Origin of the sequence: Bosea sp. RAC05 (assembly GCF_001713455.1) — a bacterium.
GTDB lineage: Bacteria > Pseudomonadota > Alphaproteobacteria > Rhizobiales > Beijerinckiaceae > Allobosea.
Genome location: NZ_CP016464.1, coordinates 580948 through 635483, shown reverse-complemented (window position 1 = coordinate 635483; position 54536 = coordinate 580948). Strand labels below are relative to the sequence as shown.

General features: G+C 69.2%; 57 protein-coding genes (2 of these 57 only partly in view). 37 read left to right on the top strand and 20 right to left on the bottom strand.

Going from position 1 to position 54536, the window contains the following annotated elements; translation table 11 throughout:
• Positions 1-540 carry the final stretch of a TRAP transporter large permease gene (locus BSY19_RS06530; protein ID WP_069053440.1) on the top strand. It extends 780 nt beyond the left edge of the window, so only the last 540 of its 1320 coding nucleotides appear in the window; its start codon lies beyond the left edge, outside the window; the stop codon is at positions 538-540.
• Between the two features lie 43 nt (positions 541-583).
• On the opposite strand, the gene BSY19_RS06525 is transcribed toward BSY19_RS06530, so the two are convergent.
• A complete protein-coding gene (locus BSY19_RS06525; protein WP_069053439.1) occupies positions 584-1249 on the bottom strand; it encodes a CDP-alcohol phosphatidyltransferase family protein in 666 nt (221 codons plus the stop codon).
• A 2-nt stretch (positions 1250-1251) separates the two neighbouring features.
• Entirely contained in the window at positions 1252-1413 is a 162-nt protein-coding gene (locus BSY19_RS27905) for a hypothetical protein (RefSeq protein WP_171905096.1), read from the bottom strand.
• A gap of 508 nt (positions 1414-1921) precedes the next feature.
• Here BSY19_RS27905 and BSY19_RS06520 point away from each other — a divergent pair.
• The 4 genes from BSY19_RS06520 (at position 1922) to BSY19_RS06505 (ending at position 5040) form a co-directional block, all read left to right on the top strand.
• Complete coding sequence (locus BSY19_RS06520) at positions 1922-2317, top strand: thioredoxin family protein (RefSeq protein ID WP_069053438.1); 396 nt, start codon at positions 1922-1924, stop codon at positions 2315-2317.
• Between the two features lie 12 nt (positions 2318-2329).
• Entirely contained in the window at positions 2330-3046 is a 717-nt protein-coding gene (locus tag BSY19_RS06515; protein ID WP_083247430.1) for a cytochrome c biogenesis CcdA family protein, read from the top strand.
• Between the two features lie 146 nt (positions 3047-3192).
• Positions 3193-4443, top strand: a complete 1251-nt coding sequence (locus BSY19_RS06510; protein ID WP_069053436.1) for an NAD(P)/FAD-dependent oxidoreductase — start codon at positions 3193-3195, stop codon at positions 4441-4443.
• A 111-nt stretch (positions 4444-4554) separates the two neighbouring features.
• Positions 4555-5040 (top strand): hypothetical protein, encoded by a 486-nt coding sequence (locus BSY19_RS06505; protein WP_069056903.1) that lies wholly within the window; start codon positions 4555-4557, stop codon positions 5038-5040.
• 174 nt (positions 5041-5214) lie between these two features.
• Here the strand turns inward: BSY19_RS06505 and BSY19_RS06500 are convergent, their stop codons facing one another.
• A complete protein-coding gene (locus BSY19_RS06500) occupies positions 5215-6141 on the bottom strand; it encodes an NAD(P)H-dependent flavin oxidoreductase (protein ID WP_069053435.1) in 927 nt (308 codons plus the stop codon).
• A 246-nt stretch (positions 6142-6387) separates the two neighbouring features.
• Here BSY19_RS06500 and ggt point away from each other — a divergent pair, with 246 nt between their 5' ends.
• The gene (gene ggt / locus BSY19_RS06495; RefSeq protein ID WP_069056902.1) at positions 6388-7950 is read left to right on the top strand and encodes a gamma-glutamyltransferase; all 1563 of its coding nucleotides are present in this window, start codon (positions 6388-6390) and stop codon (positions 7948-7950) included.
• Positions 7951-8099: 149 nt separating this feature from the next.
• On the opposite strand, the gene lepA is transcribed toward ggt, so the two are convergent.
• Positions 8100-9905: a translation elongation factor 4 gene (gene lepA / locus BSY19_RS06490; protein WP_069056901.1), complete on the bottom strand. Its 1806-nt coding sequence runs from the start codon at positions 9903-9905 to the stop codon at positions 8100-8102.
• A gap of 79 nt (positions 9906-9984) precedes the next feature.
• Positions 9985-10794, bottom strand: a complete 810-nt coding sequence (locus BSY19_RS06485; RefSeq protein ID WP_069056900.1) for a C40 family peptidase — start codon at positions 10792-10794, stop codon at positions 9985-9987.
• A 204-nt stretch (positions 10795-10998) separates the two neighbouring features.
• Between BSY19_RS06485 and BSY19_RS06480 the strand changes: the two genes are divergently transcribed.
• Positions 10999-11577 carry a helix-turn-helix domain-containing protein gene (locus BSY19_RS06480; protein ID WP_069053434.1) on the top strand — a complete coding sequence of 193 codons (579 nt, stop codon included), beginning with the start codon at positions 10999-11001 and terminating at the stop codon, positions 11575-11577.
• 16 nt (positions 11578-11593) lie between these two features.
• Positions 11594-12127, top strand: a complete 534-nt coding sequence (locus tag BSY19_RS06475) for a GNAT family N-acetyltransferase (RefSeq protein WP_069053433.1) — start codon at positions 11594-11596, stop codon at positions 12125-12127.
• Between the two features lie 6 nt (positions 12128-12133).
• Here BSY19_RS06475 and BSY19_RS06470 read toward each other — a convergent pair whose 3' ends face one another.
• From BSY19_RS06470 to hrcA, 3 genes are all read right to left on the bottom strand, one after another.
• Positions 12134-12382 carry a DUF3297 family protein gene (locus tag BSY19_RS06470; RefSeq protein WP_069053432.1) on the bottom strand — a complete coding sequence of 83 codons (249 nt, stop codon included), beginning with the start codon at positions 12380-12382 and terminating at the stop codon, positions 12134-12136.
• Between the two features lie 93 nt (positions 12383-12475).
• Positions 12476-13093: an ankyrin repeat domain-containing protein gene (locus tag BSY19_RS06465; RefSeq protein ID WP_069053431.1), complete on the bottom strand. Its 618-nt coding sequence runs from the start codon at positions 13091-13093 to the stop codon at positions 12476-12478.
• A 38-nt stretch (positions 13094-13131) separates the two neighbouring features.
• Positions 13132-14217 carry a heat-inducible transcriptional repressor HrcA gene (gene hrcA / locus BSY19_RS06460; RefSeq protein WP_069053430.1) on the bottom strand — a complete coding sequence of 362 codons (1086 nt, stop codon included), beginning with the start codon at positions 14215-14217 and terminating at the stop codon, positions 13132-13134.
• 148 nt (positions 14218-14365) lie between these two features.
• Here hrcA and rph point away from each other — a divergent pair, with 148 nt between their 5' ends.
• The 3 genes from rph (at position 14366) to hemW (ending at position 17067) form a co-directional block, all read left to right on the top strand.
• Complete coding sequence (gene rph / locus BSY19_RS06455; protein WP_066716240.1) at positions 14366-15082, top strand: ribonuclease PH; 717 nt, start codon at positions 14366-14368, stop codon at positions 15080-15082.
• Between the two features lie 153 nt (positions 15083-15235).
• The gene (gene rdgB, locus BSY19_RS06450; protein WP_069053429.1) at positions 15236-15871 is read left to right on the top strand and encodes an RdgB/HAM1 family non-canonical purine NTP pyrophosphatase; all 636 of its coding nucleotides are present in this window, start codon (positions 15236-15238) and stop codon (positions 15869-15871) included.
• The gene (gene hemW / locus BSY19_RS06445) at positions 15868-17067 is read left to right on the top strand and encodes a radical SAM family heme chaperone HemW (RefSeq protein WP_069053428.1); all 1200 of its coding nucleotides are present in this window, start codon (positions 15868-15870) and stop codon (positions 17065-17067) included. The genes rdgB and hemW overlap by 4 nt, the downstream gene beginning before the upstream one ends.
• Positions 17068-17075: 8 nt before the next feature.
• Here the strand turns inward: hemW and BSY19_RS06440 are convergent, their stop codons facing one another.
• Positions 17076-18284: a penicillin-binding protein activator gene (locus BSY19_RS06440; protein ID WP_069053427.1), complete on the bottom strand. Its 1209-nt coding sequence runs from the start codon at positions 18282-18284 to the stop codon at positions 17076-17078.
• 190 nt (positions 18285-18474) lie between these two features.
• Between BSY19_RS06440 and rsmI the strand changes: the two genes are divergently transcribed.
• The 4 genes from rsmI to gshB all read left to right on the top strand — a co-directional run bounded on the left by rsmI (position 18475) and on the right by gshB (position 21437).
• Complete coding sequence (gene rsmI, locus BSY19_RS06435) at positions 18475-19401, top strand: 16S rRNA (cytidine(1402)-2'-O)-methyltransferase (protein ID WP_069053426.1); 927 nt, start codon at positions 18475-18477, stop codon at positions 19399-19401.
• Positions 19398-19778, top strand: coding sequence for a YraN family protein (locus tag BSY19_RS06430; RefSeq protein ID WP_069053425.1), 381 nt, complete (start codon positions 19398-19400; stop codon positions 19776-19778). Before rsmI ends, BSY19_RS06430 begins: the two co-directional genes overlap by 4 nt.
• An 83-nt stretch (positions 19779-19861) precedes the next feature.
• Positions 19862-20395 carry a GDSL-type esterase/lipase family protein gene (locus tag BSY19_RS06425; RefSeq protein ID WP_069053424.1) on the top strand — a complete coding sequence of 178 codons (534 nt, stop codon included), beginning with the start codon at positions 19862-19864 and terminating at the stop codon, positions 20393-20395.
• Between the two features lie 91 nt (positions 20396-20486).
• Positions 20487-21437, top strand: a complete 951-nt coding sequence (gene gshB, locus BSY19_RS06420) for a glutathione synthase (protein ID WP_069053423.1) — start codon at positions 20487-20489, stop codon at positions 21435-21437.
• 29 nt (positions 21438-21466) lie between these two features.
• Here gshB and BSY19_RS06415 read toward each other — a convergent pair whose 3' ends face one another.
• Positions 21467-22246: a HesA/MoeB/ThiF family protein gene (locus BSY19_RS06415; protein WP_069053422.1), complete on the bottom strand. Its 780-nt coding sequence runs from the start codon at positions 22244-22246 to the stop codon at positions 21467-21469.
• A 179-nt stretch (positions 22247-22425) separates the two neighbouring features.
• Between BSY19_RS06415 and BSY19_RS06410 the strand changes: the two genes are divergently transcribed.
• The 9 genes from BSY19_RS06410 to BSY19_RS06370 all read left to right on the top strand — a co-directional run bounded on the left by BSY19_RS06410 (position 22426) and on the right by BSY19_RS06370 (position 31717).
• Positions 22426-23427 (top strand): BMP family lipoprotein, encoded by a 1002-nt coding sequence (locus BSY19_RS06410; RefSeq protein ID WP_069053421.1) that lies wholly within the window; start codon positions 22426-22428, stop codon positions 23425-23427.
• Positions 23428-23488: 61 nt separating this feature from the next.
• Entirely contained in the window at positions 23489-25015 is a 1527-nt protein-coding gene (locus BSY19_RS06405) for an ABC transporter ATP-binding protein (protein WP_069053420.1), read from the top strand.
• A gap of 175 nt (positions 25016-25190) precedes the next feature.
• Complete coding sequence (locus BSY19_RS06400; protein WP_069053419.1) at positions 25191-26291, top strand: ABC transporter permease; 1101 nt, start codon at positions 25191-25193, stop codon at positions 26289-26291.
• 2 nt (positions 26292-26293) lie between these two features.
• Positions 26294-27268 carry an ABC transporter permease gene (locus BSY19_RS06395; protein ID WP_069053418.1) on the top strand — a complete coding sequence of 325 codons (975 nt, stop codon included), beginning with the start codon at positions 26294-26296 and terminating at the stop codon, positions 27266-27268.
• 3 nt (positions 27269-27271) lie between these two features.
• On the top strand, positions 27272-27691 hold the full coding sequence (locus BSY19_RS06390) for a cytidine deaminase (RefSeq protein WP_069053417.1): 420 nt from the start codon (positions 27272-27274) through the stop codon (positions 27689-27691).
• A gap of 178 nt (positions 27692-27869) precedes the next feature.
• Positions 27870-28682 carry a purine-nucleoside phosphorylase gene (locus BSY19_RS06385; RefSeq protein ID WP_069053416.1) on the top strand — a complete coding sequence of 271 codons (813 nt, stop codon included), beginning with the start codon at positions 27870-27872 and terminating at the stop codon, positions 28680-28682.
• A complete protein-coding gene (deoC, locus tag BSY19_RS06380; protein ID WP_069053415.1) occupies positions 28682-29446 on the top strand; it encodes a deoxyribose-phosphate aldolase in 765 nt (254 codons plus the stop codon). The genes BSY19_RS06385 and deoC overlap by 1 nt, the downstream gene beginning before the upstream one ends.
• Before the next feature lies 1 nt (position 29447).
• Positions 29448-30776 carry a thymidine phosphorylase gene (deoA, locus tag BSY19_RS06375; RefSeq protein ID WP_069053414.1) on the top strand — a complete coding sequence of 443 codons (1329 nt, stop codon included), beginning with the start codon at positions 29448-29450 and terminating at the stop codon, positions 30774-30776.
• The gene (locus BSY19_RS06370; RefSeq protein WP_069053413.1) at positions 30773-31717 is read left to right on the top strand and encodes a 2-hydroxyacid dehydrogenase; all 945 of its coding nucleotides are present in this window, start codon (positions 30773-30775) and stop codon (positions 31715-31717) included. Before deoA ends, BSY19_RS06370 begins: the two co-directional genes overlap by 4 nt.
• On the opposite strand, the gene BSY19_RS06365 is transcribed toward BSY19_RS06370, so the two are convergent.
• A complete protein-coding gene (locus tag BSY19_RS06365) occupies positions 31711-32571 on the bottom strand; it encodes an SDR family NAD(P)-dependent oxidoreductase (protein WP_442856690.1) in 861 nt (286 codons plus the stop codon). The genes BSY19_RS06370 and BSY19_RS06365 overlap by 7 nt on opposite strands.
• Positions 32572-32811: 240 nt before the next feature.
• On the opposite strand from BSY19_RS06365, the gene BSY19_RS06360 reads away from it, so the two are divergent.
• Entirely contained in the window at positions 32812-33453 is a 642-nt protein-coding gene (locus BSY19_RS06360; RefSeq protein WP_150129517.1) for a hypothetical protein, read from the top strand.
• 8 nt (positions 33454-33461) lie between these two features.
• Here the strand turns inward: BSY19_RS06360 and nth are convergent, their stop codons facing one another.
• On the bottom strand, positions 33462-34163 hold the full coding sequence (gene nth / locus BSY19_RS06355) for an endonuclease III (RefSeq protein WP_069053411.1): 702 nt from the start codon (positions 34161-34163) through the stop codon (positions 33462-33464).
• Between the two features lie 20 nt (positions 34164-34183).
• Here nth and BSY19_RS06350 point away from each other — a divergent pair, with 20 nt between their 5' ends.
• From BSY19_RS06350 to BSY19_RS06335, 4 genes are all read left to right on the top strand, one after another.
• On the top strand, positions 34184-34729 hold the full coding sequence (locus BSY19_RS06350) for a DUF2244 domain-containing protein (RefSeq protein ID WP_069053410.1): 546 nt from the start codon (positions 34184-34186) through the stop codon (positions 34727-34729).
• Between the two features lie 58 nt (positions 34730-34787).
• Positions 34788-35075 carry a type II toxin-antitoxin system TacA family antitoxin gene (locus BSY19_RS06345; protein ID WP_069053409.1) on the top strand — a complete coding sequence of 96 codons (288 nt, stop codon included), beginning with the start codon at positions 34788-34790 and terminating at the stop codon, positions 35073-35075.
• Positions 35072-35560 carry a GNAT family N-acetyltransferase gene (locus BSY19_RS06340; protein ID WP_069053408.1) on the top strand — a complete coding sequence of 163 codons (489 nt, stop codon included), beginning with the start codon at positions 35072-35074 and terminating at the stop codon, positions 35558-35560. Before BSY19_RS06345 ends, BSY19_RS06340 begins: the two co-directional genes overlap by 4 nt.
• Positions 35561-35747: 187 nt before the next feature.
• Complete coding sequence (locus tag BSY19_RS06335; RefSeq protein ID WP_069056898.1) at positions 35748-36644, top strand: methylated-DNA--[protein]-cysteine S-methyltransferase; 897 nt, start codon at positions 35748-35750, stop codon at positions 36642-36644.
• A 36-nt stretch (positions 36645-36680) separates the two neighbouring features.
• Here the strand turns inward: BSY19_RS06335 and BSY19_RS06330 are convergent, their stop codons facing one another.
• Genes BSY19_RS06330 through BSY19_RS27450 form a run of 3 tightly spaced genes read right to left on the bottom strand, consistent with a single transcriptional unit; the run spans position 36681 to position 39816 of the window.
• Positions 36681-37700 carry a proline racemase family protein gene (locus BSY19_RS06330; protein ID WP_069053407.1) on the bottom strand — a complete coding sequence of 340 codons (1020 nt, stop codon included), beginning with the start codon at positions 37698-37700 and terminating at the stop codon, positions 36681-36683.
• Positions 37701-37711: 11 nt separating this feature from the next.
• Positions 37712-38641, bottom strand: a complete 930-nt coding sequence (locus tag BSY19_RS27455; protein ID WP_171905095.1) for a carbohydrate kinase family protein — start codon at positions 38639-38641, stop codon at positions 37712-37714.
• Positions 38638-39816, bottom strand: a complete 1179-nt coding sequence (locus BSY19_RS27450) for a fumarylacetoacetate hydrolase family protein (protein WP_069053406.1) — start codon at positions 39814-39816, stop codon at positions 38638-38640. The genes BSY19_RS27455 and BSY19_RS27450 overlap by 4 nt, the downstream gene beginning before the upstream one ends.
• Positions 39817-40020: 204 nt before the next feature.
• On the opposite strand from BSY19_RS27450, the gene ugpB reads away from it, so the two are divergent.
• From ugpB to BSY19_RS06300, 4 genes are all read left to right on the top strand, one after another.
• Positions 40021-41343, top strand: coding sequence for a sn-glycerol-3-phosphate ABC transporter substrate-binding protein UgpB (ugpB, locus tag BSY19_RS06315; RefSeq protein ID WP_069053405.1), 1323 nt, complete (start codon positions 40021-40023; stop codon positions 41341-41343).
• Positions 41344-41406: 63 nt separating this feature from the next.
• Complete coding sequence (gene ugpA / locus BSY19_RS06310) at positions 41407-42288, top strand: sn-glycerol-3-phosphate ABC transporter permease UgpA (protein WP_069053404.1); 882 nt, start codon at positions 41407-41409, stop codon at positions 42286-42288.
• On the top strand, positions 42288-43136 hold the full coding sequence (ugpE, locus tag BSY19_RS06305; protein ID WP_069053403.1) for a sn-glycerol-3-phosphate ABC transporter permease UgpE: 849 nt from the start codon (positions 42288-42290) through the stop codon (positions 43134-43136). The genes ugpA and ugpE overlap by 1 nt, the downstream gene beginning before the upstream one ends.
• A gap of 7 nt (positions 43137-43143) precedes the next feature.
• Complete coding sequence (locus BSY19_RS06300; RefSeq protein WP_069053402.1) at positions 43144-44223, top strand: sn-glycerol-3-phosphate import ATP-binding protein UgpC; 1080 nt, start codon at positions 43144-43146, stop codon at positions 44221-44223.
• Positions 44224-44337: 114 nt separating this feature from the next.
• Here BSY19_RS06300 and BSY19_RS06295 read toward each other — a convergent pair whose 3' ends face one another.
• From BSY19_RS06295 to BSY19_RS06285, 3 genes are all read right to left on the bottom strand, one after another.
• Positions 44338-44979: a thioredoxin family protein gene (locus BSY19_RS06295; RefSeq protein ID WP_069053401.1), complete on the bottom strand. Its 642-nt coding sequence runs from the start codon at positions 44977-44979 to the stop codon at positions 44338-44340.
• 36 nt (positions 44980-45015) lie between these two features.
• The gene (locus BSY19_RS06290) at positions 45016-47172 is read right to left on the bottom strand and encodes a protein-disulfide reductase DsbD family protein (RefSeq protein ID WP_083247877.1); all 2157 of its coding nucleotides are present in this window, start codon (positions 47170-47172) and stop codon (positions 45016-45018) included.
• A 144-nt stretch (positions 47173-47316) separates the two neighbouring features.
• Entirely contained in the window at positions 47317-48210 is an 894-nt protein-coding gene (locus tag BSY19_RS06285) for a DUF1311 domain-containing protein (protein ID WP_150129515.1), read from the bottom strand.
• Between the two features lie 331 nt (positions 48211-48541).
• Between BSY19_RS06285 and dnaK the strand changes: the two genes are divergently transcribed.
• Positions 48542-50464, top strand: coding sequence for a molecular chaperone DnaK (gene dnaK, locus BSY19_RS06280; RefSeq protein ID WP_069053398.1), 1923 nt, complete (start codon positions 48542-48544; stop codon positions 50462-50464).
• A gap of 154 nt (positions 50465-50618) precedes the next feature.
• Positions 50619-51746 carry a molecular chaperone DnaJ gene (gene dnaJ, locus BSY19_RS06275; RefSeq protein WP_069053397.1) on the top strand — a complete coding sequence of 376 codons (1128 nt, stop codon included), beginning with the start codon at positions 50619-50621 and terminating at the stop codon, positions 51744-51746.
• A gap of 159 nt (positions 51747-51905) precedes the next feature.
• Here the strand turns inward: dnaJ and BSY19_RS06270 are convergent, their stop codons facing one another.
• A complete protein-coding gene (locus tag BSY19_RS06270; protein WP_069053396.1) occupies positions 51906-52097 on the bottom strand; it encodes a CsbD family protein in 192 nt (63 codons plus the stop codon).
• Positions 52098-52191: 94 nt separating this feature from the next.
• Positions 52192-53022, bottom strand: coding sequence for a helix-turn-helix domain-containing protein (locus tag BSY19_RS06265; RefSeq protein ID WP_069053395.1), 831 nt, complete (start codon positions 53020-53022; stop codon positions 52192-52194).
• Between the two features lie 133 nt (positions 53023-53155).
• On the opposite strand from BSY19_RS06265, the gene BSY19_RS06260 reads away from it, so the two are divergent.
• Positions 53156-53587 carry a hypothetical protein gene (locus tag BSY19_RS06260; protein WP_069053394.1) on the top strand — a complete coding sequence of 144 codons (432 nt, stop codon included), beginning with the start codon at positions 53156-53158 and terminating at the stop codon, positions 53585-53587.
• Between the two features lie 74 nt (positions 53588-53661).
• On the top strand, positions 53662-54536 hold the 5' end (the start) of the coding sequence (locus tag BSY19_RS06255) for an esterase-like activity of phytase family protein (RefSeq protein ID WP_069053393.1). Its footprint extends 1327 nt past the window's final position; only the first 875 of its 2202 coding nucleotides appear in the window; the start codon lies at positions 53662-53664; its stop codon lies off the right edge, out of view.

Here is a 54536-nt window from a genome sequence, read left to right as displayed (position 1 = left end):
TCGCTCCTCGTCTATCGGGAGATGAACCTGAAGGGGCTCTATGCGGCCCTGCTCGACACCGGCAAGCTCGCCGGCGTGACGCTGTTCTGCGTCGGCACGGCGTCGGCCTTCGGCTGGCTGATGGCCTATTACAAGATGCCGCAGGCGATCCTGACCGGCGTCTCGGCCTGGGGCATGGGCTTCTACGAGACCGGCTTCTTCATCGCCGGCGTCTTCCTGCTCGTCGGCTGTTTCCTCGATGCGATTCCCGCCATCATCATCGTCGGGCCGATCCTCGCGCCGCTGGCCAAGACGGTGATGATGGACCCGGTGCATTTCGCCATGATCGGCATCGTCAGCCTCGCCTTCGGGCTGGTGACGCCGCCCTATGGGCTGTGCCTGATGATCGCCTGCTCGGTCGCGGGCATCAGCATGCGCTCGGCCATCAAGGACACGATGATCATGCTGATGCCGATGTTCATCGTGCTCGCCCTGATCATCATGTGGCCGACCGTCTCGCTGTTCCTGCCGAGCCTGATCTCGCCGGAGTTCCTGAACTGACCGGTTCTGCCGGCGTGCGGGCGAGCGCGCCGGCAGAGACCCTTCAAGCATCCTCCCGCGGCGCCAGCGGCTGCAAGGGCCTGTCGCCGGTCGCGGCCGGCGGCGCCGCGAAGACCACCCAGCCCTGGCGCAGCCGCGTCAGCGTGGTGACGAGGCAGGCGGCGGCAAAGACGTAGGCGATGAGGGGAAACGACTCGGGGGCGACGCACATCAGGGCCAGGGCTGCGATCGTCTCGGCGCCTTCGGTCAGGCCGGTGAGATAGTAGATGCCCTTTTGCGGATAGACCTCGCTGGTCAGGCCGCGCTTGGCCGCGATGACGGCGAAGGCGAGGAAGCTCGATCCCGTACCCATGAAGGCTGCAAGCAGCACCGCCGCCGGCAGCGCATTCCGGGCCGGATCGGCCAGCGCGAAGCCCAGAGGAATGCAGCCATAGAAGGCAAAGTCGAGCGTGATGTCGAGAAAGGCGCCGCGCTCGGTCGGGCCGTTGAGCCGCGCCACCGCCCCGTCCAACGCATCGAACAGCCGGCTGACCAGGATCGCGATCAGTGCGACCCCGTAGAACTGCAGGGCCAGCGCCGGCACGGCACACAGGCCGATGGCGAAGCCCGTCACCGTCAGGCCGTCCGCACCGACACCGCGCCGCGCCAGGGCCGCGGCGACCGGCTGCAGAACGCTTTTGACGACGGGCAACAGAAAGCGGTCGAGCATGGCTAGCCCTGCCGCCAGCGATGGACGTGCGCGACCAGCGCCAGCAGCCGGTGCGGGACTTGGGCCTGCGGCCAGGCCCCGGCGGCGGCATGTGTCGCCGCGCTCATGCCGGTGAAAGCGGCGTTGGTGGCCGCGAGGATCAGATCGAATCGCTGCATCATCATGGCCCGATCATCGAATGCAGGGGATTGACGGGATGGAGTAGGGCGACGTTGACGATCCGGCGCCGCCCGTGACCACGTTTCGGGGCAAGGCTGCGTTTCGTTACGCTCCCATCTCCACGCAGCCTCCCATGGCCGCGACCGCTCCGCTCCCCCAGCGGCGACCGCCGAGGTTTCGACGGGGAGCGCCGACATGATGACTCAGACCAGGGGTGATGTCGCCGCCCTGGTGGCAGCGGCCGCCACGACACTGGTCCTGCCCTGTGCCACCGGCCTCAGGCCAGAGCGCAGCCAGGTTAGGGGCCAGGACCGGAGACGGGCACTTCGCAGCGCGGGGCAGGGCTCAGGCGGAGGCCTGAGCGGCTCATGGTCTCGGACTGTCCTCGGGCCGGGCCTCATCCGCGACGCGTCATCAACTCGATGTGAAGACGTAACGGACACACCCGGCGGGCCGAAGAGGTGAAAGTCGGCTCCTCAGTGTCCCGCCGTCCTGTCATCCGCAGAGGTTCCCATGCTCAACCGTCGTCACGCACTCACAGCCCTCGCCGCCTCCGTCGTCATGCTGTCGGGTTTCCCGGCCTTCGCCCTCGACAAATCGGCCTTCTCGCAGGCCGCCTTCGACGCCGCGATGAAGGCCGGCAAGTCGGTGCTGATCGACGTCTCCGCGCCCTGGTGCCCGACCTGCAAGGCCCAGGCGCCGATCCTGTCCGAACTCGCCAAGCAGCCGCGCTTCAAGAACCTCGTCGTCTTCAATGTCGACTTCGACAGCCAGAAGGACGCGCTGCGCGGCTTCAAGGCCCAGCAGCAGAGCACGCTGATCGTCTTCAAGGGCGGTGCGGAAATGGGGCGCTCGGTCGGCGACACCAACAAGGCGTCGATCGAAGCCCTCCTCGCCCGCGCGATCTGAGGCTGACGCATCATGGCCAGTGCCGGCTTCGCCCTCGTTGCAGGGATCCTGTCGATCCTGTCGCCCTGCGTCCTGCCGCTGCTGCCGATCGTGCTCGGCACGGCGGTCTCGGAGCACAAGCATGGGCCGGTCGCGCTGGCGGCGGGGCTGGCGCTGTCCTTCACCGCGATCGGTCTCTTCGTGGCGACGATCGGCTTCGCGATCGGGCTCGACACCGGCGTCTTCCGGATGGCCGCGGCGATCATGCTCGTGCTGCTCGGCCTCGTGCTGATGCTGCCCGTGCTGCATGCACGGGTTGCGGCGGCGGGCGGCCCGCTCAGCAACTGGACCGAGCAGCGCTTCGGCGGCTTCTCGCCGAACGGCCTGCGCGGCCAGTTCGGCGTCGGGCTCCTGCTCGGCGCGGTCTGGAGCCCCTGCGTCGGGCCGACGCTGGGGGCGGCGTCGGTTCTCGCCGCGCAGGGCGAGAATCTCGGCGCGGTCGCGCTGACCATGCTCGCCTTCGGTGTCGGGGCCGGCCTGCCGCTGATCGCGCTCGGCATGCTGTCCCGGGCCCGGCTGACGAGCCTGCGCAACCGCATGATGTCGGCGGGGCAGGGCTTCAAGACGGCGCTGGGCGGCTTCCTGGTCGCCGTCGGCATCTTGATCCTCACCGGCTGGGACAAGAGCCTCGAAGCCGCCCTCGTCGCGGCCTCGCCGGAGTGGCTGACGCGGCTGACGACCTCGTTCTGAAGCCCCTTCCGCTGCATTGGCCGCAGCCGCCGCCTTTGCTTTTCGGATAGGCGGCGGCGGCGGTCTCGCCTAGATACGGGGCGCGCCTTCGGGCGTGGTGCGCCCCGGAGATCCGTCCGGGAGCAGAGAGCCTGGACGTCCGCCCGATGCCGACCACCCCTTCCCCGACCCCGCCGACCGCCGACGCCTTCGATCTTCTGGTGATCGGCGCCTCCTATGCGGGGCTCGCCATTGCCGCGGCCGCCCGCGAGGCCGGCTTTGCCGGCCGCATCGCGCTAGCGGGCGACGAGGCCGAGTTGCCCTATCAGCGGCCGCCCCTGTCGAAGGGCTTCCTGCTCGGCAAGGCCGGGGCCCATCTGCCGCTGAAGGCGGCCTCCTTCTTCGCCGAGGCCGGCATCTCCTTCCTGCCGCTCCGCCATGCAGTGATGCTCGACCGCGAGGCTCGACAGGTGCACTTCGCGGACGGCTCGGTGCTCGGCTACGGGCAGCTCGCACTCGCGACCGGCGCACGGGCGGCGCTGCTGCGTTGTGAGGGTGCCGCTCTCGACGGCGTCGTCTCCCTGCGTTCGCTCGACGATGCGCAGGCGCTCAGCACGCGCCTTGCCGCGGCGCAGGCAATCGTGATCATCGGCGGCGGCTTCATCGGGCTCGAGGTCGCATCGGCGGCCGTCACGCTGGACAAGCAGGTCACGGTGGTCGAGGCCGGGCCGCGGCTGATCGGCCATGCCGTCGCGCCGGAGATCTCCGCCTATATGCAGGGCGTGCATGAGCGCCATGGCGTCGCCATCCGCCTCGACACGCGCGTCGAGCGCATCGAGGGCGAGGGTGGCAAGGTCACGGCGGTCGTCTGCGCCGACGGTTCGCGCCTGCCCTGCGACCTCGTGCTGGCGGCAGTCGGGGCCGTGCCGAATGTCGAGCTGGCCGCAGCGGCAGGTCTCGCGCTCGATGACGGGATCGCGGTCGACGCCTTCGGGCGGACGTCGGACCCGCTGATCTTCGCGGCGGGCGATTGCACCAGCCACCCGAATGTCCATGCGGGGCGGCGCCTGCGTCTGAGTTCAGTGCAGAACGCCAACGACCAGGGGCGCGCCACCGGCTGCGCCATCGCCGGCCGGGCGGAGCCCTATGCGGCCGTTCCCTGGTTCTGGTCGGACCAGTATAACGTCAAGCTCCAGATGGTCGGCCTCGGCGTTCCGGGGGGACAAGCCGTGCTGCGCGGCTCGCCGGCCGAGGGGCGCTTTTCGCTGTTTCGCTATGATGGCGAGCGGCTCGTCGCGATCGAGAGCATCAACCGCCCCGCCGATCACATGATGGGGCGGCGCCTGATCGCGGCGGGCGTCTCGCCGACGCCGGAGCAGGCAGCGGACCCCGCCTTCGACCTGCGCTCGCTGGCCTGATCTCCCAAGGCGGGCAGGCACCCGCTTCGCCTTGAAAATGCCGCTTGCCAGCCGTGCGGAATGGGAGTGCCATGCCGCAGGGGCAGACGAGCCCTTGCGATGGAGACGACCATGTTGAGGACTACCATCCTTGCCGGCGCTGCCCTGCTGGCGCTGACGGCCCTGCCGATCACTCCCGCGGCGGCCCTGACGATGAAGGAATGCAGCGCCAAGTATCAGGCGGCGAAGACGGCCAACACGCTGAAGGGCCAGAAGTGGAACGAATTCCGCAAGGCGCAATGCGCCGACGATGACGCCGACGAGGCCGAGGCCGCCGCCGCCGTGAGCGAGCCCGCCAAGCCGGCCGCGACACCCGCCAGCGCTCCCGCGGCCGCCACGCCTCCCAAGCCCGCCGCCGCGACGGCCAAGGTCAAGCCCGCCGTGTTCCCGAAGGCGGTGGCGACCAAGTACAACGACCTCACCGCCGGCAAGGCCCGTCTCAAGACCTGCGCCGACCAGTACAACGCCAACAAGGCTGCCAACGCCAATGGCGAGCTGAAGTGGATCGAGAAGGGCGGCGGCTACTGGAGCCAGTGCAACGCCAAGCTGAAGGGCTGATCGGGCGGCAGCTGGCTCCGAACCAGCACCGTCATCCCGGGCAAGCCCGGGATGACCCGGCACTCGCGCGTCAAATCGTCATTGCGAGCGAAGCGAAGCAATCCAGAAGGCTCGCTCGACGTCCTCTGGATTGCTTCGCTGCGCTCGCAATGACGGCAAGGTCAGCCGGCGCGCTCAGCCCGCGAGCGAGGCCCGCGCCTGACGGTATTCCGCCAGCAGACGCGCGCCGAGTTCGGCCGTCGTCGGCACGTCCTCGATTGCGCCGACGCCCTGGCCGGCCGACCAGATCGTCTTCCAAACCTTGGCCTCGTTGCCGAGATCGAGCTTGCCGTGGCCGGTGAGGTTGTCTGGATCGAGCCCCGCGGCCTGGATGCTCTCGCGCATGAAGTTGGCGTTCACGCCGCTGATGGCCGGCGTGTAGAGGATGTCGGAGGCCTGGCTGCGCAGCAGCATCGCCTTGTATTCGGGGTCCGCCATGCTCTCGGTCGTCGCGATGAAACGCGTGCCGAGATAGGCGAGATCGGCCCCCATGAGCTGGGCGGCTGCGATCTGGGCGCCGTTCGAGATCGCGCCCGCCAGCACGATCGTGCCGGCAAAGAAACGCCGAATCTCGGAGACCAGCGCGAAGGGGCTCATTGTGCCGGCATGGCCACCGGCGCCGGCCGCGACCGCGATGATGCCGTCGACGCCGGCCTCGGCCGCCTTCTGGGCATGGCGCAGGCTGATGACGTCGTGGAAGACGAGGCCGCCATAGCCATGCACGGCCTTGACCAGATCGGGGACCGCGCCGAGCGAGGTGATCACCAGCGGCACCTTGTGCTTCGCGGTGATCGCCAGATCCGCCTCCAGCCGCGGATTGGAGCGGTGGACGATGAGGTTGACGCCATAGGGCGCGGCGTCCGGCACGTCGGCGAGACGCCCCTCGATCTCCGTCAGCCAGGCCTCGTAGCCTTCGCTCGTGCGCTGGTTCAGCGCCGGGAAGGTGCCGAGAATGCCGGCCTTGCAGGTCTCGACCACGAGATCGGGGCCCGAGACGAGAAACATCGGCGAGGCGATGGCGGGCAGGCGCAGGCGCCCGGCGAGCGTGGTCGGTAGCGGCACGGTGGCGGTCTCCCCAGCTTCGGATTCCTGCAGGCCGGAATCTCTTCGCGATCTCCCGGTCGTATCAGCGCGCCGGCCCGTGTGGAACCCATCGCAGGGCCGCAGCGCGCCGGGGGCGCTTGCCAAATCCGGCCGGCTGGGCGAGTGCGATCGGGAGAGCCGGCGCAAGCCGGCCGAGCCTCGGGAGACGACGACGTGAGCCAGCCGAACCAGCGCGACTACGAACTCCCCGGCCGTTCGGTGGTGATGGGCCGGCGCGGCATGGCCGCGACCTCGCACCCGACCGCGACGCTCACCGCGATCAACATCCTGCAGGCCGGCGGCAATGCGATCGACGCGGCGGTGGCGGCGTGTGCCGTGCAATGCGTGGTCGAGCCGGGCTCGACCGGCATCGGCGGCGACTGCTTCGTGCTGATGGCGAAGGGCGGGAGCGACACCGTCCTCGCCTATGACGGCTCGGGCCGGGCGCCGGCGGCGGCGACGCTCGACTGGTATCGGGAGCAGGGCGTCAGCGAGATTCCGCGCCAGTCCCCCCACGCGGTGACGATTCCGGGCTCGGTCGAGGCCTGGGCGACGCTGGTCAAGGACCATGGCCGCCTGCCGCTGGCGCAGCTCCTGCAGCCCGCGATCGCGCTGGCGCGAGACGGCTATGTGGTGGCGCCGCGCGCCGCGGCCGACTGGGCCGGGCAGGCCGCGCTGATGGCCAAGGACGAGCCGACGGCGCGCGTCTTCCTGCCCGAGGGTCGCGCGCCGCGCGCCGGCGAGATCCACCACCAGCGCGAGCTCGCCGCGACGCTGCAGGCCATCGCCGAGAAGGGGCCGAGCGCCTTCTACGAGGGCGAGATTGCGCAGGACATGGTCGACCGGCTGCGCGAACTCGGCGGCCTGCATACCCTCGAGGATTTCCGCGACGCCAAGGGCGGCTATGTCACGCCGATCCACACCCGCTTCCGCGGCCATGACGTGTTCGAGTGCCCGCCCGCCGGCCAGGGCGTGATCGCGCTGATGATCCTCAACATCCTCTCGGGCTTCGAGCCGGGCGAGGACCCGCTCTCCGCCGACCGGCTGCATATCGAAATCGAGGCGGCCAGGCTCGCCTATTCGGTGCGCGACGCCGTGCTGGCCGATCCGAGCCAGAGCGCCGTGCCGCTGGACTGGCTGCTCTCGGAGGAGCTGGCGGCGCAGCTGCGCGGCCAGATCGACCTGAAGCAGGCGATCAAGGAGCTGCCGAGCTTCGCGCCCACCGAAGTGGAGCATGCCGACACCGTCTATATCAGCGTGGTCGACGGCGACGGGATGGCGGTGAGCTTCATCAACTCGGTGTTCCACCCCTTCGGCGCGGCGCTGGTTGCACCGAAGAGCGGCGTGCTGCTGCAGAACCGTGGCCAGGGCTTCGTGCTGAAGGCCGGGCACCCGAACGCGATCGCGCCGCGCAAGCGCCCGCTGCACACGATCATCCCCGGCATGATGCTGCGCGACGGCAAGGTCTGCCTGTCCTTCGGCGTGATGGGCGGCCACTACCAGGCGATGGGCCACGCCCATCTGGTCAGCAAGCTGCTGGATTACGGGCTGGACCTGCAGACCGCGATCTCGCTGCCGCGCATCTTCCCGCGCCCGGGGCAGGTTGCGATCGAGGCGGAAAAGACGGTGCCTGCGGCCGTGCGCGCCGAGCTGGAGCGCCGCGGCTTCGTCTTCACGGCGCCGGGCGCCGCGATCGGCGGCGGCCAGGCGATCGCGATCGATCCCGTCACGGGCGCGCTCTCGGCGGGCTCCGACCACCGCAAGGATGGCTGCGCGCTGGGCTGGTGAGTTCGGGACAACAGACCCGCGCCGTCATGCTCGCCCTCGTGGCGAGCATCCACGTCTTGAACACCGGCCTGTATCGAGGAAGGCGTGGATGGTCGGGACAAGCCCGACCATGACGGAACAGCCCCATTGGCTGCGTGGCGATCAGCCGCTCAGCTGTCCATCTTCAGCGCGGCGATGAAGGCTTCCTGCGGGATTTCGACCTTGCCGAACTGCCGCATCTTCTTCTTGCCTTCCTTCTGCTTCTCCAGAAGCTTGCGCTTGCGGGTGGCGTCGCCGCCGTAGCACTTGGCGGTCACGTCCTTGCGCAGCGCGCGAATCGTCTCGCGCGCGATGATCTTGCCGCCGATCGCCGCCTGGACGGGGATCTGGAACATGTGCGGCGGGATCAGGTCCTTCAGCTTCTCGCACATCGCGCGGCCGCGGGCGTCGGCCCGCGAGCGGTGGACCAGCATGGAGAGCGCATCGACCGGCTCGGCATTGACCAGGATCGACATGCGCACGAGGTCGCCCTCGCGGTAGTCGGTGATGGCGTAGTCGAAGGAGGCATAGCCCTTCGAGATCGACTTCAGCCGGTCGTAGAAATCGAACACGACCTCGTTCAGCGGCAGGTCGTAGACGACCTTGGCGCGGGACCCGACATAGGACAGGTCGGTCTGGACGCCGCGGCGGTCCTGGCAGAGCTTCAGCACGGACCCGAGATACTCGTCGGGGGTGAAGATCGTCGCCTTGATCCAGGGCTCTTCGATCGTGTCGATCTTCATCACGTCGGGCATGTCGGCGGGGTTGTGCAGTTCCAGCACCGTGCCGTCGCGCAGCTTGAGATGGTAGACGACCGAGGGCGCGGTCGAGATCAGGTTCAGGTTGAACTCGCGCTCCAGCCGCTCCTGGATGATCTCCAGATGCAGCAGCCCGAGGAAGCCGCAGCGGAAGCCGAAGCCGAGCGCGGCCGAGGTCTCCATCTCGTAGGAGAAGCTGGCGTCGTTCAGGCGCAGGCGGCTCATCGCGGCGCGCAGCGTCTCGAAATCGGCCGCATCGACCGGGAAGATGCCGCAGAACACCACCGGCTGCACCGGCTTGAAGCCCGGCAGGGCCTGGGGCGTCTGGCGCTTCTCGTCGGTGATGGTGTCGCCGACCGCGGTGTCGGCGACCTCCTTGATCGAGGCAGTGAAGAAGCCGACCTCGCCGGGGCCGAGTTCCTTGACCTCCTGCATCTTGGGCTTGAACACGCCGACGCGGTCGACGCCATAGGCGGCGTTGGCGCGCATCATGCGGATGGTCATGTTCTTTTTCAGCACGCCGTCGATGACGCGCACGAGCACGACGACGCCGAGATAGGCGTCATACCAGCTGTCGACCAGCAGGCATTTCAGCGGGGCCTCGCTGTCACCCTTGGGGGCCGGCAGCTTCTGGACGATCGCCTCCAGAACACCCTCGATGTTGATGCCGGTCTTGGCCGAGATCGCGACGGCTTCCGAGGCGTCGAGGCCGATCACGTCCTCGATCTGCTGCTTGATGCGCTCGGGCTCGGCGGCGGGCAGGTCGATCTTGTTGAGGACGGTGACGATCTCGTGGCCGGCGTCGAGCGCCTGGTAGACGTTCGCCAGCGTCTGCGCCTCGACGCCCTGCGAGGCGTCGACGACCAGGAGCGAGCCCTCGCAGGCCGCCAGCGAGCGCGAGACCTCATAGGCGAAGTCGACATGGCCGGGCGTGTCCATCAGGTTCAGGATGTAATCCTTGCCGTCCTGGGCGCGATAATCGAGCCGGACGGTCTGCGCCTTGATGGTGATGCCGCGCTCTTTCTCGATATCCATCGAGTCGAGCATCTGCTCGCTCATGTCGCGCGCTGCCACCGTGCCGGTGGTCTGGATCAACCGGTCGGCCAGCGTCGACTTGCCATGGTCGATATGGGCGACGATCGAGAAGTTGCGGATGTTGTCGAAGGACTTCGTGCTCATCTCGCGCAGATAGCAGCGTTGCCGCACTGCGCCAAGGGCATGAAGCCGCGGCCTGCCGGCGCGTTTTGCCGCTGTGGCGTTACGATTGCCCGGCCCATTGCGAGCTGCCCGCCGGCAGGGGCGGGTGGGGCTCGACGCGCTCGCCCTTCGCCCAGGTCAGGGCGCGATAGTCGAAGCCCGCCTCCAGCGTCGGCTTCACCACGGCGAAATAGGGGGAAATGTCGAAATCGCGCGGCATGTAGAGCGAATGGTGCCGGATGTGCAGAATCTCCTCGAAATCCGCCTCGTCCATGGCGCGGGCATATTCGATCGTCGGCAGGACGGGATAGCGCGCCGCCTCGAAGGCCTGGGCGATCAGGGTCGAGCAGATCGCCCGCGTCGGATCGCCCGAGCCGAGCGCGATCATGCGCCGGCGCCAGGATTTCGGCGCCCAGGGCAAGGGAACCAGCCAGCGCATCAGGTCGATGATGTTCTTGAGGTCGTACTGGGTGCCGAGCCGGCCGAGGACATAGTCGACGACGATCGCCGCCCCCTCGCCGTCCAGGGCCTGGGGACGACAGATGCGGGTGCCGAAGGCGCCGTATTTCGACAAGGGCGAGAGCACACAACCGACATCCATCTCGACCTCGGCCAGGACGAGCGGCTCGCCGTCATCCGTGCACTGACCGGTGTCACCGACATAGAGCGCGGCGTGAGACCAGGTCGACTGCGTCAGGTATTTGATCGCCGAGGAGACCTTCATGCCGCCCTCGACCAGCAGCACGTCGCCGGGACGCAGCGCCGAGCGCAGCCTCGCCAGGGCCTTCTCGTCGCAGGCGCGCGGCTCTGCTCTGCCGCGGGTGATGAAGCCGACGACGGCCTTTCCAAGCCACTCCAGACCTCGATTCATGGCCGTTCCCTCGACCAGCGCCCTTCTGGGCGTCGTTCCCTTCATATGAGCGCGGTTTCCCTCATGTTTTGGAAAGATCGGCCCGGTCGCTGGCGGGAAGGTGGAATCGTGGTGAAATCCGCGTTGACGGACTGTGCGAGCGCGTAGGGGGCGGTTCGGCTGGAAATCCCTTGATTTCTGAGATCATAGAAATATTCTTTTATCATGGATTCGTTCGTTGATATCGACCTGGACCGCCGTCTCGGCACCCGCATCAAGGGGCTGCGCCAGGCCCGAGGCCTGACACTCGACCAGCTCGCGGCACGCTCCGGCGTCAGCCGCGCGATGATCTCGCGGGTGGAACGCGGCGAATCGAGCCCGACGGCGGCCCTGCTGGACCGGCTCTGCGCCGGGCTCGGCGTGTTGCTCTCCGCCCTTTTCCGCGACGAGGCCCAAGGCGGCCCGCTGGCAAGGCGCGGCGAGCAGCCGGTCTGGACCGACCCCGACAGCGGCTATGTCCGGCGCAGCGTCTCGCCGGCTGGAACGGGCTCCCGCCTCGAGATCGTGGAGGTCGAGATGCCGGCGCGCGCGCGTGTCCTGCTCGACGCGCCGCGCGGCGGCTTCCGGCTCGACCAGCAGCTCTGGCTGCTGGAGGGCGAGCTCACCCTCTCCGTCGGCGGACGCGAGCATCGGCTGGCGGCGGGGGACTGCCTCGCTATGCTGCTCGACGGGCCAATCGCCTTCCACAATCCGGGCGAGGTCCCGGCACGCTATGCGGTGGTGCTGACCGCCGCCGATCTCTGAGACGGACTGAAAGCCCATGACACAGGACGATGCGATCACGGTCGAGCCGCTCGATGCGGAGGCCGCACGAGCCGCGATTCCGGCTCTGGCGGAGATCCTCGCTGATGCGGTCGAGAGCGGGGCCTCGGTCGGCTTCATGCACTGGAACGGGCCGTCCGATTACGTCGCGTTCTGGACGGGCGTCGCGGCCGATGTGGCGGCGGGACGCACGATCCTGTTCGCCGCACGCCAGGGCGCAGACGTGCTCGGCACGGCGCAATTGCAGCTCATCGGCAAGCCAAACCAGCCGCATCGCGCCGAAATCGCCAAGGTTCTGGTGCATTCCAGTGCACGCAGGCGCGGTCTCGGCGCAGCCCTGATGCAGGCGGCGGAGACGGCGGCGCGACAGGCGAAGCGCGACTTGCTCGTGCTCGACACCGACGAGCACGGTGCGGCCCGCCGGCTCTACGGCAAGCTCGGCTGGACCGAACTCGGCACGGTCCCGCGCTACGCGCTGATGCCGGATGGAAGCGACTGCGGCTCGACGTTTTTCTACAAGGATCTGCGCTGAGGCGGTTCAGCCCTCGGTGGGCTGGCGAAAATACGGCTCGACCTCGCCCTTGAGCTTCACCGTCATCGGGTTGCCGAAGCGGTCCTTGGCGTTGCCGGCTGTGAGGCGCACCCAGCCCTCGCTGACGCAGTATTCCTCGACATTGGTCTTCTCGACGCCCTTGAAGCGGATGCCGATGTCCCGCGCCAGCAGTTCCTCGTTGTAAAACGGGCTGTTGGGGTTGGAGGAGAGGCGGTCGGGCAGCGTGTCGGTCATGGCGGAAGCCTTAGGGATCGCGTGTCGGATGGCGGCCAGGCCGCGTTGGCGCACAGGTAGCGCGATCCGGCGGCGATGCCAAATCGCGCGGTTTCAGCGGCCGCCGGCCTGTTCGATCAGGCGCGCGATCGCCTGCTGGCCGCGCTGGCGGGCATGAGCCAGCGGTGTCACGCCGTCCTTGTCGGCGAGGCTGGGATTGGCGCCGGCGTCGAGAACCAGCCGCGCGACCTGCTGGTGGCGCGCGCCGCCATCGCCCAGGATCACGATCTCCAGCAGGCAGGTCCAGCCGAGATCGTTGACGTGATCGAGGTCGATGCCGCTGGTCAGCAGGAGCTTGACCGCGTCGACATGGGCCCGCTCGCAGGCAGGAATCAGCGCATTGCCGCCATAGCGGTTGCGGATCGAGAGGTCTGGCCGGCGCGGCAGCATCGCGGCGATGATCTCGGCCCGGCCCAAGGCTCCTGCGAGCAGCCAGGGCGTGTCGCGGTTGGCGGCCTGCGTGTTGGGGCTCGCGCCGGCATCGAGCAGGGTCTTCGCGACGGAGACATGATCGCCGGCGACCGCGCGCAGCAAGGCCGACCGGCCCTGTGCATCCTGGGCGTCGAGTGGAGCGCCGATTTGGATCAGGCGCGTGACCTCGTCGACACGCCCGGCGGCGGCAGCCTCGATCAGGGCGGCGCCAGCGGCCAGGGCGGGACTGCACGTCATCATGATCCCCAGGGCGAACCCGCACCAAGAGCGGATCGGCCTCACCGCGCCCCGTCCAGCAACCGCCCGACCACCTTGGCCGTGTAGTCCACCATCGGCACGATGCGGGCGTAGTTCAGCCGGGTCGGGCCGATGATGCCGACGACGCCGACGATGCGCTGCTCGGAGTCGCGGAAGGGGGCCGCCACCATCGAGGAGCCGGACATCGAGAACAGCTTGTTCTCCGAGCCGATGAAGATGCGCACGCCGTCGCCGGCTTCCGCCCGCGCCAGCAGGTCGATGACGTCGGTCTGGGTTTCGAGATCGCCGAAGAGCAGGCGGATGCGCTCGAGATCCTCCTGCGCCTTGAGATCCTCCAGCAGATTGGCCTGGCCGCGCACGATGAGGTGGCGGTCGGAACTCGGGCCCGAGGAGGTGGCGATGCCGCTCTCGACCAGCCTCGCGGTCAGCGAGTCGAGCTCGCGCTCCATCTGCTCGCGATGCTGGGCGATCTCGGCGCGCAACTCGCCCAGCGTCTTGCCGAGGATGCGGGCGTTGAGGAAGTTGGCGGCCTCCGTCAGCGCGGAGGCCGGGAGACCGGCCGGCAGGCTCAGGAGCCGGTTCTCGACCGTGCCGTCATCGGCGACCAGCACGACGAGCGCGCGTGTCGGATCGAGCCGGACGAACTCGATATGCTTCAGCCGGGCATTGGCCTTGGTCGTGACGACGACGCCCGCCCCGCGCGAGAGGCCCGAGAGCAGGGCCGAGGCCTCGGTCAGCGTGCCATCGAGCGTGCGGCCGGTGGCAGCGGCCTTCATCTGCGCCTCGATGCGGGTGCGCTCGTCGGAGGTCAGATTGCCGACCTCCATCATCGCGTCGACGAAGAAGCGCAGGCCCCGCTCGGTCGGCAGGCGCCCGGCCGAGGTGTGGGGGGCGTAGATCAGCCCCGCCAGTTCGAGATCGGTCATGACGTTGCGCACCGTCGCCGGCGACAGCGCCATCGGCAGCAGGCGGGCGATGTTGCGCGAGCCGACCGGCTCGCCCGTGGTCAGGAAACCATCGACGATCTGGCGGAAGATCTCGCGCGAGCGCTGATCGGTCTCGATCAACCCGCTGGCTGTGTCGGGACGCGGCGTGTGAGCGCTCATCTGCGGCGAAACGGCTTTCTCGACATGGGCTTATTGTTGATCCGGACCGGCGCCCGATCAAGCGAAAACGCGTGCGACCCCTGTCCGCCTTGCCGCACCCGCGGCGACCGCCTACAAGCCGCCAACCCCGAACAATCAGGATATCGCCATGCGACCCTCGAAACGCGCCGCAGACGAAATGCGCAAGGTCACGCTCGAACGCGGCGTCGTGCGCTATGCGGAAGGCTCCTGCATGGTCTCCTTCGGCGAGACCAAGGTGCTCTGCGCGGCCACCGTCGAGGAGAAGGGCCCGCCCTGGCTGCGCGGCACCGGCAAGGGCTGGGTCACCGCGGAATACGCCATGCTGCCGCGCGCCACGCATGAGCGCAATCGCCGCGAGGTCACCTCCGGCAAGCCGTCCGGCCGCACGCAGGAGATCCAGCGGCTGGTCGGGCGTTCGCTTCGCGCCGTGGTCGACCTGACCGCGATCGGCGAGCGCCAGATCGTCGTCGATTGCGACGTGCTCCAGGCCGATGGCGGCACGCGCACGGCCTCGATCACGGGCGCCTGGGTGGCGCTGCACGACGCGCTGAAGTGGATGGAAGCACGCTCCATGCTGAAGGGCTCCAACCCGCTGAAGGACCATGTCGCGGCGATTTCCTGCGGCATCGTCGCCGGCAACCCGGTGCTCGACCTCGATTATGTCGAGGATTCCGGCGCGCAGACCGACGCGAACTTCGTCATCACCGGCTCGGGCGGCCTGGTCGAGGTTCAGGGCACGGCCGAGGGCGCGCCCTTCTCCGAGGAGGAGCTGATGGCGCTGATGCGGCTCGCCAAGGGCGGGGTAAGCAAGCTGGTGGCGCTGCAGAAGGCGGCGGTGGCCTGAACGGCCCTTTGGTTTCGCTTGTGAACCTGTCGTCATCCCGGACGCAGCGAAGCGGAGATCCGGGATCCATGCCTGAACCCTCACCGGAAGCGTTCCGGCATGGATCCCGGGTCAAGCCCGGGATGACAGCGAGGGTCCGGAGGACAACGAACGATGCTTGAACACCGCCTCCTCACCGGCAAGGTCGTGATCGCGACCCACAACAAGGGCAAGCTCGTCGAGATGCGCGAGCTGATGGCGCCGTTCGGGATCGAGCTGGTCTCGGCCGGGGAACTCGGCCTGCCGGAGCCCGACGAGACCGGCTACATGTTCTCCGAGAACGCCGCGATCAAGGCTCATGCGGCTGCGAAGGCGTCTGGCCTGCCGGCGCTGTCGGACGATTCCGGGCTCTGCGTCGATGCGCTGGACGGCGCGCCGGGGCTGTTCTCGGCGAACTGGGCCGGGCCGGGCAAGGACTTCAAGCCGGCGATGGCGCGCGTGCTGGCCGAGATGGCCAAGCGCGGTGCGACGGCACCGGACCAGCGCAAGGCGCATTTCGTCTCGGCGCTGGTGATCGCCTGGCCGGATGGCCATGAGGAGCTGTTCGAGGGGCGCGTCCATGGCCGCATCGTCGATGCCCCGCGCGGCAGCGGCGGCTTCGGCTACAACCCGATCTTTCAGCCGGACGGCTACGACGTGACCTTCGCGGAGATGACGAGCACCGTGAAGAGTGGCGTGGATGACGCGCTGTCGCATCGGGCCAAAGCCTTCAAGCTGCTGGCGGCCGCCTGCCTCAGGGCTCCGGCGTGAGCGGCGCGGCCGCCCTCGCACCGACCTCCCCGATCCTGCATCCCACAGCGGCTGCGGGCTTCGCCGTCTATGTGCACTGGCCGTTCTGCCTGGCCAAATGCCCCTATTGCGACTTCAACAGCCATGTCCGGCTGCAGCCGCCCGACCAGGCCCGCTATGTCGCGGCCTTCCGGCGCGAGATCGCCCATCGGGCCGCGCTGGCGCCGGGCCGGACCGTCACCTCGATCTTCTTCGGCGGCGGCACGCCCTCGCTGATGGAAGGCCGCACCGTCGGTGCCATCCTCGACGCCATCGGCGAGGCCTGGGCGATCGACCCGCATTGCGAGGTCTCGCTGGAGGCCAACCCGACCAGCGTCGAGGCCGGCCGTTTCGCCGATTTCCGGGCCGCCGGCGTCAACCGGGTTTCGCTCGGCGTGCAGGCGCTGAACGATGCCGATCTCAAGGCGCTCGGGCGGATGCATTCGACGCAAGAGGCGCTCGATGCGGTCGCGATCGCGCGGAAATACTTCGAGCGCTACTCCTTCGACCTGATCTATGCCCGCTCGCCGCACCAGACGCCGGATCTGTGGCGGGCGGAGCTGGAGCTGGCGATCAGCCATGCCGCGGAGCATCTCTCGCTCTACCAGCTCACCATCGAGCCCGACACGATGTTCGAGCGCCTGTTCAAGGCCGGCAAGCTCGCCGTGCCGGACCATGAGGCGGGGGCTGCGCTCTACGAGATCACGCAGGAGATCACAGCCAAGCATGGCTTGCCTGTCTACGAGATCTCCAACCACGCCCGTCCCGGCGCGGAATGCCGGCACAACCTCGTCTACTGGCGCTATGGCGAATATGCCGGCATCGGGCCCGGCGCCCATGGGCGGCTGGTCACCGACGAGGGGCGGATGGCGCATTCGACCGAGAAGCGGCCCGAGGCCTGGCTCGAGCGCGTCGAGGCGGAGGGCCAGGCGCTGGTCGAGAACGAGCGGCTCAACGCCGAGGCGCAGGGCGACGAATATCTGCTGATGGGGCTGCGGCTGGTCGAGGGCATCGATCCGGCCGTGTTCAAGGCGCTGTCGGGCCGCGCGCTGAACGAGCGGCGCGTGACCAGCCTCGTGCTCGACCGGCTGCTCGTCCGCAAGCCTGGCGGCACGCTCGCCTGCACGCCCGAGGGCGCGCTGGTGCTGGACGCGGTGGTGGCGGATCTGGCGGCGTAAAGCGGCCCCTACTGCGTGCGCGGTCCGAGATCGCGCGGGGCGGCGTTGATGGTGACGATCTGGCCGTTGCGCAGTTCGAGCACGGCGAGCCCGCGGTCATTCTGCCCGTCGGGGCGGAAGCGGAAGACGCCGTCCGCGCCGGCGAAGCCCGAGGCGTTGGTCAGCACCGACTCCGAGAAGCGCTGCGACCCCTGCGTGCGCGCCAGCGCCGCCGCCAGCGAGACCGCGTCATAGGCGAGCGTCGCCGTGCGCGTCGGCGCGCTGTTGAAACGCGTCTGGTAGCGGCCGGCGAAGGCGTTGAAGCCGGCCGTGTCGGGCGAGGCGAACCAGCCGCCCTGGATCGCCGGTACGCGCGCGACATTGGCGTCGTTCCAGACGCCGGTGCCGAGCGGCTTCACCTTGGCGGGGTCGTAGCCCGCCTGCTGCAGGGCGAGGCCGAGCGCCGGCATGGTGTCGGCGGCGGCGGGCACGAAGAGCGCATCGGCCTGCTGCAGCGCCGGTATCAGGCGCTTCGCGGCGGCGGCCATGGCGTTCGAATCCGGCGAGAAGCGTTCGATCACGACGACGCGGCCGCCGCGCCCCGCGACCGCCTGCTGGAAGGCGGCCTCGACGACCTTGCCATAGGCGGTGTCCGGCACCAGGGCGGCGAAGGATTTGCGCCCCTGCTGCGAGGCGTAACCGATGACGCGGTTGACGTCGTTCTCGGGCGGGAACGAGAGCAGGTAGACCCCGCGGCCGGCGACATTGGTGTCGCTGGAGAAGGCGATGACCGGGCGGTTGGCGGCGCGCGCGACCTGTCCGGCCGCCTGGACGGAGGGCGCGAAGAGCGGCCCGATGAGGAGCTCGGCGCCCTCGGCGATCGCTTCCTGTGCGGCCGCCTGGGCGCCCTCGGGTGTGCCGCGGTCGTCCTTCACCAGCAGCGTCAGATCGGCGTTGGGAAACTCGGACAGCGCCATCTCGGCGGCGTTTCGCAGGGAATTGCCGACGACGGCGCCCTGGCCCTCCGCAGTCAGTGGCAGGATCAGCCCGACCTTGACCTTGCCCGTGCCGATCGTCTGGCCCGTGCTCTGCGCCGGCTGCGCCTGCGGCGTGGCGGTGTCGAAGCCCGGCAGCCCGCTCGGCCCGCCACTGCAGGCCGCCAGAGACAGGCAGGCGAGCGCCGCCAGCGATGACAGGCTGCGGCGGCTGACCGGTTCCCTGAGCGGATGACGCGACACGGGCGATCTCCAGATCTCGTGCCGGATCGGTGCAGGCCCGTCCGGCGTTACAGTCCCCCGACCGTGGGGAATCTCCTGCCAGTGCGGCAGGGTATTTTCAAGTTGTTAACTCTGAGTTGCAGCCGCAGGCGACGGAGCCCGTCGCCCACGCGGATGGCGCAGCGGCGACGGCTGTGGCAGGTTCGCCGCCATGTCGACGCCGACCCATGCCCCCGCCCCCGCCGCGCCGCGCGCCCCCAGCTACACCGCCTTCGGGATCAGGGCGGAGGCGGAAGCGCTGGCGCCCGGCCTGCACATCGTCGCGACGCCGATCGGCAATCTGCGCGACATCTCGTTTCGCGCACTGGCGACGCTGGCGGCGGCGGATGCGGTCCTCGCGGAGGACACGCGGACCTCGAAGACGCTGCTGGCGCATTACGGCATCTCGACGCCGCTCTACCCCTATCACGAGCACAATGCCGAGCAGATGCGGCCCAAGATTCTCGGGAAGCTGCGCGAGGGCGGCAAGCTCGCTTTGATCTCCGATGCGGGGACGCCGCTGGTCTCCGACCCCGGCTACAAGCTGGTGGCGGAGGTCGTCGCGGAGGGCCTGCCGGTCACCGGCATTCCCGGCCCCTCCGCCGTGCTGGCCGCGCTGGTGCTGGCGGGGCTGCCGACGGACCGCTTCTTCTTCGAGGGCTTCCTGCCGCCCAAGGCGGCGGCGCGGCGCGGACGGCTGACCGAACTCGCCGCCATTCCCGGAACGCTCGTCTTCTTCGAATCGCCGCGTAGGCTGGCCGAGATGCTGTCAGATGCGGCGGCCGTCCTCGGCGAGCGCCCCGGCGCCGTCGCGCGCGAACTGACCAAGTTCTACGAGACCGTGCGGCGCGGGCCCCTGTCGACGCTGGCGGCCCATTACGAGGGCGAGGAAGAGGCGCGCGGCGAGATCGTCGTCGTGATCGGCCCGCCCGGCGCCGAGACGGAAGCGGCTGCCGGCGACGCAATCGGCGAGCGCCTGCGGATCGCGCTCGCCGAGCTCTCGCTGAAGGAAGCGGTCGCGCAGGTCGCGGCCGAGACCGGCCAGCCGCGGCGCAAGGTCTATGCGCGCGCGCTGGAGCTGACGCGCGAGACGCCGTGACGGGCGAGGCCCGCAGCCGCCGCGCCCGCCGCTCCGGCGTCACGGGGCGGCGCGCGGAGTGGCTCGCGATCCTCTGGCTCGGCCTGAAGGGCTATCGTCCGCTGGCGCGGCGCTTCGGCGGCAAGGGCGGCGAGATCGACCTGGTCATGAAGCGCGGCCGCACCATCGCCTTCGTCGAGGTCAAGGCGCGCGGGGCGATGGACGAGGCCCTGATCGCGATCACGCCGGAGAAACACCGGCTCGTCGAGTTGCGAATCCGGCAATGGCTGGCGCTGAATCCCTGGGCGATGGAGCATCACCTGCGCGCCGATGCGGTCTTCCTCGCCCCCTGGCGCTGGCCGCGCCATGTGCCGGCGGTGGCCGAACTGGGGCTGTGAGCGGCGGGCTCGGCGCTCGCGCGGCGTTTGCGCGCGTCGAGCCGCAGGCGTAACACTCGCTGACCGCTTCGCACGAGGTCGCCATGAGGCCGTTTTCGCGTGCCTGCTTCGTCGTCGCCTGCCTCGCGGCCCTGACCGGGCCGCTGCAGGCCGCACAAATCGTGGCGCTGGGCGCCAGCAACACCATCGGCCGCGGTCGTGGCAGCACGCCCGATGGCGTCCCGCCCGGGCAGGCCTACCCGGCTCAACTCCAGGCAGTGTTGCGGTCGCAGGGTTGCGCGGTCAGCGTCGCCAATGCGGGAGTGGCCGGCGACACCACCCGCGGCATGCTGGCCCGGCTGCCGCGGGCGGTCGGCAAGGACACCCGCGTCGTCATTCTCCAGCCCGGCGGCAATGACGGCCGGCGCGGGGAAGGCGGCGACACCGCGGCCAATGTCGCGGAGATCGAGCGCCAGCTCGGTGCACGTGGCATCACCATGATCACGCTCGACGGGCTCGGCCGCCTCGCGGGAGCCTATCGCCTCGCGGACGGGCAGCATTTCAGCGCCGAGGGCCACGCCGCCTTCGCCGCGCATCTCGCGCCGCAGGTCATGCGGACCGGAATCTGCCGCCGCTAGCCGCCTGCCGCGGCGCGCCCCCGCACGCCACGCACTTGCGGGACGCCCCCCTGGCGCCACATAAGGTCGCTCCAGAACCGGAGCGCACATCATGACCCTCAGCGTCGCCATCCAGATGGACCCGATCGAGCGCCTGCGGGTCGCCGGTGACACCGGCTTCGCGCTGATGCTCGAGGCGCAGGCGCGCGGGCATACGCTGTTCACCTACACGCCCGACAAGCTGTCGATGCGCGACGGCAAGGTCACGGCGCCGATCCGCCCGGTCACGGTGCGCGACGTCGAGGGGGACCATTTCACGGCCGGCGCCGAGGTCCGCACCGATCTCTCGACGCTCGACGTCGTGCTGCTGCGGCAGGATCCGCCCTTCGACATGGCCTATGTCTCGACCACGCATATGCTCGAGCGCATCCACCCGAAGACGCTGGTGGTCAACGACCCCTTCCATGTCCGCAATGCGCCGGAGAAGATCTTCGTCACGCATTTCCCCGAGCTGATGCCGCCGACGCTGATCACCCGCGACAAGGCCGAGATCGAGGCCTTCCGCGACGAGTTCGGCGAGATCGTGATGAAGCCGCTCTACGGCCATGGCGGCGCGACCGTGTTCAAGACCAGCAAGGTCGACCCGAATTTCGGCTCGCTCTACGATCTCTTCGCCAATCTCTTCCGCGAGCCCTGGGTGGTGCAGGCCTACATCAAGGAGATCTCGGAGGGCGACAAGCGCATCATCCTGATCAATGGCGAGGCGGCGGGTGCGGTCAACCGCGTGCCGGCGGTCGGCGACCTGCGCGCCAACATGGTGCGCGGCGGCGCGGCGCGGCCGACCGACCTCTCGGCGAAGGAACTCGAAATCTGCGAGGCGATCGGCCCTTCGCTGCGCGAGCGCGGCCTGCTGCTCGTCGGCATCGACGTGATCCATGGCAAGCTGACCGAGATCAACGTCACCGCCCCGACCGGCGTGCGGGCGATCAAGAAGCTCGGCGGGCCCGATCTCGCGGCGCAGCTCTTTGACGTGATCGAGAGCAAGGTCGCCGCGCGCGGCTGAGGCGGCCGGCGCGCCACGACGGGACCCGCTTATCCGGCGCCGATGCCGTTCAGGCTGTTGGTCTCGTCCCAGCCATAGCGCATCGTCTCGAAGCGCATCGTCAGGGCATCGACCAGCAGCAGCCGGCCGACCAGCGGCTCGCCGAAGCCGGTGATGGCGCGGATCACCTCCAGCGCCATCAGCGAACCCATCACGCCCGGCAGCGCGCCGAGGATGCCAGCCTCGGCGCAGGTCGGGACCGTGCCCGGCGGCGGCACGTCCGGAAAGAGGCAGCGCCAGGTCGGGTTCGGCCGGCCGTCGGGGCCGGCCTCATGCGCCCGGATCGTCGTCAACGAACCGTCGAAGCGCCCGAGCGCCGCCATGACGACGGGCTTGCGCTCGTGGAAACAGGCATCGGAGACGGCATAGCGCGTCGCGAAATTGTCCGAGCCCTCGGCGACGACGTCGTAGAAGGCGATCATCGCCCGGGCGTTGTGGGGGTCCAGCCGCGTGACATGCTCCTCGACCACGACATGCGGGTTCAGCCGCTTGACGAAAGCCGCCGCCGCCACGGCCTTGTGGGCGCCGATGTCGTCCGTGCCGTAGATTGTCTGGCGCTGCAGGTTCGACAGCGAGACGGTATCGTCGTCGACGATGCCGATATGGCCGACACCCGCCGCGGCGAGGTACTGGATCAGCGGCGCCCCGAGGCCGCCGGCACCGACGACCAGGACCCGGGCGCGCTTGAGCTTCTGCTGGCCGGGGCCGCCGATCTCCGGCAGCACCAGATGGCGCGCATAGCGCTCGACCTCGTCCTCGTTCAGGCTCATGGGCGCAGGGTTAGGCCGATCCCGCGCCGGGGGCAATCGCAACCGCCGCACTGACGACCCTTTGAAGACGCAAGTCCCGATCCGAGCTGCGGGACCCGCTTGGCCGCGCCCGAAAGCCATGCCATCGTGAGGGCCAGATGGAGCGGCCAACGCTCCCAGACATCGACAGGGGACCTCGTATGCATCTCAAAACGCTCGCGCTGGCGCTGGCCGGCGTCGCCCTCTCGGCCGTCGTCGCGATGGCGCAGACCGCGGTGAAGCCGGCCATTGTCTACGACAAGGGCGGCAAGTTCGACAAATCCTTCAACGAGGGCGTCTTCGCGGGAGCGGAGAAGTTCAAGACCGAGACCGGGGTCGAGTTCCGCGACTTCGAGCCGACCAACGACGCGCAGATCGAGCAGGCGCTGCGCCGCTTCGCCCGCGACGGCCATTCGCCGATCATTGCGGTGGGCTTCTCGCAGGCGACCGCGCTGCAGAAGGTCGCAGCCGAGTTCCCGGCGCTGAAGTTCACCATCATCGACATGGTCGTCGACCTGCCGAACGTGCAGTCGGTGGTCTTCAAGGAGCATGAGGGCTCCTATCTGGTCGGTCTGCTCGCCGGCATGGCGTCCAAGACCGGCAAGGTCGGCTTCGTTGGCGGCATGGACATCCCGCTGATCCGGAAATTCGCCTGCGGCTATGTCCAGGGCGTCAAGGCGGCCAAGAAGGACGCCGAGATCTTCCAGAACATGACCGGCTCCACGCCGGCGGCCTGGAACGACCCGGTCAAGGGCGGCGAACTCGCCAAGTCGCAGATCGACCGCGGCGCCGACGTGATCTACCACGCTGCCGGCGGCACCGGCATCGGCGTGCTGCGCGCGGCGGCCGACGCCGGCAAGCTCGGCATCGGCGTCGATTCGAACCAGAACGGCCTGCAGCCCGGCAAGGTGCTGACCTCGATGCTCAAGCGCGTCGACGTCGCCGCCTATTCCTCGTTCAAGGCGGCCCGCGACGGCAACTGGAAGGCGGGCATTTCGGTGCTCGGCCTGAAGGAGGACGGCGTCGGCTGGGCGCTGGACGACGCCAACAAGGCGCTGATCACGCCCGAGATGAAGGCCGCCGCCGACAAGGCGCGCGCCGACATCATCAGCGGCGCCGTGAAGGTCCACGACTACATGTCGGACTCGAAGTGCGCGGCGTGAGGCGGCCCGACCGTTCCCCCTCCCCCCCGTGGGGAGGGGGTTGCGTCGCGCCGACCGCACCATGACCACACCCGCCATCGCGCTGACCGGCATCTCGAAGCGGTTCGGGCCGGTGCAGGCCAACCGCGACGTGTCGCTTTCGGTCGCGTCCGGCTCGATCCACGGCATCGTCGGCGAGAACGGAGCCGGCAAGTCGACGCTGATGTCGATTCTGTACGGCTTCTACGAGGCCGATGCAGGCGAGATCGCGGTCGGCGGCCAGGCCTGCCGCATCCGCACGCCGGCGGACGCGATCGCGCTCGGCATCGGCATGGTCCACCAGCATTTCATGCTGGTGGAGACGCTGAGCGTCGTCGAGAACGTCGTGCTCGGGGCCGAGGGCGGCGCCTGGCTCAGCGGCGGCGTCAAGCGGGCACGGGCGGAGCTTTCTCGGCTCTCCGACGAATACGGGCTGGCGATCGATCCGGACGCCATCGTCGGCGATCTCTCGGTCGGGCTGCAGCAGCGCGTCGAGATCCTCAAGGCGCTCTATCGCGGCGCGCAAATCCTGATCCTCGACGAGCCCACGGCCGTGCTGACGCCGCCGGAGGCCGACCAGCTCTTTGCCCTGCTGCGGGCTCTGCGGGAGCAGGGCAAGACCGTCATCCTGATCACCCACAAGCTGCGCGAGATCATGGCGATCACGGACCGCGTCTCGGTGATGCGGCGCGGCGAGATGGTTGCGCATCTCGCGACGGCCGAGACCTCGCCGCCGGAGATCGCCGAGGCGATGGTCGGCCGGCGCGTGCTGCTGCGCGTCGAGAAGGAGGCGCGGCCGCGCGGGCCGAAGGTGCTCGAGGCGGTCGGGCTCGACATGGTCGATGCGCGCGGCGTGGCGCTGCTCTCAGGAATAGACCTGACCCTGCATGAAGGCGAGATCGTCGGCATCGCCGGCGTCGCCGGCAACGGCCAGAGCGAATTGCTCGAGGTGCTGGCCGGCCTGGCCCAGCCCTCGCGCGGCGTCATCCGGCTGAACGGCCAGGTCCTGACCTCGGCCGACCGCAATCCGGCGCGGCTGCGCAAGCTCGGCCTGATGCATGTGCCCGAAGACCGGCTGCGCACCGGTCTCGTCACCGCCTTTCCCGCCGCGGAGAACGCGATCCTCGGCTATCAGGACGATGCCGCGCTCGGCCCCGGCCCCTTCCTGTCGCCGGCGACGATCGAGGCGCGGGCGCGGGAGACCTTCGCGGCCTATGACGTGCGCCCGCCGGACCCGGACCTGAAGACGGCGAAATTCTCGGGCGGCAACCAGCAGAAGATCGTGCTCGCCCGCGAGATCGAGCGGGCGCCGAAGGTGCTGCTCGTCGGCCAGCCGACGCGCGGCGTCGATATCGGCGCGATCGAGGCCATCCACCGCCGGCTGATCGCCCTGCGCGATGCCGGCGTCGCGATCCTGCTCGTCTCGGTCGAGCTCGAGGAGGTGATGGCACTGTCGGACCGGATTCTCGCGATGTGCGGCGGGCGCATTACCGGCGAACGGCTGGCGGGCGAGGCCGACGAGCGCGATCTCGGGCTGCTGATGGCCGGCGTGACGGAGCAGGCGGCGTGATGGCAGGCACAAGCCTTCGCGAGATGGGCTCTTCCCTTCCCCCTTGTGGGGAAGGGAGAGGGATGGGGGTCGTCCCGCATGGTGAGCGCGCGCCAAGCGGAACCACCCCCACCCCCACCCCTCCCCACAAGGGGGAGGGGCTCCCGCGCCTAGACGTCGAAGCGGCGAGCCGCCGATGAGCGCCGCCCCCATCGAATTGCCGCGCTGGGCCGATACGGCGCTGGTTCCGCTGGTTTCCGTCGCGGCGGCGCTCGCGGTGTCCGGCCTCGTGGTGATCGGCATCGGCGAGAGCCCGCTGGAGGCGACCGCGCTGCTCTTGCGCGGCGCGCTCGGCTCGGCCGAGGGCATCGGCTTCACGCTCTACTACACGACGAACTTCATCTTCACGGGGCTCGCCGTCGCGGTCGCCTTCCATGCCGGGCTGTTCAACATCGGCGGCGAGGGCCAGGCGACGATCGCCGGCATCTTCGCCGCGCTGGCCTGCCTCTGGCTCGCCCCGCTGCCCGGCCTGCTCTTGGTGCCGCTCGCGATCCTGGCGGCGGCGGCGGGCGGCGCGCTCTATGGCTTCATCCCCGGCTGGCTCCAGGCGACGCGCGGCAGCCATGTCGTGATCACCACGATCATGTTCAACTTCCTGGCGGCGACGCTGACCGTCTATCTGCTGGTGGAAGTGATCGGCAAACCCGGCTCGATGCAGCCGGAGACGCCCGAATTCGCCGCCCATGCGGTCCTGACCCCGATGCACAAGCTCCTGGCGCCGCTGGGCATCACCCTGCCCTCGACGCCGCTGAACAGCGCCTTCCTGCTGGCGCTGGCGGCGCTGGTGGCGGTCTGGGCGCTGATCTTCCGCTCGCGGCTGGGTTATGCGATCCGCACCGTCGGCGCCAATCCCAGGGCCGCGGCCTATGCCGGCATTTCGCCCGCGCGCATCACCATGGTCGCCATGGCGATTTCGGGCGCGCTCGCCGGCGGGCTCGCCGTCAATGAGGTGATGGGCGTGCAGCACCGGCTGCTGCTCGATTTCACCGCCGGCTACGGTTTCGTGGGCATCGCGGTGGCGCTGATGGGGCGCGGGCACCCGGTCGGCGTGGCGCTGGCAGCGCTGCTCTTCGGCGTGCTCTACCAGGGCGGGGCGGAGCTCTCCTTCGACAAGCCGAGCATCACCCGCGACATGGTGGTGGTGATCGGCGGGGTCATCATCCTCTTCGCCGGCGCGCTCGACGGGCTGTTCCGGCGGGCGGTGGCCGTGCTGCTGCGGCCAGGGCGGGCGGCCTGACCATGGACGCGATCGCCACCTTCGCCGTCGTGCTCGACTCCGCGATCCGCCTCTCGGTGCCACTGCTCTGCGCGGCCATGGCGGGCCTCTGGTCGGAGCGGGCCGGGGTCGTCGATATCGGGCTCGAGGGCAAGATGCTGGTCGCCGCCTTCGCGGCCGCCGTCATCGCCGCGCAGAGCGGCTCGGCCTGGGCGGGGCTCGGTGCCGGCATCCTCGCCTCGGTGATGCTGTCGCTGGTCCACGGCTTTGCCGCGATCACCTGGCGCGGCAACCAGATCGTCTCCGGCGTCGCCATCAACATGCTGGCGGCGGGGCTGACCGTGATCCTCGGCAATGCCTGGTTCGGCCAGGGCGGCCGCACGCCCACGCTGGAGGGCGCCGCGCGCTTCGGCGAGATCACCCTGCCGTTTGCGCAGACGCTGCGGGAGCAGGTGCCGGGCTTTGGCCTGATCTATGACGAGGTGGTCTCGGGCCAGTCCGCGCCGGCCTATCTCGCGCTGTTGGCGGTCGTTCTGACGGCAATGGTGCTGAAGCGCACCCGCTTCGGCCTGCGGCTGCGCGCCGTCGGCGAGAACCCGGCGGCTGTCGACACCGCCGGCATCTCGGTGGCCGGGCTGCGCTATGGCGCGGTGATCATCTGCGGCGTGCTGTGCGGGCTGGGCGGGACCTATCTCGCGGTCTCGCAATCGGCCGGCTTCCTGCCGCATATGACCGCCGGCAAGGGCTTCATCGCGCTCGCCGCCGTGATCTTCGCCAATTGGCGGCCCTGGCCGGCGCTCTGGGCCTGCCTGCTCTTCGGCGGGCTCGACGCGGTGGCGATCCGTTTGCAGGGCGTGGCGCTGCCCGGCATCGGGCAGGTGCCGGTGCAGGCGATCCAGGCCCTGCCCTATCTGATGACGGTGATCCTGCTCGCCGGCTTCATCGGCAGGTCGACGCCGCCCAAGGCCGCCGGCCTGCCCTATGTGAAGGAGCGCTGAGCCATGGCTGGAAGCACCGAGGCGATCGATTTCGAGGCGCTGTTTGCTGCTGCCGCGCGGGTGCAGACCTTCGCCTACGCCCCCTATTCGCGTTTTCGCGTCGGCGCCGCGATCCTCGGCGACGACGGCGTCGTCTATCCCGGCTGCAATGTCGAGAACGCTGCCTATCCCTCCGGAAGCTGCGCCGAGCAGGGCGCGATCTCGGCGATGATCGCGGGGGGCGGCCGACGCATCCGCGCGATCCTCGTCGTCGGCGACGGGGACGAACTGGTGACGCCCTGCGGAGCCTGCCGCCAGCGCATCCGCGAATTCGCCGCGCCGGAGACGCCCGTCGCGATCGCGGGTCCCGGCGGCATCCGCCAGATGTTCTCGCTGGCGGAGCTGTTGCCCGCCTCCTTCGGACCGGACAATCTGCGCCGGTGACGCTGTTCTTTGTCGTGTGGCCGAACGCCTTTGTCTTTGACCGACGTGTTTCTGCAGCCTCATCCTGAGGAGAGGACGCAGTCCGCGTCTCGAAGGAGGCTCCACAGCGCACTGGACCATCCTTCGAGACGCCGCTACGCGGCTCCTCAGGATGAGGGCTTTAGGGGATCGTAACGGAATGAGCATCGACACCGCCTTCACGGAAGCGGCCGAAGCCGTCCGCGCCCACGGCGCGACGGCCCCGATCGACTGCGCCATCGTGCTGGGCACCGGGCTCGGCGGGCTCGCCGACCAGTTGGAGGATGCGATCCGCATTCCCTATGCCGTGATCCCCGGCTTTCCGGCGGGCGGCGTCTCCGGCCATGCGCGGCAGCTCTGCATCGGCCGGCTCGAGGGCAGGACGGTGCTGATCTATCAGGGCCGGGCGCATTACTACGAGGGCGGCGACCCGGCGGTGATGCGGGTGCCGCTCGGCATGCTCTGCGCGCTCGGGGCGCCGCCGCTGATCCTGACCAATGCTGCCGGCTCGCTGAAGCCGCAGATGCCGCCGGGCAGCCTCGCGCTGATCACCGACCACATCAATCTGAACGGGCCGAACCCCCTCGTCGGCGACGCCGGCGACGGGCGCTTCGTGCCGATGGTCGACGCCTACGACCCGTCGCTTCGGGCGGGCCTGGCGCGCGCCGCGACGGCCGAGGGGCTGTCGCTGGGCGAGGGCGTCTATATGTGGTTCTCCGGCCCGAGCTTCGAGACGCCGGCCGAGATCCGGATGGCGCAGGTGCTGGGCGCCGATCTGGTGGGCATGTCGACCGTGCCCGAGGTCATCCTGGCGCGGCGGCAGGGCTTGCGCGTCGCGGGGCTGTCGATCGTCACCAATATGGGTGCGGGCCTGCATGGCGGCGCGCCCCATCACGACGAGACCAAGGACGTGGCCGGCCGGGCGGCGGCCGACCTCGCCCGCCTGCTGCGCGCCTTTCTGAGGAGCCTGTGATGCCGGCATCCACCCTCGCGACCGCCCGGCGGGCCTTGGCCCTGCTCGACCTCACCGATCTCTCCGACAATGCCGACGAGGCGGGACTGGCTGCGCTCTGCGCGCGCGCCGTCGGTGCGCCGGGTCCGGTCGCGGCGATCTGCATCTGGCCGCGCTTCGTGGCGCAGGCGCGAACGATGCTGGGGAGAGCGCCTGTCAGGATCGCGACGGTCGTCAATTTCCCGCAAGGGGAGGCGACGGGCGCCGAGGTGCTGGCGGAGACGCAGGGCGCGGTCGCGGCGGGAGCCGACGAGATCGACCTCGTCCTGCCCTGGCGCGCCTTCCTGGCCGGCGACGCGGCGGGCGCCGAGGCCATGGTCCGCGCCGTCAGGGAGGCCTGCGAGGGCCGGACGCTGAAGGTGATCCTCGAAACCGGGGAGTATCCCGATCTCGACCGGGTCCGCGCCGCCTCCGAACTCGCCATCGCCGCGGGGGCCGATTTCATCAAGACCTCGACCGGCAAGACCACGCATTCGGCCAGCCTGCCGGCGGCCCGGACGATGCTGGAGGTCATCGCGGCGAGCGGACGGCCGCTCGGGCTGAAGCCGTCCGGCGGCATCCGCACGCTCGCGGATGCCGCCGGCTATCTGGAACTGGCGGACGCCATCATGGGGCCGGGCTGGGCAACGCCCGAGACCTTCCGCTTCGGCGCGAGCGGGCTGCACCAGGTGCTGGTCGACGCGATCGCGGGCGGGGCGTCGGGCGAGGCGAGCGGGTCCTATTGAGATGAAGCTGACGCAGGAAATCATCGCGGCCAAGCGCGACGGCGCCGAGTTGCCCGAGGCCGACATCCGCCAGATCATCGCCGGCATCAGCGACGGCGGCGTCAGCGAGGGGCAGGCCGCCGCCTTCGCCATGGCGGTGTTCTTCCGCGACATGAGCGCGAGCGAACGCGTCGCGCTGACGCTCGCCATGCGCGATTCCGGCACGGTGCTGAACTGGGACGATCTGCCGGGCCCCGCGCTCGACAAGCACTCGACCGGCGGGGTCGGCGATACGGTCAGCCTGCCGCTGGCGGCGGCGGTGGCCGCCTGCGGTGGCTATGTGCCGATGATCTCGGGACGGGGCCTCGGTCATACCGGCGGCACGCTCGACAAGCTCGACGCGGTGCCGGGCTATGTCACGCAGCCGGACAACGATCTCTTCCGCAAGGTGGTGCGAAGCGTGGGCTGCGCCATCATCGGCCAGACGGCCGATCTCGCGCCCGCCGACAAGCGGCTCTACGCCATCCGCGACGTCACCGCGACGGTCGAGGCGATTCCGCTCATCACCGCCTCGATCCTGTCCAAGAAGCTCGCGGCCGGGCTGCATGGGCTGGCGATGGATGTGAAATTCGGCTCCGGCGCCTTCCTGCCCGATCCTGCCAAGGCGCGGGCGCTGGCCGACGCGCTGGTTGGCGTCGCTAATGGCGCGGGCCTGCCGACGACGGCGCTCCTGACCGACATGGACGAGCCGCTGGCGAGCGCGGCCGGCAACGCGCTCGAAGTCGCCTATGCGCTCGACCATCTGACGGGGACACGGCGCGAGCCGCGCTTCCACGCCGTCACCGTCGCGCTCGGCGCCGAAATGCTGCTGCTCGGGCGGCTGGCTGCCGACATCGGCGACGCGACAGCGAAGATCGAGGCGGCCTTCGCCAGCGGCGCGGCGGCTGAGAGGTTCGCAAAGATGATCGCGGCGCTGGGCGGGCCGGCCGACCTGCTGGAGAAGCCGGAGCGCCATCTCGCCCGGGCGCCGATCGTGCGGCCCGTCTTTCCGGCGGCCGCTGCAACCGTCCAGGCGATCGACACGCGCGGCGTCGGGCTGGCGGTGGTGGCGCTCGGCGGCGGTCGGACCCGGCCCCAGGACGCGATCGACCCTGCCGTCGGCATCGTCGATCTCGCAGGCCTCGGCGAGGCGGTCGGCCCCGACCGGCCGCTGGGCATCGTTCATGCACGCGACGAGGCCGGCCATGCCATGGCCGAGAAGCGCTTGCGCGAGGCCTATCGCCTGGGAGACGGTGCGCCGCGGCGCGGCGTGCTGATCGCCGAACGGATCACGGAGAGTACGAACGCATGAGCCTGCTGCTGGCGATGACGGGATGGCATGTCGAGGATTGGCGCGCACGCTTCGCGGCGCTGCTGCCGGACATGCCGGTGGTGATCCTGGGCGAGCCGTTCGACCGGCGCTCGGTGCATTACGTCGCGAGCTGGAAACATCCCGAGGGCAGCCTGTCGGGCCTGCCGAATCTCGCGGCGGTGTTCTCGCTCGGCGCCGGTGTCGACCATCTCTTCGCCGATACGCGCCTGCCGGAGGTGCCGATTGCACGTGTGGTCGATCCCGACCTGACGACGCGGATGAGCGAATATGTCGTTCTGCATTGCCTGCGCTATCTGCGCCAGCAGCCTCGCTACGACCGGCAGCAGCGCGAGGCGATCTGGGACGACGACCGTAGCCAGCCGGCCGCGCGCTCGGTGCGCGTCGGCATCATGGGGATGGGCGAGCTCGGGCAGGACGCCGCCCGCAAGCTCAAGGTGGTGGGCTTCGACGTCGCCGGCTGGAGCCGCTCTCCGAAAACGGTCGAGGGCCTGACCACCTTCGCCGGCAGCGACGGCATGGTGGATTTCCTTAGCCGTACCGACATCCTCGTCAGCCTGCTGCCGCTGACGCCGGACACGCGCGGCCTGATCGACGCCAAGCTGCTCGCCGGGCTGGCCCAGGACGGGCGCCTGGGCGGGCCGTTCCTGATCAATGCCGGCCGGGGCCGGCTGCAGGTCGAGGCCGACATTCTGGCTGCGCTGGAAGCCGGCACGCTGAAGGGCGCCACGCTCGACGTGTTCGAGACCGAGCCGCTGCCAACGGAGTCACCGCTCTGGTCGCATCCGGCCGTCACCGTGACGCCGCACAATGCGGCGATGTCGGAACCGGAGGCGGTGGCGACCCTGATCGCCGCGCAGATCCGAAGGCTCGAAGCGGGTGAACCGCTGGAGCACGTCGTCGACCCCGCGCGCGGCTACTGAGCCGCGGGGGCCTTCTTGAGGAAGGTCTTGAACGCCTCGGCATGGTCGGGGTGCCAGCGTGACAGGGGCGGCCGGTTCTCGATGAGGTCGCCCATGGCCCAGGCCATCCGCTTCTCGTCGAGCGCGCGCGGCGTCTCGTTGTCCGGGCAGAGGATGTAGAAGTCGCCCTCCTCAAGCCGCTCCAGCATGAAGGCGACGGTCTCGTCCGGCGTCCAGGCGCCCGCGGGCTGGTCGAGCCGGCCCCGGGCCGTCAGCCGCGTGAAGACGAAGCCGGGGATCAGCAGATGGGCGCTGAGCCGGCACCCGGCGCGGCCGCGCAGATCGTGCTGCAGGGCCTCGGTGAAGGCCTTCGCCGCCGCCTTCGAGACATTGTAGGCCGGGTCTCCCGGCGGGGTGGTGATGCCCTGCTTCGAGCCGGTGTTGATGACGAGGCCGGGCTGGCCGCTCTCCAGCATGGCCGGCACGAAGACCTGGGTGCCATGGATGATGCCCCAGAGATTGACCGCGAGGATGCGCTGCCAGTCCTCGACCGGCGAGAACAGGGTGCTGCCGGGCTGGATGCCGGCATTGTTCATCAGCACATGCACGGCCCCGAAGCGGCCCATGACCTCGTCGCGCAGCGTCTCCAGCGCGCCGCGATCGGCGACGTCGAGCGGCCGGGCGAGCACCTGCGCGTCCGAGCCAGCGAATTCCGCCAGGGCCAAAGCGAGCGTGGTTTCGTCGCGATCGGCGAGGACGACGTTCATGCCGCGCCGGACGAAGGCGCGGGCTGCCGCGAGGCCGATGCCGGAGGCCCCGCCCGTGACGACCGCCACATGGCCGGGCGCGAGAACGTCGATCGCTGTCATCGTCATGTCGGAGCTTCCCTTGCTGTCGCGCGCAGAACCCGCAGGCCGCCGCGCCGAGAGGGGGTTCTGTCAGCCGATGCGGGCGCGATGATGGCGCCGCTCCAGGCCGGCCACCCGTGACGCAGGACGCGTATCCGAGCTGGCTGTGCAAAACGAACATGTCGCCGATCAAGCTGCGGGTTTTGAACCTTGTCGCCGCTTCGCGAGACGTTAGAAAAAGACGGAAACCTCTGCGAGCTCTTGACCATGGTCAGCTTTAGCCACCTGCCCGATCTTCGTCTCCCCGCTGCTTTGCTCATCACCGCGCTGCTGGGCGCCTGCCAGGCCACACCGCAGCTCACTCTCTCCTCGGCACCGGCCTATTCGCCGGAATGGTGCGCGGCCGCGAAGTCTCTGGCCCCGAACTCCGGCTCGAACCTGTTCGCCACCGGGCGCTGCCACGAACTCGGGATCGCCGGCTTCCCGAAGGAAGAGAACCTCTACCTGTTCTACTACACGCAAGGCGCGCGCTGGGGCAGCCTGCAGGCTGCGGAGGCTCTGGCACGGCTGGGCCAGCCCGTGCCCGATGCCGATCTCCAGGCCGAGGCCCGCGACAGGGCCGACCAGCGCCGGGCCGATGCGGCGATGGCCGCCGCGATCCGCGGCAACGTCAACCCGCCCGGCCCGCCGCGGCCCTCGCCGCTGCCGATGACGCCGACGGTGCGGATCCCCAACACCACCTTCCAGCCCACGCCGTCGCGGCCGGCGCCGTCGATGACGATCCCGACCCAGTCGACCCAGCAGCAGGGCCGGACCACGACGCAATCCCGGCGCGAATGCGTGAACGGCGTCTGCAAGACGGTGACGACCACCTGCGTCAACGGCAGCTGCAACACGACCAGCCAGTAGGTGGCCGATCAGCCGACCCTCTTGTCGGGGGAGTCGCAGAGATCGTTGAGGAGGCAGCGGCCACATTCGGGGCGCTGGGCCTTGCAGGTGTAGCGGCCGTGAAGGATGAGCCAGTGATGGGCATGGCGGCCGAATGCCGCCGGCACCGCCTTCTCCAGCCCCATCTCGACCTGCAGCACGTTCTTGCCCGGCGCGATCCGCAGCCGGTTGGCGACGCGGAAGACATGGGTGTCGACGGCGTGGGTGATCGCGCCGAAGGCGATGTTGAGCACGACATTGGCCGTCTTGCGGCCGACGCCCGGCAGGCTCTCCAACGCCTCGCGCGTCGTCGGCACCTCGCCACCGAACTCCGCGATCAGCTTCTCGCAGAGCGCGATGACGTTCTTCGCCTTGGTGCGGAAGAGGCCGATCGTCCGCACATGGTCGCGCACCACATCCTCGCCCAGCGCCAGCATCTTCTGCGGCGTGTCGGCGATCGCAAACAGCTTGCGCGTCGCCTTGTTGACGCCGACATCGGTCGCCTGCGCCGAGAGCACGACCGCGACCAGCAGGGTGAAGGCGTTGACGTAGTCGAGCTCGCCCTTGGGCTCGGGATTGGCGGCCTCGAAACGCGCGAAGATCTCGCGCACGCCGGCGGCGCTCCGGGCGCGCGGCTTCGTGATCCGCGGCGCGGCGGGGGCGCGGCGCTTGGCCCTGTTCTCCTGCATCATCGGGGCGTTATAATCACGTCATGGACCTCGGCAAGCGCCCTGCCACCGCAGCGGATGATCAGGCTTCGGCTCTGGCCGAGCGGCCTGTGTTCGACGCCACCATCACGCCGCACCGCTCGCTCGACCGCAACGCCTTCCGAATCGTGATGACGCTGGTCTGCCTCGCCGCCATCGCCTCCTCGATCCCCTTCATGGTGCTCGGCGCCTGGCCGGTGGCCGGCTTCATGGGGCTCGATGTCGTCGCGCTCTTTATCGCCTTTCAGGTGAATTTCCGGCATGCGCGCGCCTTCGAGCGCGTCGTCGTGACGCCGCTCGAGGTGCGGCTGCGGAAAGTCTCGCATCAGGGCCAGGAGGCCGTCTGGCGCTCGAACCCGGCCTGGACCAAGCTGGAGCGCCAGACCGACGAGGATTACGGCCTGCTCGGGCTCGACCTCGTTTCGCGCGGACGGCGCGTCGCCGTCGCAGCCGCTTTGTCGCCGGGCGAACGCGAAGGCTTTGCCGACGCGCTCGGACGGGCTCTGGCGACGGCGCGGCGCGGGCCGGATTACGAGCGCCTGCCACAATAGCGGTAATGACAACGTCATTGCGGCGCCGTAGGATCGCTCTCCGATCCGGAGGACTGTCATGACGGCTGCGACGGCATCACCGAAGCGCGAGACGCTCAACATTCGCATCAAGCCCGAGGAGCGCGGCCTGATCGACCGCGCAGCCCAAAGCCAGGGCAAGAATCGGACGGACTTCATTCTGGACGCCGCACGACTGGCCGCCGAAGAGGCCCTGCTCAGTCAGGTCGTCCTTACCGTCAGCCCCGAAGCATACGCACAGTTCCTGGCCAGGCTCGACCAGCAGCCCGATCCGAACGAACGGCTGCGCAAGACGATGCAAACCCCTGCCCCCTGGGACGAGCCGTGATCTCGGCGCCAGAGCCGCTCTCAGACAGCCATGATCTCACCGGCTTCCGCTGCGGCGTCCCGACACTCGATGACTGGCTGCGGCAACGCGCGCTCAAAAATCAGATGACCGGCGCATCGCGGACCTTTGTCGCCTGCAAGGGAACCCGCGCCCTCGCCTATTATGCGCTGGCGTCGGGCGCCGTCACGGCGACGATGGCGACCGGTCGCCTTCGCCGCAACATGCCCGACCCCATACCCGTCGTCGTCCTCGGCCGTCTCGCCATCGACATCGGTGCTCAAGGACAAGGGTTGGGGCGGGCCCTGATACGCGATGCCGGCCTGCGGGTCCTGCATGCTGCCGATTTGATTGGTATTCGAGGGCTCCTCGTGCATGCGCTGTCGGAAGACGCCAAAGCCTTCTACCAGCGTGTCGGGTTCGAGCCGTCGCCACTGGCTCCGATGACGTTGATGATCACGCTGCCCGATCTCGGCGCGGCGATTTGATGTCGGAAGCGTTTCGCGGGCTGCTCGCCCTGCCAGCTTTCGGGTGGAGCGCGCCTTCGGGCGCCCCTAGTGTCGCCGCATGATCGATGACGCGAAGGTGACGGCGATGAACGCTCCCCTGCAGAAGCTCGGCGCGATGAAGCCGACCCGGTTTTCCGACGCGGTTCTGGCGCGCGCAGCCGAGGCCATGCCGGCGGCGGCCGAGTTCCCCTCGCTCGCGCCGGGGTCCGACTACGACACGGTGCGCCGCGTGCTGGCCTATATCACCGAGAACTGGCGCGCCCAGCCGTCGATCGAGGCGATCGCGGAAGCCGCCGGTGCGACGCCGACCGACATCCACCACCTGTTCCGGCGCTGGTGCGGGCTGACACCCAAGGCCTTCCTGCAGGCGATCACGCTCGACCATGCCAAGGGGCTGCTCGGCGCGTCTGCCAGCGTGCTCGACACGGCACTCGAGGTCGGGCTGTCGGGGCCGGGGCGGCTACACGATCTCTTCGTCACCCATGAGGCGATGTCGCCGGGCGAATGGAAGGCCGGCGGCGGCGGGCTCGCCCTCGCCTATGGCTTCCATCCCTCCCCGTTCGGCGAGGCGCTCATCGTCGCGACGCCGCGCGGGCTGGCCGGGCTGGGCTGGGTCTCGGACGGGCTCGACGGCGGCAAGGTCGTCGGCGGGCGGGCGGAGGCGCTGGCCGACATGATGCGGCGCTGGCCGCATGCGGAGTACCATTTCGACCCGCAGGCGACGGCGCCTTACGCCGCACGCATCTTCGATCCGAAGGCGTGGTCCGCGGACACGCCGCTGCGTGTCGTGCTGATCGGGACGGATTTCGAGGTCCGGGTCTGGGAGACGCTGCTGAAGATCCCGGTCGGCCGTGCCACCACCTATGGCGCCGTCGCCAGCCGGATCGGCAAGCCCTCAGCCTCGCGGGCGGTCGGCATGGCCGTCGGCAAGAACCCGATCTCCTTCGTCGTGCCGTGCCATCGCGTCATCGGGAAATCGGGCGCGCTGACCGGCTATCACTGGGGGCTGACGCGCAAGCGCGCGATCCTCGGCTGGGAGGCCGGGCAGATCGCCACCGGATGAGGGGGCGACGGCCGGACCAAGGCATATCCTAAGTCGTCAGCCGCGCGCGATCTCGGCGAAGCGCACTGGCAGCGCGAAGCCGTGACCCAGCGGGTCGTCGGCCTCGATGGTGAAGGTCCCCTCGCCCGCGAAATGGCCGGTGCCGCCGACCGCGACGGTGACCGCCCCGTCCGCGAAACCCGCAACAGGGCCGACCACGCGGCCGGTGAAGGTGCCGCCGGTGACGCTGCGGAAGCGGCGGGTCGCGCCGGTCTCGACGAAGCCCTTGGCATGGTCCAGCGCCATGCGCGCCGTGACGCCCGAGCCGGTCGGGGAGCGGTCGATCTGGCGCTCGGCAAAGATGCAGAGGTTGAAGCTTTCCTCGTCGGCTTGAGCCTCGTCGGTGATGATCGTGCCGTAGAGAAAGCCGAGATCGGGCTCGGTTGGATGCGTCACCGGCAGGCTGGCGCGCAGATGGTCGGTGAGGGCGGCGGCCGCATCGGTCAGGGTGGCGACCGACGTCTCGAACAGGTCGAGCCCAAAGCGCGAGGCCGGGAGGATGCAGTAGAAGGCGCCGCCATAGGCGATGTCGGTGACGACCTCGCCATAGCCCGGCAGCGTGACGACGAGATCGCGGGCGAAGACGAAGGCCGGCACGCTCTCGAAGACGACGCTCTCCACCCGGCCGCCGCGCACCGCGCATTCGAGCCGCAGCAGGCCGCAGGGGGCCTCGATGCTGAAGCGCGTCACCGGTTCGACCGCCGGCACCAGCCCATGCTCGATCGCGTAGCGGCCGAGCGCGATGGTCGCGTGGCCGCACATGGTCGAGTAGCCCTCGTTGTGGGTGAACAACACGCCGAAGGCGGCCTCCGGGTGGGCAGCCGCGACGGGGATGACACCATACATCCCGGCGTGGCCGCGCGGTTCCAGCATCATGGCGCGGCGCAGATGGTCGTGGTTCTCGCGCGCGTCGCGGCGCTTCTCCAGGATCGTCGCGCCCCTGAGCAGGGGGTAGCCCCCCGTGACGATGCGGACCGGCTCGCCGCAGGTGTGATAGTCGAGATAGCGGATCTGCATCGGACCTCCCGTCAGACGGCAATGCGGCGCGGCGGATCGCAGCCGGGGCGGGTGCAACTGTCGGCCGCCACTGCGCAGGCGAAGTCGAGCGCCGCCTGAAGATCGTCGCGGCCGGCCCCGGCGAAGCCGCGCCCCAGCAGCCCCCTTGCCGCCAGCACGGCGACGAAGCCGCCGATGAAGGTGTCGCCGGCCCCGATCGTGTCCGACACCGCGACGGGGGCGGCGGCCGCGGTGAGAGGGGCCCCCGGACCGTGACAGGTGGCGCCATCGGCGCCTCTCGTGATGAGCACGAGCGACGCGCCCCATCCCCGCCAGCGCGGAACCACAGCATCGACCGGCTCCCCGGGATAGAGCCAGGCGAGATCGTCGAGGCTGGCCTTGACGATGTCGGCGAGGCCGATGCGGGCTTCGATCAGGTCACGCGCCCGCTCCCGTCCGGGCAGGGCGGCGGCGCGGATGTTGATGTCGTAGCTGACGGTGGCGCCGGCGGCGCGGGCGCTCGCCGCCAGGCTCGCGGCGGCCTCGCCGGAGGGCCCGGTTGTGGCGCCGAAGGAGGAGGCATGGAGATGGACCACGCCCTGCGGCATCGCCCGCGGGGTGCAGGCCGCCTCCGCATGGGCCGTGCCGTCGAGATGAAGCGCGAATTCCGGCGTGCCGTCCGGCCCCAGCGGCGAGACGATCGCCACGGCGGTCGGGCGCGCGCTGTCCTGGATGAAACGCCTGTCGATGCCCTCCGCCGCCAGCGCGGCGCGGAAGCGCCGGCCGAGGGCATCCGTCGAGAGCGTGCCCGCATAGGCCGGCCTCGCCCCGAAACGGGCGAGCGCGAGGGCCGCATTGAAGGCCGAGCCGCCGAGCACGGCCTCGTAGCGCAGACCCTCTGGGTCACGCGGGATGAAATCGCCGATCGCCTCGCCGACGACGAGGATCTCGCCTGGCCTCACAGCAGCCCGCGCTTGGCCAGGCTGCGCATCAGATGCGACGTGCCGAAGGTCCAGGGCTCGCAATGGTCGGTGCGCTTCATGCGGTTGACCAGCGCCCCGAGCTCTGGCGCGGCGATGGTGACGATGTCCCCATACTTGTGGGTGAAGCCGCCTCCGGCAGTGTCGCGATCCTTGATCGGCGCGAACATGGTGCCGAGATAGAGCGCCGCCCCGTCGGGGTACTGGTGATGGGGACCGATCATCTGGGCGGCGAGATCGGCGGGATCGCGGCTGATCTTCGCGATCGAGGACGAGCCTTCGAGCGTGAAGCCGTCCTCGCCCTCGACCGTCAGCGTCACCGTCGTCTTGCGCACATGATCGAGCGTGAAGCCCGTGTCGAAGAGGCGGATGAAGGGCCCGACGGCGGCCGCCGCGTTGTTGTCCTTCGCCTTGCCGAGCAGCAGCGCCGAGCGGCCCTCGACATCGCGCAGATTGACGTCGTTGCCGAGCGTGGCGCCGACGATGCGGCCGTCGGAAGCGACGACGAGCACGATCTCGGGCTCGGGATTGTTCCAGGTCGAGGACGGGTGCAGGCCTGCGTCGAAGCCGGTGCCGACGGAGGACATCGGCGGCGCCTTGGTGAAGATCTCGGCATCGGGCCCGATGCCGACCTCCAGATACTGGCTCCAGGCGCCCTGCCTGATCAGCACCTCCTTGAGGTGCATCGCCTCGGGCGAGCCGGGCTTCAGCTTCGAAAGATCATCACCGATCAGCTTGCCGATCTCGCCGCGGATCGTGGCGGCGGCAGCGGGGTTGCCACGCGCCTTCTCCTCGATGACGCGTTCCAGCATCGAGACGGCGAAGGTGACGCCGGCGGCCTTGACCACCTGCAGGTCGAGCGGCGAGAGCAGCCAGGGCCGCGCGGGGTCGCGGTCGTCGACGGGCGTGTTCGCCAGGATGTCGGCGAGCGTCGCGACCGGCTCGCCCGGAGCGGCCCGCAGCGCGGCTGCGGGATCGGGCGTCTCGCAGAGGTCCCGGCTGGTCGGGAAAGCGCGGGTGATGTCGACGACCATTCCGTCGCGCAAGGTGACGATGGCGGGGCCTGCGACATCAGGCCGCCAGATGCGCCCGAGCAGGGCCGCGGCCGGTGCATCCTGGGGAAGGGTCCGTTCGGGCGTCAGGGACAGGCGCGGCATGGCGATGATCCATCGAAGGCGGGCAGGGGACGCGAGAACAGCGCCTTCCGGACGATTGCGCAAGGGCTTGCACACAGGTGCGGGCGACGCCGCGGCTTGCGTCCGTCATCATTTTGTCATTGAAACGTCGCCGGCCCTTCATGCTAGCTTGCGCACCAACAAGAACAGCCGCCCAAGCGAACCGAGGGCGGAAGGGAGAAAGAGATGACAGTGAAATCACGCATCCTGATGTCCGTCGCGGCTTTCGTGCTGGGCGGCGCCGCGCCTGCGCTGGCGCAGACCGAGCTCCAGTGGTGGCACGCCATGACCGGCGCCAACAACGACGTCGTCGTCAAGCTGGCCGAGGAATTCAACGCCTCCCAGAAGGACTTCAAGGTCGTCCCCGCCTATAAGGGCTCCTATGCCGACACGCTGAACGCCGGCATCGCCGCCTTCCGCGCCGGCAATGCGCCGCACATCATGCAGGTCTTCGAGGTCGGCACCGCGACGATGATGTCGGCCAAGGGCGCCATCAAGCCGGTCCAGGACCTGATGAAGGAAGCCGGCGAAACATTCGATCCGAAGAGCTATCTGCCGGCCATCACCGGCTACTATTCGACGACCAAGGGCGACATGCTGTCGTTCCCCTTCAACTCGTCCTCCACGGTGATGTGGTACAACAAGGACGCCTTCAAGAAGGCCGGCCTCAACGCTGACGCGCCGCCCAAGACCTGGCCCGAGGTGTTCGACGCCGCCAAGAAGCTCAAGGCCGCCGGCTACGACAAGTGCGGCTTCTCGAATGGCTGGGTGACCTGGGTCAACATCGAGCAGCTCGGTGCCTGGCACAACGAGCCGGTCGGAACCAAGTCCAACGGCTTCGACGGATTCGACACCGAGTTCGTGATCAACAAGGGCGTCTTCCTGAAGCACCTGACCAATCTGGTCGAGATGCAGAAGGACAAGACCTATGACTATTCCGGCCGCACCAACACCGGCGAGGGTCGCTTCACCTCGGGTGAATGCCCGATCTTCCTGACCTCCTCGGCCTTCTTCGGCAATGTCCGCGCCAACGCCAAGTTCGATTGGGCGAATGCGCCGATGCCGTACTACCCCGACGTGGCCGGCGCGCCGCAGAACTCGATCATCGGCGGCGCCTCGCTGTGGGTGATGGGCGGCAAGAAGGCCGACGAATACAAGGGCGTGGCCAAGTTCTTCACCTTCCTGTCGGATGTCGACCGTCAGGTGAAGCTGCACACCGAGTCCGGCTATCTGCCGATCACCAAGGCCGCTTACGAGAAGGTCAAGGCGTCGGGCTTCTACAAGGACAAGCCGTTCCTCGAGACCCCGCTGCTCTCGCTCAACAACAAGGCGCCGACGGACAATTCGCGCGGCGTGCGCTTCGGCAGCCTGGTGCAGATCCGCGACATCTGGGCCGAGGAATTCGAGGCGGCCCTGAACGGCCAGAAGACCCCGAAGGCCGCGCTCGACGCCGCCACCGAGCGTGGCAACCAGACGCTGCGCCAGTTCGAGCGGACGGCCGGTCGCTAATCCGTTTCCCACCACCATCACCGCCGCCCCCGTCCCGGGGCGGCGGTTCGTTTCGGATATGCCATGCAGAAGAACGCCTATTTCAGCGGGCTGACGGTGCCGGCTCTGCTGCTCCTGCCGCAGCTGGCGATCACGCTCGTCTTCTTCTACTGGCCCGCGAGCCAGGCGGTCTGGCAGAGCTTCCTGCTGCAGGACGCCTTCGGCATCTCGACCGACTTCGTCTGGTTCGAGAATTACGTCACGCTGTTTTCGAACCCCGGCTACTACAAGGCCCTCGTCAACACGGCGATCTTCTCGACCTTCGTCTGCATCCTGTCTTTGTCGATCGCGCTGCTGTTTGCGGTGATGGCCGATCGGCAGCTGCGCGGCGCCGAGGTCTACAAGACCTTGCTGATCTGGCCCTATGCGGTCGCGCCGGCGATTGCGGGCGTGCTCTGGCTGTTCATGTTCGATCCGTCGCTGGGCATGCTGGCGCGGGGCCTGCAGTCGCTCGGGATCGCGTGGAACCCGCGGCTCGACGGCAATCATGCGATGGCGTTGGTGATCCTGGCCGCGACCTGGAAGCAGATCAGCTACAATTTCCTGTTCTTCCTGGCGGGGCTGCAGTCGATCCCCAAGAGCGTGATCGAAGCCGCCGTGATCGACGGGGCGCGGCCGATGCGGCGCTTCTGGACGATCGTGTTCCCGCTGCTCTCGCCGACGACCTTCTTCCTGCTCGTGGTCAACATCGTCTACGTGTTCTTCGACACCTTCGGCATCATCGACACGGTCACCGGCGGCGGGCCTTCGGGCGCGACCGAGACCCTGGTCTACAAGGTCTATTCGGACGGCAAGGGCGGCTCGGATCTGGGCGGCTCGGCGGCGCAGTCGGTCGTCCTGCTGGTCATGGTGATCGCGATGACCGCGGTGCAGTTCAAGTTCATCGAGCGCAAGGTGAGCTACTGATGGTCGAGGACCGCCGCCTGGGCGATGCAATCGCCTATGTCATCCTGTCGATCGGCGTGCTGATCGTCGCCTTCCCGGTGTGGCTGACCTTCGTCGCCTCGAGCTGGGACAATGCGACGATCATCAACGGCCAGCTGCCGCTCTATCCGGGGCCCTATCTGTTCGACAACTACTACCGGATCCTGTTCGTCGGCACGTCCGGGTCGACCCGCGAACCCGTCGCCAGCATGATGCTGAACTCCTTCGTGATGGCGCTGGCGATCGCGCTCGGGAAGATCGTGATCTCGGTGCTGTCGGCCTATGCGGTGGTCTACTACCGCTTCCCCTTCCGGATGGCGGCCTTCTGGATCATCTTCGTCACGCTAATGCTGCCCGTGGAGGTGCGGATCTTCCCGACCTTCAAGGTCGTCTCCGACCTGAACATGCTCGACACCTATCAGGGCCTCGCGGTCCCGCTGATCGCCTCGGCCACCGGCACGCTGCTGTTTCGCCAGTTCTTCATGACGATCCCCGACGAACTGCTGGAAGCGTCGCGCATCGACGGTGCCGGGCCGTTCCGCTTCTTCAAAGACACGGTCATCCCACTCTCGATCACCACGATCGCGGCGCTGTTCGTGATCCAGTTCATCTATGGCTGGAACCAGTATCTCTGGCCGCTGCTGATCACCACGAAGGACTCGATGCAGACCATCGTCATCGGGATCCGCAAGATGATCGTCACCTCCGACGCGCTGACCGAATGGCCGCTGGCCATGGCGACCGCCATGCTGGCGATGCTGCCGCCGGTCTTCGTCGTCATCGTCATGCAGAGGCTCTTCGTGAAGGGCCTGGTCGAAACCGAGAAATAAGTCGCCGATGGCCCAGGTAACACTCACCAACGTCAAGAAGGTCTACGCCGGCGGCGTCGAGGCGGTGAAGGGCGTGTCGTTCGACATTCCCGATGGCGGCTTCTGCGTGCTTGTCGGCCCCTCCGGCTGCGGCAAGTCCACGCTGCTGCGCATGGTCGCCGGGCTGGAGACGATCTCCGCCGGCGAGGTCTCGATCGGGGAGCGCGTCGTCAACGAGATCGGCCCGGCCGACCGCGACATCGCGATGGTGTTCCAGAACTACGCGCTCTACCCGCATATGAGCGTCTACGACAACATGGCCTATGGCCTGCGCAACCGCGGCACGCCCAAGGACGAGATCGACCGACGCGTCAAGGAAGCCGCCCGCATCCTCGCCATCGAGGGGCTGCTGGAGCGGCGGCCGAAGCAGCTCTCGGGCGGCCAGCGCCAGCGCGTCGCGATGGGCCGCGCCATCGTGCGCAAGCCCCAGGTCTTCCTCTTCGACGAACCGCTCTCCAACCTCGACGCCAAGCTGCGCGTGCAGATGCGCGTCGAGATCAAGAAGCTGCAGCGCGCGCTCGGCGTCACCGCGATCTACGTCACGCACGATCAGGTCGAGGCGATGACGCTGTCCGACAAGCTGGTCGTGATGAATGGCGGCCAGGTCGAGCAGATCGGCCTGCCGGCCGATGTCTACAAGAAGCCGGCGAGCAAGTTCGTCGCCACCTTCATCGGCTCGCCGCCGATGAACATCCTGCCCGGCACGATCGACGGCCCCGGCATCGTGGCGCTGGGCGACGCGATCCTCGAGGCGCGCGACCTGCGCCAGGACCTGCCGGCCCAGACGGCGGTCGAGGTGGGCTTAAGGCCCGAGGATGTCGAGATCGCCTCCGAGGGCGAGGCCGGCTCGCTGCCCTTCGATGTCGAGTTCATCGAGGAACTGGGTGCCACCCAGCTCTTCCACGGCCAGCTCGCCGGCCTGCCCTTCGTGATGCAGGCGGCGACCGATGCCGTCGCGGCCCAGGCCGGCCGCATCTGGATCACGGTCGATCCCGACCGCGTCCATGTCTTCGACATGGCGACCGGCGCGCGGCTGGGGCGAGTCTAGCGAAGCGTCATTCTCGGGTGAAGCGAAGCGCAGACCCGAGAATCTTCGGCACGACGAGGGACTGGTTGGCGAGATGCCCGGATCAAGCCCGGGCATGACGCATGGGGCCAGCCCTCAGCTCACCGGCGCGTATTTCACCGCGCAGCCATAGGCCTTGGTGCTCGGCTCGGAAACCGGCTTGCCGGCCTTGAGCTCGGCCACCGCCTGGCGGACGTAGCTCTTGGCGCCCTCGATGCTGGCGGCGCTGGCGGCGGGCTTGTCGTCGATGGCGCCCATATAGGCGAGCGTGCCCTTGCCATCGATGATGTACATGTGCGGCGTGGTGGTCGCGCCATAGGCGCGGGCGACCTTGCTGTTGGGATCGAGCAGGATGGCCGCTGGCGCGGCGTTGCGGCTCTTGGTCAGCTCGTTGGCCTTGGCGCCGTCGACATGGCCCTGCTCGCCGACCGGCGAGGAGATGACCGAGAGCCAGACGATGCCCTCCCTGGCCATGTCCTTCTGCAGCGTCTGCATGGTGGCGCTGTTGTAGTGCTTCCGGACATAGGGGCAGTCATGGTTGGTCCATTCGAGGATCACCGTCTTGCCGGCGAACTCCGACAGCTTGCGGATCTTGCCGTCGGCATCCACCGCCTCGAACGCCGGGGCCGGGGCGCCGATCCTGGCGGCGGACTGGGCCAGAGCGGGGGCTGCCGCGAGCGAGAACCCGGCGAGAGCGAGGCCGGCGATAAAGGTCTGGCGGGTCAGATGGGCCTTCACGTCTGTCTCCTTGTCGTCTGCGTGGGGTGAACGGCGTCAGCGGCCGGCGGTCCTGACCTCTTTGCCCGCGGCGCGCCGCGCGGCGGACACGACCATGTCGGGGGTCAGGAGCTGCGGCAGGATCTCGGGCTGGCCGCCCTTGCCGCCCGGATAGAACAAATAGAGCGGCACGCCGGCCCGGCCCTGCTCGGCCAGCGCGAAGGCGATCCGGCTGTCGCGATTGGTCCAGTCGGCCTTGAGATAGACCACCTTGAGCTCGGCAAAGGCGTCCTTGACCTCCTGCCGCGAGAGCGCGACGCGCTCATTGGCGAGGCAGGTGATGCACCAGGCGGCGGTGAAGTTCACGAAGACCGGCCGCCCTTCAGCCTGTAGCGCCACGACCCGCTCGGGCGACCAGGCCTGGGTGTCGCCCGCGCGCGCCTGTGCCACCTCCGGCACGGCGCTCTGCACCACGAACCAGCCGGCCCCGCACGCGACCAGAACCGCCACGAGCGAGGAGGCGAGCCGGCCGCGGCCGCTGCCGCGCGTGACACCGACCAGCCAGACGACGAAGCCCGCCGCCAGCACCGCGACGAGCGCCGCCAGAACGCCGCCTGGCCCGGCCTGGACCGAGGCGACCCAGATCAGCCAGATCGCGGTGGCGAACATCGGGAAGGCGAAGGCCTGCTTCAGGATCAGCATCCAGCGGCCGGGCTTCGGCAGAAGGCGCAGCAGGCCCGGCGCGAAGGACAACGCCACGACCGGCAGCGCGAAACCCAGCGCCAGCGACAGGAAGACGGACAGGCCGAGCAGCGGCGGCTGCGTGACCGCATAGCCGATGGCCGCGCCCATGAAGGGCGCCGTGCAGGGCGTCGCGACCACCACCGCCAGAACGCCGGTCATGAAGGCCCCCAGTCGCCCGCCCCGGCTGGCGAGGCCATGGCCGACGCCGGCCGCCGAGGTTCCGATCTCGAAGGCGCCCAGCAGGTTGAGGCCGATCAGCGTCATCACCACGGCGAGCGCGATGACCAGCGGCGGTGACTGCAGCTGGAAGCCCCAGCCGACGCTGGTGCCGAGCGCGCCGAGCGCAATCACCATCGCCGCCAGCGCCATGAAGGTCACCAGCACGCCCGCGAGGAAGAGCAGCCCCTGTTCGCGGACCTGCGCGCGGCTGGCCTGGGCGAGCTGGGCGAAGCCCAGCGCCTTGATGAAGAGCACCGGCAGCACGCAGGGCATCAGGTTGAGGATCAGCCCGCCGGCGAAGGCGAAAAGCAGGGCCGCCCACAGCGTCAGGTCGGCGCCCTCGGCCGGCAGGGGGATGCGGACCGTGGCAGGCGGAGCAGCCGGAGCCGAGGCAGCCCCGGCGAGAGCGGGCTCGACGTCGGCCGCGAAGGTCAGCGCCCGCGACAGCCCGCCCTCGCGATAGGTCAGGACGCCCGCGATCTCCCCGCCCGCGATCTTGAAGGCGCTGGAGCGGGCGAGCCGCACCACGGTCGCCCCGTCGGAGGTGCGAACCTCCTGCGCGGCGGCATGGTCGATCAGCGTATCGGACAAGGGAAAGACGCGCAGTTCCGTTGCGGCCGCCGGCAGGCCAGGCAGCGTCAGCGCGAGGGCCTCGCCCTCGGCCGCGAGACGGCCGCGGAAGCCGGCCGGTGCGGGAAGGGCCGCGCGGGCGGCCTCGATCCGCGACTGCGCCGCTTCGGCGACGATGGCGGCCGGCGCGACCGGCAGGTCGAGCGTCAGGGTGCCTTCCTCGGGAATGCAGATCTTTTCGCAGACCAGCCAGGTGGCGGCAGCCTGCAGCGTCAGGCGCTCACCGATTTTCGCCTCGGGCGGGACCGCGATCTCCACGGGCAGCAGGACCGTGCCCTCGAAGCCGAAATTGACCAGCGGCTCCACGGGGATCGCCTTGGGCGCGGGCCACTGGATCTCGCCGGCGGTCGCGCCCTGCGACAGCGTCCAGGCGATGCGCGTCGGCTCGCCGGAATCGCCGGGATTGGCCCAGTAGGTGTGCCAGCCGGGCGCGATCTTCTGGACGAGCGCGACCTGGAAGCGCTCGCCCGGCGCCACGGCGTCACGGCTGGAGAGGAGCGTCGCCGTCACCCGCGGGCTCGTCACAGCGGCCGATTCCGCCGCCTGCGCCAGGCCGGGCGCGAGCAGGGCCAGCACCAGCAGCGCCTGGCGCCAGAGCTGTCGGGTGAGGGGGTAAGCCATGATCCGCGTCATCATCCTCTCGACTGGCCGAGATCAGTGACCGATCGCAGCCCGCAACGCCAATGACAAGGCAGTGAGGGTGCCAAGCCTGCGGGCCGAGCGTTTCGACCGGCAGGCGACGGCATTCAGCAGGCGAGGGTGGCGCTATTGCGGCGTCAGCGGCAGCGGGCCCGACCCGCCAGCCGGCTGTGCCGGCCTTGGGCGCGCCGGCCGTGGCGCGGCCTTGGCCGGCTCGTTGGCGAGCCCGAGCCTCGCCCGGATCGATGCGGCGCGGGCTTCCGTCAGACGTGCGCCGCAGAAGCCGAACTGGCCCTCGCGCAGGAAGGAGCGGCAGACCAGTTCGCGCTCGGCCGAGAAACCGGCCTGCTCGCGGGTGATGGCGCGCTGCTCGATGGCATCGGCGCGGGCCGTCAGCGCGCGATAACCCTCGCGAACCGCGCGTTCGGCCGTGCCGCGCGCGACTTCGATGTCCTTGGCCCGGGCGGGGAGCGTGCGCGCATCCGGCCCCCACAGGCCGCGCGGATCGATGCGGCAGGCGGCAGCCTCCACCACACAGGGCTGGGGCGGCTCGACGACGAGGAGGGCGCCGTCGAGGACGTCGAAGACGATCGGGCAGATCGGCGCCTCCAGCCGGTAGCGCGGCACGCCCGCCGGCCGGCCCAGCGACGTGACGGGAAGCGGTGCCTCGCCGAAGGACACCGCGCAGGGCTCGACCAGATTGCTCGACTGGAAGCCGTCCGCGGTCAGCTTCAGTCCAAAGCCTCCCGCCATCTTCTCGAAGACCGCCTCGCCGGCGCCGCCATTGTGCCGCAGCACCCGTCCGAGCACGGCCTCCTCGCCCGCGACCTTGATCGGCGGCATCGATGGCGGCTTCGGCGCCGCGGGGGCTCCGGTGCCCGGCGGCGCGGCCTGCTGCGTGCCCGGCGCATTGAAGGGCTGCGCTCCCGGCAGTTGCATCGGCTGCGCCAGCGCGGCCTGCACCGTGCCGGCGAGGACCAGCAGGGCGAGGCGGAGGGCGGCATGCGGCGGTCGGATCACGAAAAGCCCGCTCGGGAAGGGATTCGGCGCATTTTGCATGAAATGTCGCGCTGCGCGACGCAAGGGCACATCCGCAACACTCGGCGGCAATGATCGCCGTCAACCCTGTCGCCGAAAACGGCCACGGGGGCGATTCTTAATCGGCTCGCCTGTCTTGCAAGGGCGGGAACCCCCTCCCTATATACGCCGCCAAGGGGCGGTTTCACGACCGTCGAACGTGGAATGCCGGTTCGTTCGCCGCGACAGGTGGGGGCGGGCCGGTCCATGGGCCGGGCTGGGGCGATCATCGTCGCAGGCCGGCGATCTGCTCAGTTCAAAAGGGATCCCCTCCATGGGTAAAGTCATCGGTATCGACCTCGGCACGACCAATTCCTGCGTCGCGGTCATGGAAGGCACGACGCCTAAGGTCATCGAGAACTCGGAAGGCGCCCGCACCACGCCGTCGATCGTCGCGATCACGGATGATGGCGAGCGCCTCGTCGGACAGCCGGCCAAGCGCCAGGCGGTCACCAATCCGGAACGCACCTTCTTCGCCATCAAGCGCCTCATCGGCCGCACCTTCGAAGACCCGATGACGCAGAAGGACCTGAAGCTCGTTCCCTACAAGATCAAGAAGGCCTCCTCCGGCGACGCCTGGGTCGAGGCCGACGGCACCGACTATTCGCCGTCCCAGATCTCGGCCTTCACCCTCACCAAGATGAAGGAGACGGCGGAGGCCTATCTCGGCTCGCCCGTCACCCAGGCCGTCATCACCGTTCCCGCCTATTTCAACGACGCCCAGCGCCAGGCGACGAAGGATGCCGGCCGCATCGCCGGCCTCGAGGTGCTGCGCATCATCAATGAGCCGACGGCGGCCGCGCTCGCCTATGGCCTCGACAAGAAGCAGGCCGGCACGATCGCGGTCTATGACCTCGGCGGCGGCACCTTCGACGTCTCGATCCTCGAGATCGGCGACGGCGTCTTCGAGGTGAAGTCGACCAATGGCGACACGTTCCTCGGCGGCGAGGACTTCGACATGCGCCTCGTCGAGTATCTCGCGGACGAGTTCAAGCGCGAGCAGGGCATCGACCTGAAGAAGGACAAGCTCGCGCTCCAGCGCCTGAAGGAAGCCGCCGAGAAGGCCAAGATCGAGCTCTCGACCACGGCCCAGACCGAGATCAACCTGCCCTACATCACGGCCGACGCCTCGGGGCCGAAGCACCTCGCCATCAAGCTCTCGCGCGCCAAGTTCGAGAGCCTGGTCGACGATCTCGTCCAGCGCACGATCGAGCCCTGCAAGAAGGCGCTCAAGGATGCAGGCCTCTCTGCCGGTCAGATCGACGAGGTCGTCCTCGTCGGTGGCATGACCCGCATGCCGAAGGTCCAGGAGGTCGTGAAGCAGTTCTTCGGCAAGGAGCCGCACAAGGGCGTCAACCCCGATGAGGTCGTCGCCATCGGCGCCGCGATCCAGGCCGGCGTGCTGCAGGGCGACGTGAAGGACGTGCTGCTGCTCGACGTGACCCCGCTGTCGCTCGGCATCGAGACGCTGGGCGGCGTGTTCACGCGTCTCATCGATCGCAACACCACGATCCCGACCAAGAAGAGCCAGGTCTTCTCCACCGCCGAGGACAATCAGAACGCGGTGACGATCCGCGTCTTCCAGGGCGAGCGCGAGATGGCCGCCGACAACAAGATGCTCGGCCAGTTCGACCTGATGGGGATTCCGCCCTCCCCGCGCGGCATGCCGCAGATCGAGGTGACCTTCGACATCGACGCCAACGGCATCGTCTCGGTGACCGCGAAGGACAAGGCCACCAACAAGGAGCAGCAGATCCGGATCCAGGCGTCCGGCGGGCTCTCCGAGGCCGACATCCAGAAGATGGTCAAGGACGCCGAGGCGAACGCGAGCGAGGACAAGAAGCGCCGCGAGCTGGTCGAGGCGAAGAACCAGGGCGAAAGCCTGGTGCATTCGACCGAGAAGTCGCTGAAGGATTATGGCGACAAGGTCTCCGCCGCCGACAAGACGGCGATCGAGACCGCGCTCGACGCCCTCAAGGCGGCGCTCGCCGAGGACAACGCCGAGACCATCACGGCGCGCACCACGGACGTGATGCAGGCCTCGATGAAGCTCGGCGAGGCGATGTATGCCGCCAGCCAGGCTGAAGGCGCCGCCGAAGGCGAGCCGGCAGCGGCCGACGCCAAGAAGGACGACGTCATCGACGCCGACTTCAAGGACGTCAGCGACGACAAGGGTGACAAGAAGAAGAGCGCCTGAGCGCTCTTCCTCCTCGACGACGACGTCATGGCCGGGCTTGACCCGGCCATCGCGTTACGGGATTGCGTCGTGACGCAACAATCTCGTTCTTGCGCGCACCGGCAATGGGCCTGAGACCCGCCGCGGCGAGGAAGAGCGAAGGGGCCGCTGTTTGATGTCCAAGCGCGACTACTATGAAATCCTCGGTGTCTCGAAGACCGCGAGCGAAGCGGAGCTGAAGAGCGCGTTCCGCAAGCTGGCGATGCAGTGCCATCCCGACCGGCATCCGGGCGACACGGCGGCGGAGGCGAAGTTCAAGGAGCTGAACGAGGCCTATCAGGTTCTCTCCGACAGCCAGAAGCGCGGCGCCTATGACCGCTACGGCCACCAGGCCTTCGAGCAGGGTGGCGGGGGCGGCAACCCGGACTTCTCCGACTTCATGTCGGACATCTTCGATTCCTTCTTCGGCGACGCCCGTCGCGGCGGGCCGCGCAGCGCCAACGGCCGCGAGCGCGGCGCCGACCTGCGGTACAATCTCGAAATCGGGCTCGAGGATGCCTTCGCCGGCAAGAACGCCTCGATCCGCGTGCCGACCTCGATCGCCTGCGAGGTCTGCTCGGGCACCGGCGCCAAGCCGGGCTCGAAATCGCGCCAGTGCCCGACCTGCGGCGGCCACGGCAAGGTGCGCGCCAACCAGGGCTTCTTCTCGGTCGAGCGGACCTGCCCGACCTGCGCCGGGCGCGGCGAGATCATCGACGACCCCTGCAAGAACTGCCAGGGCGCCGGCCGCGTCACGCGCGACCGCACGCTCTCGGTCAACATCCCCGCCGGTGTCGAGGACGGCACGCGCATCCGGCTGGCCGGCGAGGGCGAGGCTGGCTTGCGCGGCGGGCCGGCGGGCGACCTCTACATCTTCCTGTCGATCCAGCCGCACGCGATCTTCCAGCGCGACGGCGCCGACCTGTTCTGCCGCGTGCCGATCGGGCTCGTGCAGGCGGCGCTCGGCGGCGAGATCGAGGTGCCGACGCTGACCGGCGAGCAGGCGCGGGTGAAGATCCCCGAGGGCACCCAGACCGGCAAGCAGTTCCGGCTGAAGGGCAAGGGCATGAGCGTGCTGCGCTCGCGCGAGGTCGGCGACCTCTACATCCAGGTCGTGGTCGAGACGCCGCAGAAGCTCACCGCGCGCCAGCGCGAACTGCTGCAGGAGTTCGAGCGCGAGAGCTCGGGCGCCACCCATCCGGAAGCCGCCGGCTTCTTCGGACGCGTCAAGGACTTCCTCGGCGGCATCGGCGGCACCGCCTGAGCCTCGTCGTCATTGCAAGCGGAGCGAAGCAATCCAGAGCGGCAGGGCTCATGTTCCCCTTGGATTGCTTGGCTGCGCTCGCAATGACGGTCAGCTAGACCTCACAACAAAACGGGCCGCCTTTCGGCGGCCCGTTCTTGGTCAGGCTCTGATTTAAAATCAGGCCTTGTCGACCACTTTCTTGATGGCGTCCTTGCCCTTGCCGAGCGCCTGCTGGGCCTCGCCCTTGCGCTCCTGAGCGAAGCCCTCGGCCTCGAGCTCGGGCTTGTCCAGCGCCTTGCCGGCGGCCTGCTTGACGTTGCCGGCGGCCTCGTTGGCCATGCCCTTGACCTTGTCCATGGTGCTGCCCATCGTCTTGATCCTTCTGTTGAATTTCGTGCCGCTCCCGCGGCGTCGCAGGAATAACCGGCGACCCTGAGGAAGGTTCCAGACGAACATCGAGGGCTCACGCGGAGTCGTTGCGCCGTGTCTGCGCCAGCGCCCGCAAGGCTGCGCCGGTCGCGGCGTCGGCCGGAAAGAAGGTCTCCAGCGCCAGCTCCGACAGGGTGATGTCGACCGGGGTGCCGAACACGGTCGTGGTCGAGATGAAGGACAGCACGCCGTCGCCGACCCGCAGCCGAAGCGGCACGGCGATCGCGGGCTCCACGACCGGCATCGGCACGCGCCCCGAACCGGACCCCACGGAGCTCGCGGGATAGGCCAGAAGCTCGGCCAGGAGGTCGGCGAGAACGGGATCGGCCGCGATCCGCACCTGCTGGCGCAGCCGCGCCAGAATATGCGCGCGCCACTCGTCGAAGTTGACGGTGGCCGCGGCGAGCCCGCCGGGATGCAGCGCCAGCCGCAGGACGTTGACGGGCGGACGCAGCAGCTCGGCATCGACGACGAGAGCCAGCAGCGGCGCGACCGCCGCATTCGCTGCGAGCAGGGTCCAGTGGCGGTCGACCGCGAGCGCCGGATAGGGCTCGTGCCCCGTCAGGATGAGATCGATCGCCGCCTTGGCGGCCTGCAGCGCGGGATCCTCCAGCGCCCGCTCCAGATAGACGGGCGCATAGCCGGCCGCGAGCAACAGCGTGTTGCGCTCGCGCAGGGGCACGCCGAGATGCTCGGCCAGCAGCAGCACCATGTCGCGGCTGGGCTGCGAGCGGCCGCTCTCGACGAAGGACAGGTGCTTCTGCGAGATCTCCGCCTCGAGCGCGAGCTCGAGCTGGCTGAGACGGCGCTGCTGCCGCCAGTCACGGATGAGAGGGCCGATGGCCGCGGCGCGATGGCTGTTCATGCCCGGCACGCTACCGGGCCGCCCGCGTCGTTCCAATTACCTCCGGCTTAATCGACGGCCTGCCTTGCGCCCGTCACCCTGTCTCCATCCAACCCGAGGCGCCCCTGCGGCGTCTCCTGCCAGGGAGACTTCGATGACCATGATCCAGTCCTCGCCGCTGCTGCGCAGGGCGCTCGCGCTCGATGCCGCCGCCTGCGCCGGCATGGGCGCGCTGCTGAGCCTCGCCGCCACGCCGCTCTCCGGGCTGTTTGCGCTGCCCCCCGAGCTGCTCAGGGGCACCGGCCTCCTGCTGCTGCCCTGCGCGGCGCTGCTGGCCTGGCTCGCCGCCCCTGCGACCGTGCCGCGCCTCGCCGTTCTCGCGGTCATCGGCCTCAACCTGCTCTGGGTCGCGGACAGCCTCGCGCTCCTGATGCTCGGCTGGTTTGCCCCGACGGGGCTCGGCGTCGGCTTCGTCCTCCTGCAGGCGGCGGCCGTCCTCGCCCTCACGACGCTGGAAGTTAAGGGGCTGAAGCGCTCGACCAGCGGTGGACCGGTCTTGGCGACGCAGAGCGGCGCCGCGTCGTGACGACTGTCACGCAACCGTCATGAGGGGCCAATAGCCGGAATGGTATCAGCCATTCCGGCCCGAGGATTGCCCCCATGCGCCAGCCCCTGGTTCTCGCCGCGCTCGCCACCCTGATGCTTTCGGGCACCGCGCTCGCCGAGCCGATGTTCAACCGCATCGCCACCTTCCCCGTGCCGCTGAACCTGCCCGCGGATCGCGACCCGGCGAAGAAGACGGTGGCCGAGATCATCGCCGCCAATGAGGACGGCACGCTGCTCGCCTATACCGATGGTGAGCAGAAGGCGCTCGGCCTGATCGACATCACGACGCCTGCCGCGCCCAAGCCCGCCGGCTTCATCCCGCTCGGCGGCGAATCGACCTCGGTCGTCGTTCTCGGCGACAAGGCCTTCGTCGCCGTCGTCACCTCGGGCGACAATTTCAAGGAGCCGGCCGGCCATCTCGCGACCGTCGACCTGAAGACCAAGCAGGTGGTGGCGACCTGCGATCTCGGCGGCCAGCCCGATTCCGTCACGCTGACGAAGGACAGGACGAAGATCGTCATCGCGATCGAGAACGAGCGTGACGAGACGCTGAACAAGGGCGCCCTGCCGCAGCTGCCGGCCGGTAACCTGACGTTGATCGGCCTCAAGGACGGCGCGATCGACTGTGCCTCGCGCCAGGTCGTCGACATGACCGGCATCGCCGCTGTCGAACCGACCGATCCGGAGCCCGAATTCGTCGACGTGAACGCCGACGGGCTGGCGGTGGTGACGCTGCAGGAAAACAACCACCTCGCCATCGTCGACACCAAGACGGGCAAGCTGGTGGCGCATTTCCCGGCGGGTGCGGTCGATCTCAAGGGCATCGACAAGACCCGCGACGGCCAGATCAGGCCGGTGGACGAGCTCAAGGGTGTGGCGCGCGAGCCCGATTCGGTGCGCTGGCTCGACAATGACCGCTTCGTCACCGC

Bases quoted from the DNA above. Each gene is read 5' to 3' on its own strand.
- BSY19_RS06525 (WP_069053439.1), bottom strand. From the start codon at position 1,249: ATGCTCGACCGCTTTCTGTTGCCCGTCGTCAAAAGCGTTCTGCAGCCG.
- BSY19_RS27905 (WP_171905096.1), bottom strand. From the start codon at position 1,413: ATGATGATGCAGCGATTCGATCTGATCCTCGCGGCCACCAACGCCGCT.
- BSY19_RS06520 (WP_069053438.1), top strand. From the start codon at position 1,922: ATGCTCAACCGTCGTCACGCACTCACAGCCCTCGCCGCCTCCGTCGTC.
- BSY19_RS06515 (WP_083247430.1), top strand. From the start codon at position 2,330: ATGGCCAGTGCCGGCTTCGCCCTCGTTGCAGGGATCCTGTCGATCCTG.
- BSY19_RS06510 (WP_069053436.1), top strand. From the start codon at position 3,193: ATGCCGACCACCCCTTCCCCGACCCCGCCGACCGCCGACGCCTTCGAT.
- BSY19_RS06505 (WP_069056903.1), top strand. From the start codon at position 4,555: ATGTTGAGGACTACCATCCTTGCCGGCGCTGCCCTGCTGGCGCTGACG.
- ggt (WP_069056902.1), top strand. From the start codon at position 6,388: ATGGGCCGGCGCGGCATGGCCGCGACCTCGCACCCGACCGCGACGCTC.
- lepA (WP_069056901.1), bottom strand. From the start codon at position 9,905: ATGAGCACGAAGTCCTTCGACAACATCCGCAACTTCTCGATCGTCGCC.
- BSY19_RS06485 (WP_069056900.1), bottom strand. From the start codon at position 10,794: ATGAATCGAGGTCTGGAGTGGCTTGGAAAGGCCGTCGTCGGCTTCATC.
- BSY19_RS06480 (WP_069053434.1), top strand. From the start codon at position 10,999: ATGGATTCGTTCGTTGATATCGACCTGGACCGCCGTCTCGGCACCCGC.
- BSY19_RS06475 (WP_069053433.1), top strand. From the start codon at position 11,594: ATGACACAGGACGATGCGATCACGGTCGAGCCGCTCGATGCGGAGGCC.
- BSY19_RS06470 (WP_069053432.1), bottom strand. From the start codon at position 12,382: ATGACCGACACGCTGCCCGACCGCCTCTCCTCCAACCCCAACAGCCCG.
- BSY19_RS06465 (WP_069053431.1), bottom strand. From the start codon at position 13,093: ATGATGACGTGCAGTCCCGCCCTGGCCGCTGGCGCCGCCCTGATCGAG.
- hrcA (WP_069053430.1), bottom strand. From the start codon at position 14,217: ATGAGCGCTCACACGCCGCGTCCCGACACAGCCAGCGGGTTGATCGAG.
- rph (WP_066716240.1), top strand. From the start codon at position 14,366: ATGCGACCCTCGAAACGCGCCGCAGACGAAATGCGCAAGGTCACGCTC.
- rdgB (WP_069053429.1), top strand. From the start codon at position 15,236: ATGCTTGAACACCGCCTCCTCACCGGCAAGGTCGTGATCGCGACCCAC.
- rsmI (WP_069053426.1), top strand. From the start codon at position 18,475: ATGTCGACGCCGACCCATGCCCCCGCCCCCGCCGCGCCGCGCGCCCCC.
- BSY19_RS06425 (WP_069053424.1), top strand. From the start codon at position 19,862: ATGAGGCCGTTTTCGCGTGCCTGCTTCGTCGTCGCCTGCCTCGCGGCC.
- gshB (WP_069053423.1), top strand. From the start codon at position 20,487: ATGACCCTCAGCGTCGCCATCCAGATGGACCCGATCGAGCGCCTGCGG.
- BSY19_RS06415 (WP_069053422.1), bottom strand. From the start codon at position 22,246: ATGAGCCTGAACGAGGACGAGGTCGAGCGCTATGCGCGCCATCTGGTG.
- BSY19_RS06410 (WP_069053421.1), top strand. From the start codon at position 22,426: ATGCATCTCAAAACGCTCGCGCTGGCGCTGGCCGGCGTCGCCCTCTCG.
- BSY19_RS06405 (WP_069053420.1), top strand. From the start codon at position 23,489: ATGACCACACCCGCCATCGCGCTGACCGGCATCTCGAAGCGGTTCGGG.
- BSY19_RS06400 (WP_069053419.1), top strand. From the start codon at position 25,191: ATGAGCGCCGCCCCCATCGAATTGCCGCGCTGGGCCGATACGGCGCTG.
- BSY19_RS06395 (WP_069053418.1), top strand. From the start codon at position 26,294: ATGGACGCGATCGCCACCTTCGCCGTCGTGCTCGACTCCGCGATCCGC.
- BSY19_RS06390 (WP_069053417.1), top strand. From the start codon at position 27,272: ATGGCTGGAAGCACCGAGGCGATCGATTTCGAGGCGCTGTTTGCTGCT.
- BSY19_RS06385 (WP_069053416.1), top strand. From the start codon at position 27,870: ATGAGCATCGACACCGCCTTCACGGAAGCGGCCGAAGCCGTCCGCGCC.
- deoC (WP_069053415.1), top strand. From the start codon at position 28,682: ATGCCGGCATCCACCCTCGCGACCGCCCGGCGGGCCTTGGCCCTGCTC.
- deoA (WP_069053414.1), top strand. From the start codon at position 29,448: ATGAAGCTGACGCAGGAAATCATCGCGGCCAAGCGCGACGGCGCCGAG.
- BSY19_RS06370 (WP_069053413.1), top strand. From the start codon at position 30,773: ATGAGCCTGCTGCTGGCGATGACGGGATGGCATGTCGAGGATTGGCGC.
- BSY19_RS06365 (WP_442856690.1), bottom strand. From the start codon at position 32,571: ATGACGATGACAGCGATCGACGTTCTCGCGCCCGGCCATGTGGCGGTC.
- BSY19_RS06360 (WP_150129517.1), top strand. From the start codon at position 32,812: ATGGTCAGCTTTAGCCACCTGCCCGATCTTCGTCTCCCCGCTGCTTTG.
- nth (WP_069053411.1), bottom strand. From the start codon at position 34,163: ATGATGCAGGAGAACAGGGCCAAGCGCCGCGCCCCCGCCGCGCCGCGG.
- BSY19_RS06350 (WP_069053410.1), top strand. From the start codon at position 34,184: ATGGACCTCGGCAAGCGCCCTGCCACCGCAGCGGATGATCAGGCTTCG.
- BSY19_RS06345 (WP_069053409.1), top strand. From the start codon at position 34,788: ATGACGGCTGCGACGGCATCACCGAAGCGCGAGACGCTCAACATTCGC.
- BSY19_RS06335 (WP_069056898.1), top strand. From the start codon at position 35,748: ATGCCGGCGGCGGCCGAGTTCCCCTCGCTCGCGCCGGGGTCCGACTAC.
- BSY19_RS06330 (WP_069053407.1), bottom strand. From the start codon at position 37,700: ATGCAGATCCGCTATCTCGACTATCACACCTGCGGCGAGCCGGTCCGC.
- BSY19_RS27450 (WP_069053406.1), bottom strand. From the start codon at position 39,816: ATGCCGCGCCTGTCCCTGACGCCCGAACGGACCCTTCCCCAGGATGCA.
- ugpB (WP_069053405.1), top strand. From the start codon at position 40,021: ATGACAGTGAAATCACGCATCCTGATGTCCGTCGCGGCTTTCGTGCTG.
- ugpA (WP_069053404.1), top strand. From the start codon at position 41,407: ATGCAGAAGAACGCCTATTTCAGCGGGCTGACGGTGCCGGCTCTGCTG.
- ugpE (WP_069053403.1), top strand. From the start codon at position 42,288: ATGGTCGAGGACCGCCGCCTGGGCGATGCAATCGCCTATGTCATCCTG.
- BSY19_RS06300 (WP_069053402.1), top strand. From the start codon at position 43,144: ATGGCCCAGGTAACACTCACCAACGTCAAGAAGGTCTACGCCGGCGGC.
- BSY19_RS06290 (WP_083247877.1), bottom strand. From the start codon at position 47,172: ATGGCTTACCCCCTCACCCGACAGCTCTGGCGCCAGGCGCTGCTGGTG.
- dnaK (WP_069053398.1), top strand. From the start codon at position 48,542: ATGGGTAAAGTCATCGGTATCGACCTCGGCACGACCAATTCCTGCGTC.
- dnaJ (WP_069053397.1), top strand. From the start codon at position 50,619: ATGTCCAAGCGCGACTACTATGAAATCCTCGGTGTCTCGAAGACCGCG.
- BSY19_RS06270 (WP_069053396.1), bottom strand. From the start codon at position 52,097: ATGGGCAGCACCATGGACAAGGTCAAGGGCATGGCCAACGAGGCCGCC.
- BSY19_RS06265 (WP_069053395.1), bottom strand. From the start codon at position 53,022: ATGAACAGCCATCGCGCCGCGGCCATCGGCCCTCTCATCCGTGACTGG.
- BSY19_RS06260 (WP_069053394.1), top strand. From the start codon at position 53,156: ATGACCATGATCCAGTCCTCGCCGCTGCTGCGCAGGGCGCTCGCGCTC.